The 52,169-nt window shown below is 29.4% G+C and carries 49 protein-coding genes, 4 tRNA genes, 1 pseudogene, 1 riboswitch and 1 other annotated feature; of the genes and pseudogenes, 42 read left to right on the top strand and 12 right to left on the bottom strand.

The window, feature by feature from the left end:
- Positions 1-195: pseudogene (locus KM800_RS10620) on the bottom strand (glutamine synthetase); the annotation flags it as partial.
- 349 nt (positions 196-544) lie between these two features.
- On the opposite strand from KM800_RS10620, the gene murI reads away from it, so the two are divergent.
- Genes murI through KM800_RS10600 form a run of 4 tightly spaced genes read left to right on the top strand, consistent with a single transcriptional unit; the run spans position 545 to position 4,301 of the window.
- A complete protein-coding gene (gene murI, locus KM800_RS10615; RefSeq protein ID WP_217813044.1) occupies positions 545-1,336 on the top strand; it encodes a glutamate racemase in 792 nt (263 codons plus the stop codon).
- 43 nt (positions 1,337-1,379) lie between these two features.
- On the top strand, positions 1,380-1,772 hold the full coding sequence (locus KM800_RS10610; RefSeq protein ID WP_217813043.1) for a DUF3783 domain-containing protein: 393 nt from the start codon (positions 1,380-1,382) through the stop codon (positions 1,770-1,772).
- A 26-nt stretch (positions 1,773-1,798) separates the two neighbouring features.
- On the top strand, positions 1,799-2,467 hold the full coding sequence (locus tag KM800_RS10605) for a S24 family peptidase (RefSeq protein ID WP_217813042.1): 669 nt from the start codon (positions 1,799-1,801) through the stop codon (positions 2,465-2,467).
- A gap of 34 nt (positions 2,468-2,501) precedes the next feature.
- On the top strand, positions 2,502-4,301 hold the full coding sequence (locus tag KM800_RS10600) for a heme NO-binding domain-containing protein (protein WP_217813041.1): 1,800 nt from the start codon (positions 2,502-2,504) through the stop codon (positions 4,299-4,301).
- Positions 4,302-4,353: 52 nt separating this feature from the next.
- On the opposite strand, the gene KM800_RS10595 is transcribed toward KM800_RS10600, so the two are convergent.
- Both KM800_RS10595 and KM800_RS10590 read right to left on the bottom strand, forming a co-directional pair.
- On the bottom strand, positions 4,354-5,253 hold the full coding sequence (locus KM800_RS10595) for a radical SAM protein (RefSeq protein WP_217813040.1): 900 nt from the start codon (positions 5,251-5,253) through the stop codon (positions 4,354-4,356).
- A gap of 54 nt (positions 5,254-5,307) precedes the next feature.
- The gene (locus tag KM800_RS10590; protein ID WP_419195468.1) at positions 5,308-6,357 is read right to left on the bottom strand and encodes a transporter; all 1,050 of its coding nucleotides are present in this window, start codon (positions 6,355-6,357) and stop codon (positions 5,308-5,310) included.
- A gap of 129 nt (positions 6,358-6,486) precedes the next feature.
- Here KM800_RS10590 and KM800_RS10585 point away from each other — a divergent pair, with 129 nt between their 5' ends.
- Genes KM800_RS10585 through KM800_RS10575 form a run of 3 tightly spaced genes read left to right on the top strand, consistent with a single transcriptional unit; the run spans position 6,487 to position 9,287 of the window.
- Positions 6,487-7,578: a hypothetical protein gene (locus KM800_RS10585; protein ID WP_217813038.1), complete on the top strand. Its 1,092-nt coding sequence runs from the start codon at positions 6,487-6,489 to the stop codon at positions 7,576-7,578.
- 45 nt (positions 7,579-7,623) lie between these two features.
- On the top strand, positions 7,624-8,544 hold the full coding sequence (locus KM800_RS10580; RefSeq protein ID WP_217813037.1) for a TIGR01212 family radical SAM protein: 921 nt from the start codon (positions 7,624-7,626) through the stop codon (positions 8,542-8,544).
- Positions 8,545-8,570: 26 nt separating this feature from the next.
- Complete coding sequence (locus KM800_RS10575; protein WP_217813036.1) at positions 8,571-9,287, top strand: 2-phosphosulfolactate phosphatase family protein; 717 nt, start codon at positions 8,571-8,573, stop codon at positions 9,285-9,287.
- 36 nt (positions 9,288-9,323) lie between these two features.
- On the opposite strand, the gene KM800_RS10570 is transcribed toward KM800_RS10575, so the two are convergent.
- The 9 genes from KM800_RS10570 to murC all read right to left on the bottom strand — a co-directional run bounded on the left by KM800_RS10570 (position 9,324) and on the right by murC (position 16,513).
- Entirely contained in the window at positions 9,324-9,479 is a 156-nt protein-coding gene (locus KM800_RS10570; protein WP_017753177.1) for a septum formation initiator family protein, read from the bottom strand.
- Positions 9,480-9,506: 27 nt separating this feature from the next.
- Positions 9,507-10,214 (bottom strand): HAD family hydrolase, encoded by a 708-nt coding sequence (locus tag KM800_RS10565; RefSeq protein WP_217813035.1) that lies wholly within the window; start codon positions 10,212-10,214, stop codon positions 9,507-9,509.
- Positions 10,215-10,267: 53 nt separating this feature from the next.
- On the bottom strand, positions 10,268-11,101 hold the full coding sequence (locus KM800_RS10560; RefSeq protein WP_217813034.1) for an energy-coupling factor ABC transporter ATP-binding protein: 834 nt from the start codon (positions 11,099-11,101) through the stop codon (positions 10,268-10,270).
- Positions 11,102-11,116: 15 nt separating this feature from the next.
- A complete protein-coding gene (cbiQ, locus tag KM800_RS10555) occupies positions 11,117-11,896 on the bottom strand; it encodes a cobalt ECF transporter T component CbiQ (RefSeq protein ID WP_217813033.1) in 780 nt (259 codons plus the stop codon).
- A 3-nt stretch (positions 11,897-11,899) separates the two neighbouring features.
- A complete protein-coding gene (locus tag KM800_RS10550; protein ID WP_217813032.1) occupies positions 11,900-12,241 on the bottom strand; it encodes a hypothetical protein in 342 nt (113 codons plus the stop codon).
- A 1-nt stretch (position 12,242) separates the two neighbouring features.
- Entirely contained in the window at positions 12,243-12,920 is a 678-nt protein-coding gene (locus KM800_RS10545) for an energy-coupling factor ABC transporter permease (RefSeq protein WP_217813031.1), read from the bottom strand.
- Between the two features lie 132 nt (positions 12,921-13,052).
- A riboswitch (cobalamin riboswitch) is annotated at positions 13,053-13,246 on the bottom strand.
- A gap of 77 nt (positions 13,247-13,323) precedes the next feature.
- The gene (locus KM800_RS10540; protein ID WP_217813030.1) at positions 13,324-14,670 is read right to left on the bottom strand and encodes a [Fe-Fe] hydrogenase large subunit C-terminal domain-containing protein; all 1,347 of its coding nucleotides are present in this window, start codon (positions 14,668-14,670) and stop codon (positions 13,324-13,326) included.
- A gap of 80 nt (positions 14,671-14,750) precedes the next feature.
- The gene (locus tag KM800_RS10535; protein WP_217813029.1) at positions 14,751-15,059 is read right to left on the bottom strand and encodes a hypothetical protein; all 309 of its coding nucleotides are present in this window, start codon (positions 15,057-15,059) and stop codon (positions 14,751-14,753) included.
- A gap of 74 nt (positions 15,060-15,133) precedes the next feature.
- A complete protein-coding gene (gene murC, locus KM800_RS10530) occupies positions 15,134-16,513 on the bottom strand; it encodes a UDP-N-acetylmuramate--L-alanine ligase (protein WP_217813028.1) in 1,380 nt (459 codons plus the stop codon).
- Between the two features lie 218 nt (positions 16,514-16,731).
- Between murC and purR the strand changes: the two genes are divergently transcribed.
- From purR to murD, 35 genes are all read left to right on the top strand, one after another.
- Positions 16,732-17,547 (top strand): pur operon repressor, encoded by an 816-nt coding sequence (gene purR, locus KM800_RS10525; protein WP_217813027.1) that lies wholly within the window; start codon positions 16,732-16,734, stop codon positions 17,545-17,547.
- Between the two features lie 99 nt (positions 17,548-17,646).
- Positions 17,647-17,934: a septation regulator SpoVG gene (gene spoVG / locus KM800_RS10520; RefSeq protein ID WP_217813026.1), complete on the top strand. Its 288-nt coding sequence runs from the start codon at positions 17,647-17,649 to the stop codon at positions 17,932-17,934.
- Positions 17,935-18,069: 135 nt separating this feature from the next.
- A complete protein-coding gene (gene glmU / locus KM800_RS10515) occupies positions 18,070-19,440 on the top strand; it encodes a bifunctional UDP-N-acetylglucosamine diphosphorylase/glucosamine-1-phosphate N-acetyltransferase GlmU (RefSeq protein WP_217813025.1) in 1,371 nt (456 codons plus the stop codon).
- Positions 19,441-19,465: 25 nt separating this feature from the next.
- Positions 19,466-20,452: a ribose-phosphate pyrophosphokinase gene (locus KM800_RS10510; protein ID WP_217813024.1), complete on the top strand. Its 987-nt coding sequence runs from the start codon at positions 19,466-19,468 to the stop codon at positions 20,450-20,452.
- 154 nt (positions 20,453-20,606) lie between these two features.
- Positions 20,607-21,293, top strand: coding sequence for a response regulator transcription factor (locus KM800_RS10505; protein ID WP_217813023.1), 687 nt, complete (start codon positions 20,607-20,609; stop codon positions 21,291-21,293).
- Positions 21,294-21,295: 2 nt separating this feature from the next.
- The gene (locus tag KM800_RS10500; RefSeq protein WP_217813022.1) at positions 21,296-22,711 is read left to right on the top strand and encodes a sensor histidine kinase; all 1,416 of its coding nucleotides are present in this window, start codon (positions 21,296-21,298) and stop codon (positions 22,709-22,711) included.
- 83 nt (positions 22,712-22,794) lie between these two features.
- Positions 22,795-23,982, top strand: coding sequence for a S1C family serine protease (locus tag KM800_RS10495; RefSeq protein WP_217813021.1), 1,188 nt, complete (start codon positions 22,795-22,797; stop codon positions 23,980-23,982).
- A 231-nt stretch (positions 23,983-24,213) separates the two neighbouring features.
- Positions 24,214-24,777, top strand: coding sequence for an aminoacyl-tRNA hydrolase (pth, locus tag KM800_RS10490; RefSeq protein ID WP_217813020.1), 564 nt, complete (start codon positions 24,214-24,216; stop codon positions 24,775-24,777).
- Positions 24,778-24,874: 97 nt separating this feature from the next.
- The gene (mfd, locus tag KM800_RS10485) at positions 24,875-28,405 is read left to right on the top strand and encodes a transcription-repair coupling factor (protein WP_217813019.1); all 3,531 of its coding nucleotides are present in this window, start codon (positions 24,875-24,877) and stop codon (positions 28,403-28,405) included.
- A gap of 110 nt (positions 28,406-28,515) precedes the next feature.
- Positions 28,516-29,541 carry a peptidylprolyl isomerase gene (locus KM800_RS10480; RefSeq protein ID WP_217813018.1) on the top strand — a complete coding sequence of 342 codons (1,026 nt, stop codon included), beginning with the start codon at positions 28,516-28,518 and terminating at the stop codon, positions 29,539-29,541.
- Positions 29,542-29,682: 141 nt separating this feature from the next.
- Positions 29,683-30,228, top strand: a complete 546-nt coding sequence (spoVT, locus tag KM800_RS10475; protein WP_217813017.1) for a stage V sporulation protein T — start codon at positions 29,683-29,685, stop codon at positions 30,226-30,228.
- A gap of 175 nt (positions 30,229-30,403) precedes the next feature.
- Entirely contained in the window at positions 30,404-31,939 is a 1,536-nt protein-coding gene (locus tag KM800_RS10470) for a putative polysaccharide biosynthesis protein (RefSeq protein WP_217813016.1), read from the top strand.
- A 13-nt stretch (positions 31,940-31,952) separates the two neighbouring features.
- On the top strand, positions 31,953-33,398 hold the full coding sequence (mazG, locus tag KM800_RS10465; RefSeq protein WP_217813015.1) for a nucleoside triphosphate pyrophosphohydrolase: 1,446 nt from the start codon (positions 31,953-31,955) through the stop codon (positions 33,396-33,398).
- Positions 33,399-33,481: 83 nt separating this feature from the next.
- Positions 33,482-33,775 carry an HU family DNA-binding protein gene (locus KM800_RS10460; RefSeq protein WP_330655597.1) on the top strand — a complete coding sequence of 98 codons (294 nt, stop codon included), beginning with the start codon at positions 33,482-33,484 and terminating at the stop codon, positions 33,773-33,775.
- A 63-nt stretch (positions 33,776-33,838) separates the two neighbouring features.
- A complete protein-coding gene (locus KM800_RS10455; protein WP_217813013.1) occupies positions 33,839-34,087 on the top strand; it encodes an RNA-binding S4 domain-containing protein in 249 nt (82 codons plus the stop codon).
- A gap of 71 nt (positions 34,088-34,158) precedes the next feature.
- A complete protein-coding gene (yabP, locus tag KM800_RS10450; RefSeq protein ID WP_217813012.1) occupies positions 34,159-34,449 on the top strand; it encodes a sporulation protein YabP in 291 nt (96 codons plus the stop codon).
- A 55-nt stretch (positions 34,450-34,504) separates the two neighbouring features.
- Positions 34,505-34,915 carry a spore cortex biosynthesis protein YabQ gene (gene yabQ / locus KM800_RS10445; RefSeq protein WP_217813011.1) on the top strand — a complete coding sequence of 137 codons (411 nt, stop codon included), beginning with the start codon at positions 34,505-34,507 and terminating at the stop codon, positions 34,913-34,915.
- 122 nt (positions 34,916-35,037) lie between these two features.
- On the top strand, positions 35,038-35,310 hold the full coding sequence (locus tag KM800_RS10440) for an FtsB family cell division protein (RefSeq protein ID WP_023625339.1): 273 nt from the start codon (positions 35,038-35,040) through the stop codon (positions 35,308-35,310).
- Positions 35,311-35,367: 57 nt separating this feature from the next.
- Complete coding sequence (locus KM800_RS10435) at positions 35,368-35,778, top strand: S1 domain-containing RNA-binding protein (protein WP_017753204.1); 411 nt, start codon at positions 35,368-35,370, stop codon at positions 35,776-35,778.
- Positions 35,779-35,904: 126 nt separating this feature from the next.
- Positions 35,905-35,993: transfer RNA gene (locus tag KM800_RS10430), tRNA-Leu, on the top strand.
- Positions 35,994-36,001: 8 nt separating this feature from the next.
- Positions 36,002-36,077, top strand: a tRNA-Met gene (locus tag KM800_RS10425).
- 12 nt (positions 36,078-36,089) lie between these two features.
- Positions 36,090-36,166: transfer RNA gene (locus KM800_RS10420), tRNA-Met, on the top strand.
- 114 nt (positions 36,167-36,280) lie between these two features.
- Positions 36,281-36,356 (top strand) — tRNA-Met (locus KM800_RS10415).
- A gap of 364 nt (positions 36,357-36,720) precedes the next feature.
- Entirely contained in the window at positions 36,721-39,108 is a 2,388-nt protein-coding gene (gene spoIIE / locus KM800_RS10410; RefSeq protein WP_217813010.1) for a stage II sporulation protein E, read from the top strand.
- Between the two features lie 97 nt (positions 39,109-39,205).
- Positions 39,206-40,588, top strand: a complete 1,383-nt coding sequence (gene tilS / locus KM800_RS10405) for a tRNA lysidine(34) synthetase TilS (protein WP_217813009.1) — start codon at positions 39,206-39,208, stop codon at positions 40,586-40,588.
- A 2-nt stretch (positions 40,589-40,590) separates the two neighbouring features.
- Positions 40,591-41,136: a hypoxanthine phosphoribosyltransferase gene (gene hpt, locus KM800_RS10400; protein WP_217813008.1), complete on the top strand. Its 546-nt coding sequence runs from the start codon at positions 40,591-40,593 to the stop codon at positions 41,134-41,136.
- A 78-nt stretch (positions 41,137-41,214) separates the two neighbouring features.
- Positions 41,215-43,017 carry an ATP-dependent zinc metalloprotease FtsH gene (gene ftsH, locus KM800_RS10395; protein WP_217813007.1) on the top strand — a complete coding sequence of 601 codons (1,803 nt, stop codon included), beginning with the start codon at positions 41,215-41,217 and terminating at the stop codon, positions 43,015-43,017.
- A gap of 148 nt (positions 43,018-43,165) precedes the next feature.
- Positions 43,166-43,552, top strand: coding sequence for a thioesterase family protein (locus tag KM800_RS10390; RefSeq protein WP_217813006.1), 387 nt, complete (start codon positions 43,166-43,168; stop codon positions 43,550-43,552).
- 218 nt (positions 43,553-43,770) lie between these two features.
- A complete protein-coding gene (locus KM800_RS10385) occupies positions 43,771-44,568 on the top strand; it encodes a type III pantothenate kinase (protein ID WP_217813005.1) in 798 nt (265 codons plus the stop codon).
- On the top strand, positions 44,559-45,524 hold the full coding sequence (gene dusB / locus KM800_RS10380; protein ID WP_217813004.1) for a tRNA dihydrouridine synthase DusB: 966 nt from the start codon (positions 44,559-44,561) through the stop codon (positions 45,522-45,524). Before KM800_RS10385 ends, dusB begins: the two co-directional genes overlap by 10 nt.
- Positions 45,525-45,586: 62 nt before the next feature.
- On the top strand, positions 45,587-46,414 hold the full coding sequence (locus KM800_RS10375; RefSeq protein WP_217813003.1) for a hypothetical protein: 828 nt from the start codon (positions 45,587-45,589) through the stop codon (positions 46,412-46,414).
- An 84-nt stretch (positions 46,415-46,498) separates the two neighbouring features.
- Entirely contained in the window at positions 46,499-46,978 is a 480-nt protein-coding gene (gene greA, locus KM800_RS10370; protein WP_217813002.1) for a transcription elongation factor GreA, read from the top strand.
- A 16-nt stretch (positions 46,979-46,994) separates the two neighbouring features.
- Positions 46,995-48,497 (top strand): lysine--tRNA ligase, encoded by a 1,503-nt coding sequence (gene lysS / locus KM800_RS10365; protein WP_217813001.1) that lies wholly within the window; start codon positions 46,995-46,997, stop codon positions 48,495-48,497.
- A gap of 102 nt (positions 48,498-48,599) precedes the next feature.
- Positions 48,600-48,764, top strand: a binding site (T-box leader).
- A 58-nt stretch (positions 48,765-48,822) separates the two neighbouring features.
- Positions 48,823-50,208, top strand: a complete 1,386-nt coding sequence (locus KM800_RS10360; protein ID WP_217813000.1) for a glycine--tRNA ligase — start codon at positions 48,823-48,825, stop codon at positions 50,206-50,208.
- 482 nt (positions 50,209-50,690) lie between these two features.
- A complete protein-coding gene (gene murD, locus KM800_RS10355) occupies positions 50,691-52,067 on the top strand; it encodes a UDP-N-acetylmuramoyl-L-alanine--D-glutamate ligase (protein WP_217812999.1) in 1,377 nt (458 codons plus the stop codon).
- The last annotated feature ends 102 nt before the right edge of the window (positions 52,068-52,169 follow it).

The following is a 52,169-nucleotide window of genomic DNA, read 5'->3' as shown; positions in this document are numbered from 1 at the left end:
TACAGCACCTTTTAGGAAAGCATATATATCATCAAGAAATACTTTTATAGGAATTTTTTCATCTGTGTTGTTTCCAGATAAATCTACTCCTACAGCAGATACGAACTTTATTTCTGGATGGGAAGTTACAATTTGTTTTAGATCACTTTCCGAATGATTTTCTTTTGATATTGAATAAATTAAATCTTTTGACATAAGTTTGCCCCCTCATAAATAATAAAAGAGTATAATTACGTTTAATATATATTAAATAATTAATTATATTCCTGTTATATTGTTGATTTTATAATTAATATTTGCATATGTCAATAGGAAAAAATTCAAAATACAGTATAATGACATAAAAATTAATGAAATTTTTATTTGATACAATTGTAGTAGTATTAAGGGATATTTGTAAGAATGTATAGTATAATAATGATAAAATAAAATATAGGATTTAATGTGATTACATAGGTTAAATTTCAATTTGTATAGTTTATATCTATATTATATAATAGGAATAAAGTGTAAATAGTATCTATTAGCATGATGGAGTGATTATATGGACATGAGAAATAAGCCAATAGGATTTTTTGATTCTGGAGTTGGAGGAATAAGTGTTTTAAAACAGGCAGTTGAAATACTTCCTAATGAAGATTATGTATATTTTGGTGATTCAGTTAAAGCTCCATATGGAGTAAAAAACCATGATGAGATTAAGAAGCTTACTTTTGATGCTGTCAAATTTTTATTAAATAAGGATGTAAAGGCATTGGTAGTTGCATGTAATACTGCTACTAGTGTTGCTATAGAAGATTTAAGAAAAAAATATGCAGAGGTAATGCCTATAGTTGGTATTGAACCGGCTTTGAAACCTGCAGTTGAGTTCAAGTCTCAAGGTGAGATAATTATAATGGCAACTCCTGTAACTCTACTGGAAGACAAATTTAACAACTTAATGAAAAAATATAACAATAAACATAAAATACAAAAAATGCCTTGCCCTGGATTAGTTGAACTTATAGAAGAAGGAATAACTTGTGGAGAAAGAGTAGAGGAATATTTAAAAGAGAAATTTTTACCTTTTAAGGAAAATGAAATAGCAGCAGTTGTATTAGGATGTACACATTATCCATTTATAAAAAACACATTATTAAAAGTATTAGATGAAATGGATAAAAAAGTTTCTATAATAGATGGAAGTATTGGAACAGTAAATCAACTTAAAAGGCAACTTTTAAAATATGATATTAAGTGTTTGGATAATAATAGAGTTGGAAATGTAAATATTTTTAACTCTTTAAATACAGATAATATAATAAAATTAAGTTATAAGCTTTTGAAATCACAATAAATACATATAATTTTTAAAATAAATATTTAGGAAGGTGATTTTAATGACACTAAAAAATAATAAATTTATAATAACTTACGGATTAGACAATAAAGAAAATGAAGTTATAGATAAAATATCTAACAATAAAAATTTTTCTAATCATAAAATAATTGAGAAATCAATGACTGGAATGAAGTTGAAAGATATAATAATTGGAAGTACAAATATCATCAAGACAGTTAAAATACCTGATGAAAAGATAATTTTGTTCAACAATTTAACTGAGGATGAGTTAAGTAGTTCAATGAAGAAAATTAAAGGTGGGTTTTCAACAAGCCCCATTTTTGCAGTAGTTACGCAAACATCTGTTGATTGGACTTTTGATTATTTAATCAATCATTTGATGCAGGAAAGAGAATGGTTTAAAAAACAGCAGCAACAAAAGAAAAAATAAGTATATTCTAGAAAGAGATGGTCTAAATGAGTAGAATAGGAGACAAGATAAGAAATGCAAGGCAGGTAAAGAAGATGAACCAGAAACAACTTGCTAAAAAATTAGGTGTTTCTGAAAAATTCATAAATGAAGTAGAAATAGGGAAGAGAATAGCGAATCAGGATATAATTGATAGGTTATCTAAAATTTTAGGCAAAGAAATAAATGATATAACTATGTCATTTGAAGAAAATGTATATAAAGAGGAAAAAAAGAGTCAAATTAAACCTGTAAACTCTAAAAAAATAGTAAACGATGTGTGGAGTGATGCATTATCAGATGTACTTAAAAACATTCCAATATATAATTATGATTTAAATAAATCAATAGGCTTTAAACAACTCCCTGTTATACATAATAAAGTTGAAGGTTATTCCAAAGATAAGGTTCTATACTTAAAGATATCAGATGACGATATGTCAGGATTTAGAATAAAGAATGGGGATATGGCTTTTGGACATTTAACTCAGGAAATAGAGAACAATGCCATATTACTTTTAGAATATGATGGCGACAGGGTTGTAAGACAAATTAAAAGATTAGGTGGAAGTAAAGTACTTTTAATAAGTAATTCCGGTAGTTTGAGAACAGAAACTAAAGAAGAAAAAGAGTTAAAACCTATTTTAAAGTTGGATAGACTTGAGATAAATTTATAATAAATTAATAATGAATATGTAAAGGGGGAAAAGAATGAAAGGTACTGTTGTTGCTACGTGGATAAAAACTTGTAGAAAGTTGTATGGCGATAAAGTTGCAGATAATGCTATGAGTTCAGTTGGGTGGAGTCCATCTAAAATATTTTTTCCTGTGGAAGATGTAGATGATGAAAAAGTAAAGCAAACAATTAAGACTGTATCAAGGTTAAGCAATGATCCAATTGAAGTAGTATGGAAAAAGATTGGATTAGATAATATAAAGCAGTTTTACAAAGTTTACCCAGCATTTTTTAAGCATGAAAATCTTTACTCATTTTTTAAATCTATGTTTGATGTTCATGTTGTCATGACTAAAAAATTTCCCGGTGCCAAACCTCCTTTAGTAACTATAGAGCCTATATCTAATAGAGAGGCTATATTTGAATATAAATCTAAAAGGGGAATGTTTGATTATCTATTAGGAATGATAGAGGGAAGTGCGAAATTTTTTAATGAAAAATTACAGATAGAACAAATTGAAAAAAATGATTCTTATATGAAGTTTAAATTTACTTTCGAAAATGATATATATTATAAAAAAATCTATAGATTTAGTAAATTGCTTTCATTAGGATTTATAAAAAATTTAGGCGCAAAAGTCGGTATATTTAATTTTATCTTATGTTTTATTGTATCTGGTTTTTTATTTGGAGTGCATGACATAGTTAAGATATTAGTTGTTTCTGCAGTAGCTTTTATTGGCTCGTATATATCAGGTTCTTTATTAGTAAGGCCTAAAAAGTTAATATTAGATAGTATATCCGAAATAAAGAATAACAGTTATATTGAAGATAGTGATATAGAGACAAGTGACTTCTTTGAAGATATATATAAATCTTTAAAAGATTACAAAGGTGTTGTTAGATCTGACTTTGTTGGTTTTAAGGGTGTTACTGATGAAATGGGAACTTTTGTTACCAATATAAATAAAATAAGCAGTTCTATGAGCAGCACATCAAATGATATATCAGGAGTAGTAGAACAGGTAGCAGATGGTGCGGTAAATCAGGCAGAAAATACGGAAAGCGTGGCATCGATATTAAATGAAAATATAGGCAATCTTAAAAATATAGTAGATAATGAAAACAATAATAAGTCTGAATTAGAGAAGGCCATAGATAAAATAAACAACAGTTATGAAAATGTAAATAGTACAAGCAATAATATATTGAATACTTTGGAGAGTTTTCAACAAGTTAAGGACAAGGGGTCAGAACTTCAATCTAAAGCAATAAATATTACAAATATAGTTTCTATAGTTTCTGAAATTTCAGAACAAACTAATTTATTAGCTTTAAATGCATCTATAGAGGCTGCAAGAGCAGGAGAACAAGGAAAAGGATTTGCTGTAGTAGCAGAGGAAATAAGAAAACTGGCAGAGCAGTCACAAGATGCAGTGGAAGAGATTAATTCCAATCTTAATAAATTTGTAGAAGAGATAAAAGAACTTGTACATAAAATAGAATCCCAGTTTAATGTGCTTCAAAGTGAAACTACCAATCTCGAAGGGGTAAGGCGTATAAATTATGAAGCAACAACATCAATTAGCAGTGTAGCATCATCTATGATAGAAACCATTAATGAGCTTACTAAAGAGGCAGACTCTATTTCAGGTGTTTATGATAATGTGGAATCTTTGGCCGCTATTGCAGAAGAAAATTCTGCTTCTTCTGAGGAAGTAAGTGCTAATATATCCAATTACACAAATGAAATTAAAAAACTTGTAAAAGGTATAGGGGAATTTAAAGGAATAACTGAATTATTTAAAAGTGATCTTGAAAAATATAAAATTTAATGAACATATATTATAGAAGCATAGTTTTAGAGAATATTTTAAAACTATGCTTCTATATTCCACTTAAATTAAAATCTGGTACAAAGTTTTTAGATGAACTTCCAGAATCCTGTATAAATCCGTTAGTAATTCCAAGAGAAATACAATAATCAATCATTTTATCATAATGTTTAGGGTTTAAAGGTTTATTTAATTCAGGAAATATATAAGATTTATACATAGGTGTATATTGATTCATAAGACTTATATATGCTGAATTTGAAAAGTTATTTGCAATATAATCTATTATTTTTTTTGAGTCAAATAGTAATCCGGGAAGCATCAAGTGTCTTATTATCACACCTTTTTTTATAAGGCCCTGTTTATCCAGTTCAACAGTTCCAACTTGTCTTATCATTTCCTCTATATTTTCAGAGGCATATTTAAAGTAATTTGGTGCACTAGAATATTTTATAGCATATCTATCATCAAAATATTTAAGATCTGGTAAATATACATCTATATATCCTTTTAAATATTTTATTGATTCCAAATTAGCATAACTATTAGTATTAAATAAAATTGGTAATTGAAGCCCATTTGATTTGGCCATATCCAATGCTTTTACTATTTGAGGTATGTAGTGAGTAGGAGTTACCAAATTTATATTATGTGCACCTTTTTCCTGTTGCTCTAAAAATATTTCACTTAATCTCTTTATAGAGACTTCTTTTCCAAGCCCTTTAGAACTTATATTGTAATTTTGGCAAAATACACATTTTAGGTTGCAGTTTGAGAAAAATATTGTTCCCGATCCACAAGTACCGGATATGCACGGTTCTTCCCATTTATGCAGGGATACTTTTGCTATTTTAACTTTTTCTCCTGCCTTGCAAAATCCAAGTACATTTTTTAGCCTATTTACACCACAGTTTCTTAAGCATAATTTGCAGCATTGTAATTTATCTAACATTTAAAGGCACTCCAATCAATGTAATAGTATATTTTAATAATAACATAGAATTATTTAATGAGGCCTTTTTATATAAAATATTAAGCACTGTAATATAAATATTAAACTTACTATACCAAATGCAGGATATAAAAATGATATTAATTTTGTAAATCCTATTTGAGATATAGGTATAGTTATAAGGATTATTAATACACAGGCTCGCTTATAAGGCAAATTGAACACTTCCTCAAAATTTTTAGCAGTACTATATATATTTGAAACTTCTGTTGAGAACATTTCAAGCCACATTACAAACAGCAATAATATTTGTAGAGATTTTCCAAATCTATTAACTATGTATAATAGAGGAATTTCATATTTGAATATATAAGGTATATTTAGCATAAGCAGGAAGTTTATTATTAAAGCCAGCAATGTGAGTCCTAATGAACCTAATAGTACACCTCTCATAAGTAAATTTGTATTTTTAATTTCTTTACATAATGGTACAAGTACACCACTGCAGCATAATATGTTGAAGCATCCATATATGAGTGAAGAAAACACCCAATGGTTTTTAAATCCTGAGATAGTTTTTATTTGAGGTATATTGATTTCTCTATAAAATAATATATATATTACAAATATTGCAAGTATTATTGTTATAAGGCAAGGTACTATAAAAGAATTTATTTTTATTAATCCTTTAGTATCTTTAAATAATACAAATAGAGAAATTAATATCATTACTATTATTCCAATCCATTTAGATATTCCAAAATATTGATGTATTAGAGCACCACTTCCGGCTAATATTATAGATGAACTTCCTATTAAAAAAAATGTAGTTAATGAATTTATTATGATCCCTAAAATTCCAGGACTGACAAGTGAAATTAATCCATCATAAGAATTTAATTTGTACTTGGAGCTTATATTTATTATGAAAAATGACATTAATATGTATATGAAAAAGCACAATAGTATACCAAAAAAACTTTTATAGCCATATATAGTAAAGAATTGCGTTATTTCTTGACCTGATGCGAGTCCAGCACCTACTACAGTACCTATAAAAACAGCTGCTATTTGTAAAGATATTAGTAATTTTTTATTCAATATATATCCCCCATTTCTATGTAAAAAAGTATCATTATTATAATATATAAAATTAAATTTAAATAATGTATTATAAATTAAATTTTTATTTAAGGGAAAAATAAAATTAAAAATATAAGGGGATGATAATGCATGAATAAACATAGAATAAAATTGTTTTGTATTATAGTTTCATTCTTGGCATTTTTTACAGGCTGTCAAATTGATTCAAAGAATAGGTCTTATATTACTGAAAACAATTTTGACATGAAATCTGCTTCAAGTGTAGCTGAATCATATATGAACTATCTTGTAAAAGATGATACGGACAACATAAAGAAATTGTATTCAAAAGAACTTTTAAATACACCAACAAAAAATGAAAATAAAAATTTAAATATAGTAGGATATAATTTAGCCAATAGCAGTCAAGTTGGAAAATCAGGAATTTTTATAATGAATGTTTGTAGATCAAGCAAGGAAAAATCATTTGCAAGTTTGGATCAATATTCAATAAAAATAATAAAGGAGGGAAATAACTATAAGATATCAGAAACTAATAATATAATTCAAAGAGAAGTGTTTATATATAAAAATAAAATAAGGTTAAAAAATAAAAATGATGCCAATTCTAATTTAGTTATGTCCCTAAGGGGATTACCAAACTATATATTTTCAAAGGATGATAAAGCAAATATAGATAAGATACAAGTACCTAGACGTAGATTTGGAATGATGAATTTTTCATATAATGGCAATTTGCTGGCAATTACTAGTGTAGATACAAATACTTATATAGGAATAATAAGTATAGACGATTCACTGATAGTTCAAGGACAGTCAGGAGGGGATCAGGAAAGTGGTGGAGGAAATGAAGATACCAGTCAAAGTCAAGATGATATGGAGACTTCAATTGGCAAAGAAATAACTTCAATTGATATTTTGAAAAATTCTAAAGTTAATTTTATGGGATTCTCCAAAGATGAAAAATTTTTGGCCTTACAATATTCAAATGACAGTGTTAATAGTTGTATTAGAGTTTATGAAGTAGATGGAGGAGATATGGTAAAATATAAGTTTGAAGAAAATTTCCCAATGGATAAGGTTAATGTAACGTTTTCTTCTTTTGATGAAGATGTATTGAATTTTGATGTTACAGCAAAATCAAAGCAAGATGATTCCATAAATGATATTATAGGTAAATGGCAGTTAGATTTTAAGGAATTTAAAGCAATTAGAATGTGATATAATATTGTTAATTAATATGTATAAGTTGGAGGATGAATTTTAGTGCATTGGGGAGATAAGAGATATTATAGTTTAAATTATTATCTGAGAAATAAGTTCGGATGTAAAGTATTTAAAATATCCTTAGATGCAGGATTCTCCTGTCCTAATAGAGATGGTACGATAGGTACGGGAGGATGTGCATTTTGCAGTGATAGAGGATCTGGGGATTTTGCTGGAAATAGGAAATTTTCCATACATCATCAATTTCAAGATATAAAACAAGTTATGAATAATAAGTGGAAATCCGGCAAATATATTGCGTATTTTCAAGCTTACACCAATACTTATGCACCAATTGAGGTGCTTAAGAAGAAATATGAAGAAGCTGTAGAAGAGGATGGGGTTGTTGGACTTGCTATAGCAACTAGACCTGATTGTCTAAATAAAGATGTTTTGGATTTAATTCATGAATATAGCAAAAGATTATATACATGGGTTGAGCTTGGACTTCAGACATCCAATGAAACTACTGCTGTAAAGATAAATAGAGGGTATAAACTTGATACCTTTGAAAAAGCAGTGACTGAGTTAAAACTTAGAAATATCGATGTGGTTGCTCATGTTATATTTGGATTGCCATATGAAAAATATCAGGACATGATGAATACTGTAAAATATGTTTCTAATATAAAAGTAAAGGGAGTAAAATTTCATTTGTTGCATTTAATGAAGCATACACCTTTAGTTGAATTATATAATTCGGGATTGTTAAAATTTATGAGTAAGGAAGAATATATAAATTTGATATGTGAAGCAGTTGCAAATATGGATTCTAGTATAGTTATACATAGGCTTACGGGGGATGCTCCTAGAAATATGTTGATTGAACCAAAATGGAGTTTGAAAAAATGGGAGATACTAAATGCAATAGATAAAAAATTAAATGATGAAAGAATTTATCAAGGGATTAATTTAAGTTAATAATAAACAAAATGGGAGTGCATTTTATGAATATAGATATAATTATATCAGCGGATGATATAAAAGAGGATAATATAAAGAATAAATCTGTGGTAGTTATAGATATGCTTAGGGCAACTTCCGTAATAATTACGGCTATAAATAATGGTTGTAAAGAAGTTATCCCTGTATTAAATATTGATGAAGCTGTTGATATAGTTAGTTCAAATAGAAACAAGTATATATTAGGTGGAGAGAGAAATGCAGTTAAAATAAAAGGTTTTGATTTTTCTAATTCGCCACTTGAATATAAGTCCAATGTAGTAAAAGATAAAACTTTGGTTATGACAACCACAAATGGTACTAAAGCTATTAAAAATAGCAGTGCAGCTAAAAATATTTTAATAGGAGCTATGATAAATGCAAAGGCAGTGGCTAGTAAATTGGTAGATTTGAATAATGATATTGTTATTGTCAATGCAGGTACTAATGGACAGTTTTCTATAGATGACTTCATTTGTGCTGGATATATTATAGAAAATATTATGCGTATTACTGATAGTATAATAACTTCAGATATAGCAACAACAGCTAAATATATATATGATAATAATAAAACTATAATAAGTTTTATTAAATATGCAAAGCATTATAAAGTGATTAAAAATCTGAAATTAGATAAAGATTTGGAATATTGCTGTCAAAAAGATATTGTTAGTATAGTTCCAGAATATGAAAATGGATCAATAATAAATAAGAAATGATATTATAGATTAATATATAATATCATTTCTTATTTATTAGTTATTCTTAAGTGATTTGATTTTGTGTTTTAATTTTTTATTTTCATATTTTAAAAGTAAAATTTGTTTTCGCTGAGCTGAAATTTTGTTCTTTAAATAATAAAAAGCTGCTAATGAACCAGATATAAGTATAAAAAACAAGAAACCTATCATAATTATATACTCCTAAAATTGTACTAATTATATTATATTAATATATTTATAAAATATGCCGATTAATTCAGAAAAGTTCGTGATACCTAAATCTGAATATTGTAATAGAGTATTCCAATTATGAGGACAATAGGCATCTTTTACTGCTATAATCTTCATATTTGATAATTTAACTGTTTTAATAGCATTAAGTGAATCTTCAAATACAACACATTTTCGAGGAATTACTTTAATTTTCTTTGATGCCATAATATATATGTCAGGAAAATTCTTTCCATGCTTTACATCTTCAGTCGTAGTAATTACATCAAATAATTCATATATGTTATTTTTCTTTAAGGTTGCCTCTGCCAAGGTCCTGTAATTGCTTGTAGCTAAAGCTATTTTTATATCTTTTGATTTCAAAAGTTTTAAAAATTCAAGTGCATAAGGTTTAAGCATTATAGAATTTGAGTATTTATAAAAGGCCATATCATACCAATCGTTTTGTATAACATCTATACTATCAGATAAGCTAAATTTATCTTGAAAGTATTTAGCTGCTTCAGTAAAATTAAGACTTTCTATATCATATTTTAGATTTTTAGGAATGCTTAATCCTCTTTTCCATAAATATTCTCTGTCAATATCATCCCATATACCCATAGAATTAATAAGTGTACCATCTAAATCAAAAATAGCACCATTAATATTTTTAAATAGATCTATAAATTTTCTCTCTTTTGATGTATCCATATATTTATCTCCATTAATCATAGTAAATTTATAATAATTTTAACATAAGTAAGCTATTTAATCATATTCTTCTTAAAAAGTTCTCTAGCCTGTCCTATAGTTAAAGGAAGATTGTCTGATTTTATAAATCCATCTTTTATTAGAATTTCTGTTAAATGAGCTACTCTAGGAAGTCTTAAATTTATTTTTCTAAGTGTATCTACATTTGAAAATATTTCTTCAGTTGATCCATGGAGAACTATTTCACCTTTGTTTAAAACAAATATTCTATCTGCTAGAAGAGGAACTATATCAACATCGTGGGTAGAAAATATTATGGTAATTTTTAAATCTTTATTTATAGAGTTTAACAATTTTATGAGTTCGGATACACCAATAGGATCTAAAGCTGTAGTTGGCTCATCCAATACAAGAACTTTGGGTTTCATTGCCAGAACACTGGCAAGAGCAACTCTTTTTTTCTCACCACCACTTAAATTATTAGGACTTCTATTTTCATATTCAGATATTTTAGTTGAGTTTAAAGCCCATTTTATACGTTGATCCAGCTCCTTGCCTTTAATTCCCATGTTCATAGGGCCATAGGCAATTTCTTGACGTACATTGGAATTGAAAAGTTGATCATCTGAATCTTGAAATACCATCCCTACATTTTGTCTTATTTTAGATAAATTTTCTTTACAGACAGTCATTCCATCTACGGTAATATTTCCAGAAGTAGGGGTCAAGAGTCCGTTAAAAAGTTGAAATAGAGTAGATTTTCCAGCTCCGTTCGGTCCAAGTATTGCTATTCTTTCTTGTGGATTTATATTCACATTTATATTTTTAAGAGCTGTACTTCCGTTAACATAAGTATAGTTTACATTGGATAAGTTTATAAGTTCCATATTTATCACCCTTTTTTAGATTAATATATTTAAAATTAGCATAATTATTAAAATAATTTCTACAAATATACCAAGGTATAGATCAAATTTTGGTATAGGATGATTAAAGAAGTTTATTGTATTACTTGTTTCATTATATCCTCTGCTAAGCATGGCTTTATATATTCTAGTGCTTTTATCTAGAGATTTTATCAATATATAAAGTGCAATTTTCCCAGAATCTTTTATTTTATTTATCCAATTTAATGAATCACCAAGACGACTAAGTTGAGCTTTTTTCATATTCTGTGCAGTTTCTTCTATTATGAATAAATATCTATACATCATATTGGCTATATCAATTATTATAGAGGGAATCTTAAGTAGTCTTAACGTTTCTAAAATTTCTATCATGGGAGTACTAAAAGATAGAATACAAGCTAAGCTTACGGCAGTTATAATTCTTAAAAGAATTATAACTCCGAGGTGAAGACCCTCTCTATAAATAGTTAATTTTACGGAACCAAGATAAATGCAAGTTAATATATGACTTCCATTAGTAAATAAACTGCTTAAAAAAACTAACCAGGCTATTGAAAATGGCAGAATAAGTCTGATTATTAAATTCTTCCAGGGTATTTTTAATGTATTAAAACATATTAATGAAATTAAAAAAAGAGAAATTATAAAATACCAGTGTGAAGAAACAGCAGCAATTATTATGCTGCTGAGAAATAACACTGTTTTTATTCTTCCGTCCATACGATGTATAGGAGTATTTAAATTATTGAAATGATTAAAATTGGATAATTCCATTTTTTATTCTTCCTTTAAAGATTTTTTATTTAATTCTGGTTTAGCAAAAAGCTTTTCCCAATGATGCCCTATAATTATACCAGAAAAAAATCCAGCTACCGTAAAAGCACCTACCTGTGCATCTCCAGGTAATTCAACAAAAGGATGACTTTCTGCTTTTATTGTCTTAGAGGCCATTGTATTTACTAAGTCATCTGTTCCACCAGCATTCATTTTATGGTTGTACATATATTTGCTTGAAACAAATATGCATAATAGGATAATAAATGCAATGCCTAACATTACCTTGGTGAACTTATCTAAGAACTTTAAACTAGAACTATTATTTTCAATATTTGAACTCATGTTAAATAGCCTCCTTGTCTTTTGGTTTAAATAAAACATTAGGCATAAGATCTGGTCTTCTAGAAGCTAAAACTTGAATAATTACTGCAGTAAAAACACCCTCTGCTATAGCTAGAGGTATTTGAGTTGGTCCATATCCGAAGAAAAATACCATCCATTGTTTAAAAAATGGAATATTGCCATGTAAGTCTAATGCAAGTTCAAAAGCTGCAGTTAAATACGTTAATATATCTCCTACAATTCCTGCTGCGCCAGCAGCAAGCCATAGAGGACTTTTAAAATATCTAAATATTTTCCATATCAAGTATCCTGAAATTCCCCCAACTATACCCATGGAAAAGTTATTTGCTCCAAGGGTAGTTATACCACCATGTCCTAGAAATATTGCCTGAAAAAACAGAGCTATTGCCGAAATTACTGTAGTTGCAAAGGGGCCAACTATTATTGCTGCCAGGGCAGTGCCACAGGGATGAGAAGAAGAACCTGTTACAGGTACGGGAATGTGCATTACCGATATAATAAATACTGCTACTCCCATCATTGCTAGAAAAGGTTTGTAATATAAATTTTCCTTTACTCTCCTTTTTATTTCTTTAACACCAGGAATAAGAAATACTGCGCTAATAGCGTACCAAGTACCCCAGGACTGTGGTGAAAGTATACCATCTTCTATATGCATAAAAAGCCTCCAAAATAAATTTTTTACAATTGTATAATTACAGTAAAAGACCCCTCAGCAAAAAAACACTGAGGGGTTTAAATATAATCGTAATTAGGACACATTGAAAACCCTCCCTATCTGTCGTAGAGTTAATGGATTAATATTATAGGCAGGTATTCTGACTTAAGCATCATCATCTTTATAATCTTCCCGATTTTTCAGTGATATTTAATAAAGACTTTACTTTTACAGCGGCGGGACCGTGTGAGATTTGCACTCAACTTCCCTTTTAATCAATCTAGTATTAATTAATATTAAATTGAACCTTATAACATATTATTAATTTTTATAAGTAATTATACAATTATTAGTTTGACATAAAATAAAATTTATGTCAAACTAATAATATTTTTTATGTAGTTTAGAAATTCCTCTCAAATATGGATATTTTTTCGGGATCTTTAAAGTCATCTATAGAATTGATTCCTATTTTATTCAATATGGTATTCATGCATACACTGTCTACTGCTACATTGATATCTGAATTATTTGCGAATTCATCTACATGTTTTTTGCCTTGTTCTTTAGAAATTATAGCTTTAGGTCCACCTACACAACCACCGATACATCCCATGCCCTCTATGAAATTAGCATGCATTTCATTATTTTGGGCTTTTGAAAGAATTTCCTTGCATTCTTTTATTCCATTTGCTTGAATTGCTTTTAATAAATTCTTTTTTTTAGGAAATATTCTTCCTACTGCATCGTTTACTGCAATGGATACACCACCTATACGAGCATAGAGTCTTCCACCTTTTGAAGCATACTCGGAGGATTCATCATTTTCAAGTTCAGAAGGATTTATTTTAAAAGCTTCAAATATATACTTTAATTCTTGAAATGTAAGTACAAAGTCGATGCTTCCTGCTATATCTTTATTTTTTGCCTCAGCTTTTTTGGCTATACAGGGTCCAACAAATACAACCTTGCAATTTGAGTTTAATTTTTTTATAACTCGACCTGCAGCTATCATAGGTGAAACCGAAGGAGATACATATTTTACCAAATCCTTATATACTCTTTTTAACATACCAACCCACATAGGACAACAGCATGAGGTTATCATAAGATCATCTTCACTATTTACATAATGATCGAATTCTATGGATTCTTTTAATGTGAGCATATCTGCAAAAAATGCTACTTCCACCATGTCAGTAAAACCCATTTTTTTAAAAGCACTTCTAAGTTGACCTATTTTTATGTCGCTGCCAAATTGCCCTATTATTGCTGGTGCTACTGCAGCAATTACAGGAGAGTTATCTTTTAATATATTTGCTAATGGTAAAAATTGAACTTGATCCATTATACCACCCGACGGACAAGCTTCCACGCATATTCCACAATCTGTACATTTATCCGTGTCAATATAAGTTGTATTTTTATTGCTATCTACAAGTATAGCATCAAAAGGACAAGACTTTACACAGGCAATAGCACCATTTGCATTCTTACAATCTAGAGAACAGAGTTTAGTCTTATTTACTATTTTATTGTTTTTATTATAGTTTTCTATAGTATTTTTTAAATCGGATGTAAAATTGTTACTATATGGTATATTGGTTCCACAAAGTGAAGAAATTACAGAACATAGTTCTTCTTTATCAATAGTGCTTTCTGATAAAATTTCTTTTATTTTTTGTTCGAAATTTCCATTATAATATGATTTTAGTATAACCTTAAATAGCTGGCTATATTTTTCTTTCATTTCAAACAACTCCTCGGCAAATAATGTATTTTATTACACTTATTATATCATATTATATATCAGTAAATAAACAATATTGTTTAAACTGATGAGTCACCTGTACCTCTAGTTGGAACTGTGGACATTAGGAAACCTACCAATATTGATACAACAGCTGGAGCAATTATATTTATATATGCTATATAAGAAGTCCTATATAATGAAAAGGCTATAATAGCATTTATACTTATAGTGATTAAAAACACGTATATTATAAATTTGGCCATAGAACTAAATATTTTTTCATATATCTTATGTCTTATAGGTCCATTCAGTATATTTTTGAATAGATAATAAGCAATAAAAATCAATACAATATCTACTCCAGCTGATATTAAAAAGTTTTTCAAATTAACACACCTCCAATATAGTAATTACTTGTAGTATTTACTATATTCAGAGGTTTTACACATTTTATATAAATTTATTTTTTCAAATATAATTCTCCTACTTTAAATACGTCACCTGCACCTATGGTAAAAAGTACATCACCATCTTTTAGAGTATCATTTAAATAGGATACTATATTATTAAAGTCATGGATATTTCTACATTTTACTCCTTTCTTGGATATATCCTCTGACAGCATAGCTGAACTAACTTTATGTGTATCTTTTTCTCTAGCTGCATATATATCAGCTAATATCAATTCATCTACATTGTCAAATGCTTTTGTAAATTCATCATATAGACTCAATGTTCTGGAAAAAGTATGTGGCTGAAACACACAAAATATTCTTTTGTGAGGATAGTTTTTTGCTGCACTTAATGTGGCTTTGATTTCAGTTGGGTGATGAGCATAATCATCTATTACTATAACTCCATTCTTTTTACCTTTGATTTCAAATCTTCTATGGGCACCTTTAAAATTATTCAATCCTTCTGAAATTTTTACCTCAGGAATACTTAATATTAATGATGAACAAATACTTGCCAAAGCATTTAATATGTTGTGTTTTCCTGGAACATTTAATTTTACTGATAGTATGAATTTATTGTCTTTATAGGCATCAAAACTTGCACAACCTTTTTCATCATAGCATATATTTTTGGCTGTTACATTTCCACTGTTCAAGCCATAAGTAATTATTTTACAGCTTACACTTGAAATAACCTTAGCAATTTTTTCATTGTCGCTACAGCATACAAGATATCCATCTTCAGGTATTAATTTGGCAAATTTTATAAATGCATTTTGTATATCATATATATCTTTATAATAATCAAGATGATCTGCATCTATATTTAAAATCACACCTATATATGGGAAAAATCTAAGAAATGAACCTTTGTATTCACAAGCTTCTGTAATAAAGTATTCACTATTTCCAACTCTTACATTTCCATTTATTATATCCAATTGGCCTCCCACCAATATAGTAGGATCTAAATTAGCAGTTAAAGATATATTGGACATCATGGAGGTAGTTGTAGTTTTTCCATGAGTTCCGGCAATAGCTACATTATATTTATGTCCTTTCATTATATGTCCTAAAAATTCAGCTCTTGTCATAAGAGAAATACCTAATTCCTTTGCTCTTACCAGTTCCGGATTATTTTCTGATATGGCAGCTGTATATACTATTAAATCCAGATCAGAAGTTATATTTTCCTTAACTTGATTTATAAATATATTAGCACCAAGAGATTTTAATTTATCAGTTATAGGTGAAGTCTTAATATCTGAGCCATATACCGAGAATCCCTTTTCTATAAGAATTTCTGCAAGCCCACTCATACTTATGCCACCTATACCGATAAAATATATTTTCTTATTTCTATCTTTTATAAAGTCAAATAACAAACAGATCACTCCTCTTAATATTGCATTCCTAAATAATTATATACAAAAATAAATCAAAAAAACATAATTTTAGAAGTTATTATTAAAAAATTTTTATAATCTGTATTTTATTCGCAGATAATAGTTGAATAACTTATTTTTTTAGAATACAATATGAATAATAGAATAAAATTTTAACAAATTATTCGTAAATTTTTATGAATAGAATAGGTGATAAAATGCAGAAGTTCAGTAGGAACCATAGAATAGCAGCTATAACTAAGGTCTTGTTTGAAAACCCCAACAAGATAATAAGTTTAAATAATTTTACTGAAATGTTTAATATAGCAAAGTCTACGGTTAGTGAAGATATAGTTATGGTAAGAGATACTCTTACTAAACTTAACATGGGAAAAATTGAAACTGTATCAGGAGCAGCTGGGGGAATTAAATATGTATGTGGAATATCATATGAAAAAAGTAAGGGATTTGCTGAAAAGTTGTGTATTATTTTAAAAGATAGAGAAAGAATAATACCAGGAGAATTTCTTTATATGACTGATATCATGTTTAATCCTCAAATTATATATAGTGCAGGTGTGATATTGGCATCTGCATTTATATCCAAAAAGATTGATTATGTAGTCACTGTTGAAACAAAAGGAATACCGCTTGCCTATGAAGTAGCAAAAATGATTGGAATTCAACTTGTAGTTGTAAGAAGAGAAACAAAATTTACTGAAGGGTCTACTATTACTATAAATTATGTTTCGGGTTCCACAGGGAGAATTCAAAATATGTCATTATCTAAAAAAGCAATGAAAACGAAAAGTAAATGCATATTTATTGACGACTTTATGAGAGCAGGAGGTACAGCAAACGGCATAATTAATCTTTTAAAAGAATTTGAAAGTGAACTTGTGGGTATTGGAGTACTTATAGATAATGTAGAAACTCCAAAGAAGTTAGTACGTGAATATACTTCTATAGTTGACTTTAAAGGGATTGATGAACATGGAGAAGCTCAGTTATTTCCTTCCGAAAATTTCAAATAATAAAACTTTCAAAAAATTTTTAAATTTTTAAAAAAATAAGGAGGAAAAATATAAATTTTAGAGAATAATATATACATAAGCATCTTGGAGGTGGATTATATGCAAATTACAGACGTTAGAGTTAGAAAAATTGCTGCTGAGGGTAAAATGAAAGCTATTGTTTCCGTAACTTTTGATAACGAATTCGTTGTCCACGATATAAAAGTTATAGAAGGTCAAAATGGTCTTTTTATTGCAATGCCTAGTAGGAAAACTCCTGATGGGGAATTTAAAGATATTGCTCACCCAATAAATACTCAAACTCGAGAGAAGATACAAAAAGCTATTCTTGATGAGTATGAGAAAGTAAAAAATGAAGATACTATTACAAATAAGGTGCAGGAATAATAAAAAGGAGTAGAAATACTCCTTTTTATTATTCCTGATGTTGCAAATAGTCAATATATAAAATATAATAATAATGGATGTTTTGTGTAATATAAGTTATAAAGTTGTAGTTTAAAGCTATAAAGAGGTGTTTAAATGTATAATTGTGCTATAATATTAGCAGCTGGCGAAGGAAAAAGGATGAAATCTTCTACACCAAAAGTACTTCATAAAGTTTGTGGAAAAGAAATGGTAAATGTAGTTATAGATGAAATTAGAAAAGCACAAGTGGATAATATAGATGTAATTATAGGTACTGGATCAGAAAAGGTAAGAAAAGCTACAGAGTTAAAAAATGTTGAATATTCAATTCAAGCAAAACAGTTAGGCACAGGAAATGCGGTTATCTGTGCTGAAAATTTTTTAAAGGACAAAAAAGGTACTGTAATGGTATTTACAGGGGATGCACCTTTGATAAAGGAAGAAAGTATTAAAAAACTCATGGACTTCCATAACAAAGGTGGCTATAGTGCAGTTATATTGACTTCCATAGTTGAGAATCCCAGTGGATATGGCAGAATTATAAGAGAAGAAAATGGAGAGGTTTTAAAGATAGTAGAGCATAAGGATTGTTCTTCAGAAGACATAAAGGTCAATGAAATAAATTCGTCCATGTATTGTTTTGACATAGAGAGTTTAATGAATAGTTTAGATAAAATAGATAATAATAATGCTCAAGGGGAGTATTATTTAACTGATGTTATAGAGATATTAAAAAAATCAGGAAAAAAAGTTGGTGCACTTCCAGTTCCATTTGAAGAAACCCAAGGTGTAAATTCAAGATTACAATTATCCCAAGCTGAAAAAATTATGAGGCATAGGATAAATGAGAAACATATGGAAAATGGAGTAACTTTAATTGATCCTGATACTACTTATATAGATTTTGATGTGAAGATAGGTAATGATACTGTGATTTATCCTCAAAATGTACTTCAGGGTAAAACTAAGATAGATAAAGGTTGTGTTTTATATCCTGGATCCAGGATAGATAATAGTATTGTGGAGTCAGATGTTACAATTCAAAGTTCAGTAATACTTGATAGTAAAATAGGGAGTAATACTACTGTAGGACCTTTTGCATATATAAGACCTGAAAGTGTGATTGGCAATTCTGTAAGAATAGGAGATTTTGTTGAAGTTAAAAAGTCTTCAATAGGAGACAAAACAAAAGTATCGCATCTTACATATATAGGAGATGCTGAAGTGGGTTCTGGATGTAATTTTGGATGTGGTACAGTAGTAGTTAATTATGATGGCAAGAAGAAGTATAAAACTATAATTGGAGACAATTCATTTATAGGATGTAATACAAATTTGGTATCTCCAGTTAAGGTTAATGATAATACATACATAGCTGCAGGCTCTACTATAACAAATGAAGTCCCTGATGGGGCTCTAGCAATAGCAAGGGCTAAGCAAGTAAACAAGAAAGACTGGGTATATAAAAAAGGACTTAATAAATAAAATTTTTTAGGAGGGCTTTACAAAAATGATAACCCATGGTAAAAACATTAAAATCTTTACGGGTAATTCTCATCCAGGTTTAGCAAAAGAAATAGCAGATATTTTAGGAATGGAAGTTGGAAAGTCAAAAGTTTCTACTTTTAGCGATGGCGAAATATCGGTTGATATTAATGAGACCGTAAGAGGAAGGGATGTTTTTGTAATTCAATCAACAAATAATCCTGTGAATGATAATTTAATGGAGATTTTGATTATGATTGATGCATTCAAGAGAGCATCAGCAGGAAGAATAACTGCAGTAATGCCTTATTATGGATATGCTAGGCAAGATAGAAAGGCTAAGGCTAGAGATCCAATTACAGCAAAACTTGTTGCAGATATATTAACTGCAGCAGGTGCAGACAGGGTACTTACTATGGATTTACATGCATCACAGATTCAAGGTTATTTTAATATTCCATTGGATAATTTACTTGGAGTACCTATACTTGCTAGGTATTTTGTCGAAAATGGTTTTGATAATAGAGAAGATGTAGTTGTAGTATCACCAGATTTGGGAAGTGTAACTAGAGCTAGAAAGTTTGCGGATAAGCTTCATACTCAAATAGCTATTATAGATAAAAGAAGACCAAAGGCTAATGTTTGTGAAGTTATGAATATAATTGGAGATATTAAGGATAAAACAGTTATATTGGTAGATGATATGATAGATACTGCAGGTACTATAACAAATGGAGCAAATTCCCTAATTGAAAGGGGAGCAAAGGAAGTCTATGCTTGCTGTAGTCATGCAGTTTTATCTGGACCGGCTATTGAAAGAATTGAAAATTCATGTATAAAAGAATTGGTTATGCTGAATACTATAAATTTACCACAAGAAAAGATGCTTGATAAATTCAAGATATTGTCTGTAGCTCCTGTATTTGCAGAAGCTATAAGAAGAATATATGAGGATATATCAGTAAGTAAATTATTTGATGATATTCAAGTAGATAAACTACTTCAAGAATAGTATTGATTAGCATGTAGAAATATTTCTACATGCTTTTATTTATAATAAATATATGTAACTTATTTGTAACATTTTAAATATATACTATTATATTATAGTGTATTTGTGTTAAATTAATATTATATAACTAATACGCCTATAGGGGGGTAACATGATGGATGGATCCATTGGTAAAATTTTAATTGTAGACGATGATGAAAATATATGTGAAGTAATAAAGATGTATGTTGAAAGTGCAGGTTACGAAGTTAATGTAACTCATGATGGAAAGTCGGCACAAGACATCTTTTTAACTTATAAGCCTGATTTGGTATTATTGGATATAATGTTGCCGAATGTAGATGGAATAGATGTATTGAAGTGGATAAGAAAAGATTTTGATACTCCTGTGATTATGCTTACAGCTAAAGGGGAAACTTTTGACAAGGTGCTTGGACTTGAACTGGGGGCTGATGATTATATAGTTAAACCTTTTGAAGCAAAAGAAATGCTTGCTAGAATAAAAGCAGTACTTAGAAGATATAGTTCAGATAATGAAAATAAGGAAGTATTAAAATTCGAGTATTTAACTATAGATATAAATTCTTATACAGTTGTATACAAAGGCAATGAAATAAAAATGCCACCTAAAGAGTTTGAATTATTGTATTATTTAGCAAATAATAAAAATAGAGTATTTACAAGAGAACAGCTTTTATGTGAAGTTTGGGGTTATGATTATCCAGGAGATTCGAGAACTGTTGATGTACATGTAAAAAGATTAAGAGAAAAGCTTCAAGGAGGATATAATTGGCAGATAGAGACTGTATGGGGTGTAGGGTATAAGTTTGAGGTGAAATAAGCATGAAGAAAGGTTTATTTTCAAAACTTGTAGCGACCTTTACTGCAATAATTGTAGTAAGTTTTGTTATGACATCTGCATTTTTATCATATTGGTTTGAAAGCTATTATTTTAATCAAAGAAAATATGAATTACTTAGAGAGTCTGAACTTATAAAAGTAAGAGCACTTCAATATTTAAATGGAAATATAACCTCCGATGATATAAATAATACTATAACTTACATAGGAAATTATCTATCGGCAGATATATGGCTTGTAGATAACTATGGTTATGTATACTCGGTATCAAAAAACCAACATAAAAAATTAATAGCCACTTCTAAACAAATAGTTACTAGTGACTTGGCAGAACTTAGGCAAAATAAAACTATAGATAAAAGGGGAACTTATTCAGATGTATTTATTGCACCAGTTCATACATTTGAAATACCTATCTTTGAAAATGATACATTTAGGGGAGCTATAATGATGCATACATCCCTAAGTGAATTAAAAGAACCATTGAGGAGAGTATATGAAATAATATGGTCATCAGCAGCTATGGCCATTATAATATCTTGTATTGTAATATATTATTTTTCTCAGAGGATAATTATAAGACCTCTTGGAAAAATAAATAATGTTGCAGAAAAAATATCAAAAGGAGATGTAGAAAAAAGAGTTTACATAGACTCCAAGGATGAAATAGGTGTGCTTGCAAAATCTTTTAATAGTATGGCAAATTCTCTTGAAGCCGTGGATAAAAACAGAAGGCAATTTATATCCAATGTATCTCATGAAATAAGATCCCCAATAACATCAATAAAAGGATTTATAGGTGGTATTTTAGATGGAGTAATTCCCAAGGATAAACAAAGATACTATCTTTCACTAACTTATTCTGAAATACAAAGGCTCACGAGATTGGTAAATGGTTTATTGGATTTGTCTTCTATAGAAGCAGGACAGTTCAAACTTAAAACTGAAAAATTAGATATAAATGAAACTATACGATTGTGTATAATAAAATTTGAATCCAAAATAAAGAATAAAAAATTAAAAGTTGATGTGTATATGGAAGATGATAAATTATTTGTATTATCAGATAAGGACAGAACCATACAAATAATTACAAATATCGTAGATAATGCTATAAAATATGTAAATGAAGGTGGCAATATAAAAGTTTATACTAAATCCAAGTCAAACAAAGCTATTATATCAATTTTTAATGATGGACCTTCTATAAGTGAACAAGATTTGAAGCATATATGGGATAGATTTTATAAAGGAGATAAATCCAGAACAGTCAAGGTAAGTACTGGCTTGGGATTGTCAATAGTAAGAAGCATATTAACCCAGTTAGGTGAAGATATTTGGGTAAAAAATAAGGAAAGTGGAGGAGTAGAATTTACTTTTACACTAAAAAGGATTTAAGAAATCATTACAGTATGTTCATATTTATGTAAAAAAGATTTATTATAATGTTTCTAAATTCGAGGATTATAAGGAGTAAATTAATGGATGATAATAAATATGATGGCGTAAAAGATGCAAAATGGAAACAAGTAAATAATGGTGAATCTAAAATAAAATTTATTAGTAGTAGAAAGAAATCAAATATAAAAAAGATTATTAAACTTATTTCATTTATACTATTAGCTGTAATTTCTGGTGGAATATCAGGAGCATATACAGCAAATAAAAAACAATCTAATACTACTTATACGCCCAATAATCAGACATTAATGGAAACTAAAAAAGATAATAAAAAAGTTATTTCAAATAGTAATTCTCAAGTGGAAAACCCTGTGACTAAAGTAGCAGAATCAGTTGGACCTACAGTGGTTGGCATAAGCAACAAGTCAGAGGGGTATTTTGGAATGCAGGATACAGGGACTGGTTCTGGTATAATAATAGATTCAGGAGGCTATATAGTTACAAATTATCATGTTGTTGAAAATGCGGATAAGGTAACTGTAAAACTCTCAAGTGGGAAAATATTAGATGCATCTATATCTGGTACAGATGAAAAGTCAGATCTAGCAGTAATAAAAGTAAATGCACAAAATCTGCCAAAAGCCAAATTAGGTGATTCATCTAAAGTTAAAATAGGTGATACTGCAGTTGCAATAGGAAATCCTTTGGGAGAAAACTTTTCGGGTTCAGTTACAGCTGGAATAATAAGTGCTCTTAATAGAAAAATAGAATATAATGGATTAGTATATAAGGTTATACAAACTGATGCAGCTATAAATCCAGGAAATAGTGGGGGACCGCTTTGTAATATAGATGGTCAAGTAATAGGTATAAATAGTTTTAAATTTGGATCAGGACAGAATACCGAAGGAATAGGATTTGCAATATCTATAAATGAGGTGAAAAGTATAATAAAACAACTTATGAATGGCGGAAAAGTTGCGAAACCTTATTTTGGAATATATGGTGAAGGAGTAACTTCAGCAGATAATAAATTGTCTGGAATCTATATACAGGAAGTTTTAAAAGATAGCGGAGCTTTTAAGGCAGGCATAAAACCCACAGATATACTTCTGGAATTAGATGGCGAGAGAGTTCTTCGTTTAAGCGATGTATCTGAAATTGTTAATTCTCATAAAATTGGAGATAAAATTAAGTGTAAAATATTAAGAAACGGAAATACTATAGAATTAGAGGTAATATTATATAAAATGCCACAAGATAAATGATTTTTAAATAAAACACTATAAAATACCTTTATTATTTAAAGTTAATAGTATAGTATTATATTGTACTATACTATTAACTTTAGTATTAATTAAATAGTATTAATTAAGGTTTAACTTTAAATATCTGTTAAGCTAGAACTTCCATACATAAAATTAGCAGGGTTATTCTATAATATATGGAAAATAGTTACTTGTTTTCCATCGCAATTTATAAGGGATTGAGGTAGAAGAATGTATTTGATAGTTGGATTAGGGAATATTGGAGATAAGTATGATCACACCAGGCATAATGTAGGATTTGATGTACTTGACTTTATAAGTGAGGATCAAAATATAAGTATAAGCAAGAATAAGTTTAAGGGTACTTATGGAGAAGGTGTGATAGATTCTAATAAAGTCATGTTGTTAAAGCCAAGCACCTATATGAATCTAAGTGGTGAAAGTGTAAGTGAATTAGCAAGCTTTTATAAAGTAGACAGTAAAAATATAATAGTGATTCAGGACGATATAAGTCTTCCCATAGGAAAAATCAGAATAAGACAGAAAGGTAGTCATGGAGGACACAATGGAATAAAAAATATAATACAAAATCTAAATACTGATCAATTTGTGAGGATAAAAATAGGCGTTGGTCAGCCAAATATGAATATAGTATCTTATGTTTTGGGAAAATTTGAAAAGGACGATAAAAAACATATAGAAAAGGTTTTTAAAATTGTAATAGATGTAGTTAAATGCATTATAATTGAAGGTGTACCAGAAGCTATGAATAAATTTAATGGTATGGATATTTAAAAAATAGTAGTATTTGCCGTCAATCTCTAATCTAAGTAGGGGATTAACGGTTGTTGTGCGTTAATTTATAACTCAGAATTTTTAGGTGGTTGTTAAAATGAGACTAAATGGACTTATAAAGCCAATTACGGGTAGTAAAGAATTTAAAAACATTATGAATTCAGTGGCAGATAATAATTATCCTATTGGGATAGTTGGAATTTCAGAATCTGGAAGAAGTTATTTAATTGATTCTGTATATAATGAGTTAAATAAATCGTTTCTGATTCTTACACATAGTGATATGGAAGCTAGGAAATTATATGAGGATCTATCTTTTTATGAAACAAAAGTATATTACTTCCCCACCAAGGAAGTAGTTTTTTATAATTACAATATAGAAGCTATATCTGGTGACTTGAGATGGGAAAGACTTAAAGTAATCAGGCATATGTTAAATAAAGGTAAAAAAATAATAATTACATGTATAGAAGCAGTATCTTATACATATATACCTGTAAAATTGTATAAAGAATATACTTTTAAATTATCAGTAGGTAAAAATCTTGAATTAAATGAGTTGAGCAAAAGCTTAATTCAAAGTGGATATGAAAGAGTTGATGTTGTAAATTCTAAAGGACAATTTTCTATAAGAGGTGGAATATTAGATATATACGTACCTATTTTGGCACAAGCTTATAGGATAGAGTTGTTTGGAGATGAAATTGAATCTATAAGAAGTTTTAATACAGAATCACAGAGAAGTATTGAAAAAGTTAAAAGTATAGAAATATTTCCTGCCAAGGAGATAATACTTGATAATGAAAAAATTCAAAACGGATATAAAGCCATAGAAAAAGATAAAAATTTGATTGTAGAAAAACTAGAAAATGCTAAAGAGTATGACACCAAAAAAAATATAGGTGAAATAATAAACAGAGATTTAGAATCTCTTAAAGAAAATTGGAGCTTTGAAACTATAGATAGTTTTTTACCTTATTTTTATGATAATCCATCTTTGTTTCTAGATTATGCGAAAGATTATTTTGTGATTTTAGATGACGTAAATAGATGTAATGGCAAATTGGACAGTGTGTATTTTGAATTTGAGCAGAATTATAGAAATACCCTTGACAAGGGAAGTGTTTTACCAAAACAATTTGAATTAATAGTAGATAAGTCTAAAATATTGGAAAATTTAAAAGATAGAGATATTATAACCATGGATGCTATTCCTAAATCCAATAAGGAATTAGTTCCTAAAACTAAAGTTGAATTTTCCGAGATAACCCTTAATAATTATAAAGATCAAATGGATTTATTTATTGAGGATGTAAAACAAAAAAAATCAAATGGATTTAGAATTTTGATTTTAGCAGGTACAAGACCTAGAGGAGAAAGATTAGCTCAAACGTTAAGGGATAGAGATATAGAAAGTACTTACAAGGATAATGTAGATGAAATTAAATCTGGTGAGATAGTAATAACTTTTGGAAGTCAATTAAATGGTTTTGAGTATCCTGATTTAAACCTTTCCGTTATATCAAACAGGGATGCTTTTGGTGTATCAAAACGAAAAAAACGAAAAAAATCTCCAAGAAAAGGTGTAGGAAAGATAACAAGCTTTACTGAACTTAGACCTGGAGATTATGTTGTTCATGTAAATCATGGTATAGGTGTATACAAGGGTATAAAACAACTTGAAGTTCAAGGACATAAAAAAGATTATCTAGAGCTTATGTACTATTCAGATGATAAATTATATGTACCAGTAGAACAGTTGGATATGGTACAAAGGTATATAGGAAATGAAGGTAAAAATCCAAAGATAAATAAACTCGGAAGTGCAGATTGGGCGAAGGCTAAAAGAAAAGCTAAAAAATCTATAGAACAAATAGCAGAAGATTTGGTAAAATTATATGCAGTAAGATCTACAGTTAAAGGATATAAATATTCCAAAGATACAGTATGGCAGAAACAATTTGAAGATGAATTTCCTTATGAAGAAACGCCAGATCAACTGTCAGCAATAGAAGATATAAAGACAGATATGCAATCAGATAAAGTTATGGATAGACTCCTATGTGGAGATGTAGGATATGGCAAAACCGAAGTAGCGGTAAGGGCTGCTTTTAAAGCTGTTATGGATGGAAAACAGGTAGCCTTTTTAGTCCCTACAACCATACTTGCACAACAGCATTATAATAATTTTGTAAAGAGATTTTCGGATTTTCCTATAAAAATAGATATGATAAGTAGATTTAGGACAACATCAGACCAGAAAAAAACCATAAAGGCTTTAAAAAGTGGAGAACTGGATATACTTATAGGTACGCATAGAATACTTCAAAAAGATATTCAATTTAAAGACCTAGGATTTCTTATAATTGATGAAGAGCAGAGATTTGGAGTTACTCATAAAGAGAAAATAAAAAAAATAAAAAAGAATATAGATGTATTGACATTAAGTGCTACACCTATACCTAGGACACTTCATATGTCTCTGGTAGGGGTAAGGGATATAAGCGTCATAGAAACGCCACCAGAGCAGAGAAGACCAATACAAACTTATGTAGTTGAATATAACGATCAATTAATAAGAGATGCTTTGTTAAGGGAAATAGGTAGAGGAGGCCAGGTATACTTTGTATACAATAGAGTAGAGAGTATAAGCAAGATGGCAGACTATATTACTAAACTGGTACCTGAGGCTAGATTAACTGTAGCTCATGGACAAATGCAGGAGAGAGAGCTTGAAACTGCTATGATTTCATTTATGGATAATGAATCCGATGTTTTGTTGTGCACTACTATAATAGAAACAGGAATGGACATTCAAAATGTAAATACAATGATTATTTATAATGCAGATAAAATGGGTTTATCTCAGTTATATCAATTAAGAGGAAGAGTAGGAAGAACAGATAAAATAGCTTATTGCTATCTAACATATAGAAAAGATAAAATATTAACGGAAGTTGCAGAAAAGAGACTTAAAGCTATTAAAGATTTTACAGAATTGGGATCTGGTTTTAAAATTGCTTTAAAAGATTTAGAAATAAGAGGAGCAGGTAACATGATGGGATCATCTCAACATGGACATATGGCAGCTATAGGATATGATCTATACTGCAGTATGCTTGAGGATACCATTAAATTGATAAAAGGTGAGATAAAGGAGGAACCTGTAGAGACTGCAGTAGAATTCAAAGTGGATGCATATATACCTAATGAGTATATAAACAATGAAGTACAGAAGATAGAAATATATAAGAAGATAGCCGCCATAGATTCATATGATGATATGATTGATATACAAGAAGAAATAGAAGATAGATTTTCTACTATACCAGAATCAGTTTATAATCTTATGAACATATCGTACATAAGGAGTGTTGGTAAAAAGCTTGGAATAGAGGAAATAAAGGATAATAAAGATGAAGTGGTATTTCTATTCCAGAATGAAGGAAGAATTAACCAAGATGTCTTAAAATCTGTTTTAAAGCACTTTGGGAGAAATATAATTTTAAAATTAAGTGGTAAACCAGGTTTTGGATACAGAATTAAGGATATTAAAAGAAAAGATTTGATATTAAAAGTAAAAGAGATGACAGAATTTATGTTGAAAGCTCAAGACAAAAACGATTAAAAAATTTAATATTCATAGATGGATATTTATGATAAGATTAGTTTATATTATATAAATAAAAATCAATGATTACACAAACTTTTAATACATAGAAGAGTGGAGGAGTAAAAGTGATTAATAAGAAAAAAATATTTAGTGTTCTTTCTGCAGCTGTGGTAGCAGTTTCAATTTCAGGATGTAGTATGATACAAAAAACACCTGAAGCCATAGCCAATAGTGCAGTAGCAGTAGTTAATGGTGAAAAGATAACAAATGATCAATTGAATAAAGATCCAAATACAATTCAATTAATTGCCCAGGCAAAACAGCAGTATGGAGATAATTATTCAAGCAATGAAGAAGCTACAAGTATAATTAAATCTCAAAAAGAACAGATATTAGATAATATGATTACTCAATTAGTGTTAAGCCAAAAGGCAAAGGAATTAAATATTATGCCTAGTGATTCTAAAATAAATTCTGATGCACAGACGCAAATAGATAAAATGAAAAAGCAATATTTTTCAGGAGACGAGAGCAAGTTTAAGGCAGCATTAAGTCAACAGGGGCTTACGGAAAAAGCTTTTAAGGATATGTATATATCTCAAGTTAAAAGTCAAGAAGTACAGGAGAGCATAAGTCAGTATCTTACAAAAAATATAAAGATTACAGATAAGCAGATTGAAGATTATTATAATAAAAACAAGGATAAATACACTGAATTGCCTAATAAGATGACTTTGAAACATATATTAGTAAAAACTAAAGCTGATGCTCAAAAAGTAAAGTCAAGGCTTGATAAGGGAGAAAGTTTTGATACTGTTGCCAAGGAAGTTTCTCAGGATACAGCTACTAAGACTAAAGGTGGAGATTTAGGAACCATAAAAGCTAATGACACCAATTATGATTCTCAATTTATGGCTGGAGCTAATGCATTGAAAGCAGGACAGACATCAGATCCAGTACAAAGTAGTTTTGGTTGGCATATAATAAAATGTACAAATAAAATAACATATCCAGTCAAAAAGCTTTCAGAGGTAAAAAGCACTATAAAGACTCAACTGGAAAGTGATTCAAAGACTAAGTTAATAAATGAAAAAACTACCCAATGGAAAAAAGATGCGAAAATAACCAAAAAAGAAAAAAATATACTATAATAACTAATAAAAATAACCTTAATTATCAAATTTAATTGGGGTTATTTTTATTTTTCATAATTTTAGTAACAATTGTGTATAAAATTTCATATTTAGAAAAATAATATTAATACACTCACACAATTTAAGGAGGAATATCGTATGAAGGCAACTGGAATAGTTAGACGTATAGATGACTTGGGTAGAGTAGTTATACCAAAAGAGATAAGAAGGACTCTTAGAATAAGAGAAGGAGATCCTCTTGAGATATTTACAGATAGGGAGGGAGGAGTTATTTTAAAAAAATATTCACCTATTGATGAATTGAGCGAGATTTCTAAAGGATATGTAGAATCGCTTGAACAAACTATAGGAAATATAGTTTTAATATGTGATACTGACAGTGTAGTATCTGTAAGTGGTGCTCCTAGAAAAGAATATGTGGACAAAAAAATAAGTCAGGAGTTGGAGGATGCTATTGAAAATAGAAAATTGATTTCTCTGTCGGAAAAGGAAATAATTGATATATATGATGACGAGGATGCAATAGAAAAATATTCGGCTCAAGTTATATCACCTATTATAGCAGGAGGAGATGCAATTGGAGCTGTTATAATAGCTTCAAAAGAAGATGTGAATTTTGGCGATGTAGAAATTAAGTTAGCTGAAACTGCATCATCCTTCTTAGGAAAACAAATGGAGGAATAATGTAATGGCAGTAAAACTGCCATTACATTTTTTTATTATTCACTCATTAATAAATTATTGACAATAATATAAAAAATACTCACCGTAAGTAATAATAGTGATACATTTAAAATAATTATAAACATATATACTATTATTTAAAATGATTTGAATCATGTCATTCGGAGGTATTTTTATGATAAAACAATCACTTATGAGGGGAACTATTATTTTAGGGGCAGCAGGTATGCTTTGTAAATTTTTAGGCTTGTTTTTTAGATGGCCCTTACAAATGCTTATTGGAGATGAAGGAGTAGGATATTATCAAATGTCATTTCCACTATATATGTTTTTTATAGCTGCAGCTTCAGGAATACCTGTAGCAGTTTCTAAAATGGTATCAGAAAGCTATGCAACAGAAGATTATGTAAGGGTAATACAGATATTGAGAAAATCAATACTATTGATGTTTATACTTGGAACAGGTTTCTCTGCAATATTATTAATTTTTTCAAGACCTATAATACATTTTCTTAGATGGGATAATAAATCATATTATTCACTGGTAGCTATAGCATTTGCGCCCATGTTCATATCTATAATGAGTGCATTTAGGGGATTTTTTCAAGGCATGCAAAATATGAATTATACTGCTGTATCTCAAGTAATTGAACAGATAGGAAGAGTTGTTGTAGGAGTAGGACTGGCATATATACTGTTGCCAAGGGGTATAGAATATTCAGCTGGAGGAGCAGCACTTGGAGCGGCAGCAGGAGGATTATTTGGAGGGCTATATTTAATTAAGAAATATTTTGATGTAAGAAAGGATATACATATAAAACATACTCCAGATAATAAAGATGTGTTGAGTGTACTTTTATATATAGCAATTCCGGTATCTATAGGAGCTGCAGTGAGTAGTATAATGAGTCTTATAGATTCAGCTTTGGTACCGCAAAAACTTTTGGAGGCTGGATATACATTCAAGCAATCGACAATATTATATGGACAACTTACAGGTAAAGCATTTATTCTTATAAATATTCCATTGACATTATCAACGGCTCTTTGCGCTTCACTTGTACCTATAATAGCAGAATATCATATTTTAAATAGAAAATTTGAATTGATAAGTAAAGTTGATCTAGCATTTAAGCTCTCTACGGTAATAGCTTTACCATGTATGTTTGGACTTTATACTCTTGCTCATCCTATTCTAGAATTAATATTTCCAGGACAATCAAATGGATTTAATATATTACAATATTCATCTATATCAATTATATTTATAATAATTGCACAGACTTCAACTGCAATACTACAAGGTTCAGGATATTATATACTTCCTGTTGTTAATCTGGCGATAGGATGTTTTATAAAAATAATTATTACTTTATCTTTAGTTCCTATTCCTCATATAAATATATATGGAGCCATATTTGGAAGTACAATTGGCTATGCTATAGCAGCTATTTTGAATATAGTTATGTTAAAGAGAAAATTGCATATAAGTATAAATTATTTTCAAGTGTTGGTTAAACCATTATTTGCATCTATTTTAATGATAATTGCAGTTGTATTTATTTATATGAATGTCTATAATTATACAATGAGTAGTAGATTTGCCTGCTTTGCTGCTATATTTTTGGGAATGATTATATATATGATCCTATTAATTATATTTAAAATATTTAAATATAGTGAAATTAAAAATAGGATCATAAAAAAATAAAGGAGAGGTGGCTTTGATTAAAGTAATAGGATTAGGTCCAGGATCTTTGGAGTCAATTACTATTGGAACAATAAATATATTAAGAAATTCATCTAAAATTTATTTAAGAACAGAAAAACATCCTACGGTAGAATATTTGAAAAGTGAGCATATAGAATTTGAAACTTATGATACTGTATATGATAATGCGGAAAATTTTGAGGATGTATACAAATTTATAGCTAAAGATTTGATTGACAAGGAAAAAGAATTTGGAAACATAGTATATGGAGTGCCTGGACATCCTCTCGTAGCAGAAAAGTCTGTTATATTGCTTTTGCAAATATGTAAGGAAAATTCTGTAGATATAGATATAGTTCCATCTGTAAGCTTTATAGATGCCATTTTTGAAAGCTTAAAAATAGACATTATTGAAGGATTAAAGATAATAGATTCATTTGATATAAAGTCTCATAATATGGATAATAAAACGGGGCTTATAATAACTCAAGTTTATGATAAATTTATTTCTTCAGATGTTAAGTTAGCTTTGATGGAGTACTATGAACCAAACATAGATATATATTTTATAAGAGCTGCTGGAGTCAAAGAATTTGAATCAATAAGGAAAATAAAACTATATGATCTCGACAGGCAGGGAGATATAGATTATCTTACTTCGATTTACATACCAAAAGGTTCAAAGGCATTATATGATTTTAGGGATTTACTTAATATAATGGATAGACTAAGAGGCAATGATGGATGCCCATGGGATAAGAAGCAGAGCCATGAAAGTTTGAAGAGATCTCTAATTGAAGAGACTTATGAAGTCATAGAGACTATAGAAGCAAAAGACGATAGATCATTGGCAGAAGAATTGGGAGATGTATTATTTCAGGTGGTTTTTCATTCTCAAATAGCCAAAGAAGAAGACTCATTTAATATTAATGATGTGATAAATGGAATATGTAAGAAAATGATTGAAAGACACCCTCATGTATTTGGAAGTGTAAAAGTAAAAGATTCAAATAATGTAATTCAAAATTGGGATAAAATAAAGAAATCGGAACAAGGATTAAAGACTTATACAGATGAATTAAAACATATAGCAAAAATTTTACCGGGATTAATTAGAGCAGATAAAGTTCAGAAAAAGGCATCTTCAATTGGATTTGATTTTGATAAAGTAGAAGATGCCTTGGATAAAGTATTGGAAGAATACAATGAGGTAAAATATGTATATAAAAGTAATGAAAGGGTAAAAATAGTAGAAGAAATAGGGGATTTGATATTTGCGGGAGTAAATGTTGCTAGAATCCTTGACATAGACCCTGAATTTGCATTAAATTATACTATAGAGAAATTCATAAAAAGATTTGCATACATAGAGGACAAAGCTAAATCTGTAGGATTGGATATGAAAGATATGACCGTTGAGCAGATGAATAAATTTTGGGAAGAATCTAAAAATAAATAAAGTTAGTCTTTAATGTGCAAAAAAAGAAGGATTTTTTGAGTTAATGAAGAATATGCTAATATACCAAGGTATAGCATTCAACTATTAAGGAGGTAAAAAAGGTGAATAAATCAGAATTAATTGCAAGTATATCAGAGAAGTCAAATTTAACTAAAAAAGATGCGGAAGCAGCTTTGAAGGGTTTTATACAGAGTGTTGAAGATACACTCGAACAAGGTGATAAAGTACAATTGGTAGGATTTGGAACGTTCGAGACAAGAAAGAGAGCTGCAAGAATTGGAAGAAATCCAAGGACCAAGGAAGAAATAACTATACCAGAATCAACAGTCCCTGTATTTAAGGCTGGCAAAGAGTTTAAAGATAGGGTAAATAAGTAAATTATTTTTTCAAAGAACCTGGGTGAAAATCTAGGTTTTTTGTTTTAACAAGGAGAGTGTATTGTGAGGTTAGACAAATATCTCAAAGTATCGAGAATAATAAAAAGAAGAACAGTAGCAAAAGAATCTTGTGAGGGTAATAGGATAAGTATAAATGGAAAAATTGCTAAACCTAGTAATGAGATAAAAGAAGGGGACATAGTTGAAATTAGGTATGCAAATAGCACATTAAAGGTGAGGGTTTTGGATGTTAAACAACATGTCACTAAAGAAGATGCCCAAAATATGTATGAAATAGTTTTAGAAAAATAGGATATACAAATATAATAGGGAATATATACAACTTCACCTACATATAATTATTATAGGTGGAGGGATGTTTTATGGAGAGAAAAGAAACAAATTTAGATAGTAAGAAGAATTCACTGAGTCTTGAAAATAGAAAGAGATTGATTATTACAGGAATAATTGAAGTGATTAGTTTCAATGAAGAACAAATATTATTGAATACTAATTTAGGATCATTAAATGTAAAAGGATCATCTCTTAAGATGAATAAACTAGATGTCCAAAATGGGCAGGTAGTTATAATGGGAACTATAAATTCTTGCATATATACAAATAACCAGCCTAGGAAAAAGAAGAAAAGTATAATTTCAAAGATGTTTAAATAAAATTGGAATAATACCTAAATTTATTTTTATGTTGTCCTAAAGGTGGTTTTATTTAATGATTATGTCAATAAGTGTTCAACTTAGACTTATAATATTTAGTTTTATTGCAGGGATTATAACAGGAATTCTATTTGACATTTATAGAATTATCAGGGGAGTTTCTGTTTTAAGTAAAATAGTTATTTTTATTGAGGATATTTTATTTTGGATATTTGCAGGAGCAACTGTTTTTGTATTTTTGCTGTACACCAACTATGCATATACAGATGCTTATGTTTATTTGTGGATAGGTTCAGGTATATATATTTATTTTAAAATACTTAGTAAAACTCTTTTTAATATTGAAAAAAAAATATTTGAATTATGTGGAAGGCTGATTAGGGTAACGGTAAATTTTATTTTATATCCTGTTCAGTTTATTATTTATCGAAATAAATTCAAAAAAAATAGAAATTATAAAAAATAACTTGAATAAAATTGAAAATCAAATTACAATATAATTATAGATTAATAAAAGATGGTTTTAGTTGATTACACAAGTTAAAGTATTCTATGTATATTTAGAAGATGGGGAAAACGGTGATACAAATGAAAGTGAAATTTAAAGCTAAGAATATAATTGTTATGTTATTGGTTTTATATGCAGGCTACATATTTGTAAATCAGCAAATAACTATTAGAAATATAAAAAAGCAAATAAGTAATAAAAATCTTGAAGAGCAAAGAGTGAAACAAAAAAGTATAAAATTACAGGAAGAAGTTAATATGTCTACATCTAGTATGTACATTGAAAAATTGGCAAGAGAAAAATTGGGTTTTATCAAACAAGGTGAAACTCCTGTAATAAACACGAAAAATTAATACTTAGTTTGTAAATTTTATTATTATATATTATTTTTAAGGAGGAGTCTTTTTAATATGACCTTAAAGGCAGGAAGCATACTGGAAGGCACAGTAGTTAATATAACTAATTTTGGAGCCTTTGTTGAAGTAGATGGTAAAACTGGATTAGTGCATATATCTGAGATATCTGATACCTATGTGAAAAATATAAGAGATTATCTAAAGGAAAAGGATAAAGTTACAGTAAAGGTTATTTCCATTGATGACAATGGTAAAATAAGTTTGTCCATTAAACAAGCTAAATCTAATAAGAAAAGTTCAAGACCTATGGAGATAGATTGGAATAAAGAGCAGGGTAAACAGACACAGGGAAATTTTGAAGATAGATTATCTAAGTTTTTGAAAGATAGTGAGGAAAGATTTCAGGATATTAAAAAACATCAAGATTCAAAGGGTAGAGGATATAAGAAATCCTCTAATTATTAGACCTGTTATTATAAGGGGCTTAAGTAGCCTCTTTCTTTTAATCAATAAAAGTTTTATAAAACAGTTGACATTATGAAGTTTATGATATATAATAATTTATGTTGCTGAGTTGAGCAATCAAGAGATGCTGGAGTGGCGGAACTGGCAGACGCACAGGACTTAAAATCCTGCGGGCTTTAAAACCCGTACCGGTTCGATTCCGGTCTTCAGCACCATTTTATGACGCGGGGTGGAGCAGTTGGTAGCTCGTCGGGCTCATAACCCGAAGGTCGCAGGTTCAAATCCTGCCTCCGCAACCATTAATTTTATATGGCGGAATAGCTCAGATGGCTAGAGCATTCGGTTCATACCCGAAGTGTCGTAGGTTCGATTCCTATTTCCGCTACCAATTTGTATATTAAGAGATGTTGGAGTGGCGGAACGGGCAGACACACAGGATGTAAAATCCTGCGGGCTTTAAAGTTCGTATCGGTTCATTTCAGTATTCAGCACCATTTTATGACGCGGGGTGGAGCAGTTGGTAGCTCGTCGGGCTCATAACCCGAAGGTCGCAGGTTCAAATCCTGCCTCCGCAACCATTAATTTTATAGTGTATTTAAAAGCTGTTGTTTAACAGCTTTTTTTATATTTTTAGGACTTTACTCGATTATAGTAAAGTCCTTTTGGTTATTAACAATTTTAAAATAAAATAAGTCACATTGTGGATAATATTATAAGGCATGTGTGGATATTTTAGAACTCTCTGTAAGTAAACTCTATAAACGACATATAAAAATAATTAAACTCACTTTTATAAAAATAATTGTCTAAAATAAAAATCAACAAAAAACGTAGTAATAAATGTCCTAAAAAAAATATGAACTTCTATCAGCTTGTGACATTTATTTCCAGCAAGTATTGTTATAATAAAAACAGTTATTTTTATGAGGTGGGTGATTTATAATGCAATATGGAGTAGAAGTATCTCCTTTTAAGAGAACGGAGAAGCTTAAAAGTACAGAAAAGAAAAATAGGTCTGAAAAATTATCAGATATAGTGAAACTTGCATCTTATTTCTTAGCAGCGTTTTTAGTTGGCAGAGTCATGATGATAAATTTAATGGCTCCTTTTGGAATAGCTTTTCTTACCGCTATTATAGTATCTGAGAAAAGGAAAATCATTGTTTTGTCAGCATTGGGAACATTATTTGGTTATATTTCCACGTATGGAAATATAAGATATTTGGCTATGTATTGTACAGTGAGCGCTACAATAGCTGTTATAGGATATATTGTCAGTGAAATAAGTAAAATGAAAAAATCTATTTTGATATTTTCTTCAATTTTTGCTGAAATACTATTTTATAAATTTCTGATCGTGAAGTTTTCATTTACAGTATCCCTTTTTAACTCCTTTTTTGAAGTTTTATGTATCTTTCCATTATATTTTATTATTAATTATTCAATAATATGCTTTAGAGAATTAAAAACCAGACATCTTTATAGTAATGAAGAAATAATAAGCATGGCCGTTACTGCATCTTTTATAATATCTGGAACATGGGGTATAGCTATATATGGGGTATCTTTTAGAAATATAGCAGCTTTAACTCTTATACTTATACTTGGATATGTAAAAGGAAGTGCTCAAGGAGCAGCATCTGGGGTAGCTATGGGAGCAATAATAGGAATAACTTCAAACCAAATGCTTGTTTATGTTGCCGTATATGGCTTGTGTGGTCTTATTTCAGGAATTTTTAGAGAAACAGGAAAATATATGAGTGCATCTTCGTATATTGTAGCCTTTATAATATTGAAGCTATATTCCAATATAGGGCCTCAATTTAAAATACCTGAGATATTAATAGGTTGTGCTATATTTATAGCGGTACCTAAAAAGGTATACCAGCAAATGGAAGTAGAATTGGATTGGCAAAAAAAGAGGGAATATCAAAGAGAAAATTATGCGGAAAAAATTAAAGGCATTTTAGTTGAAAAGCTTAATAATTTTGTAGATGTACTATCTAATATGTCCCTTACTCTGGGAAAGCTAGCCGATAATGATAAACTGGCTATGAAAAATAAAAGTAGTGCTCTAGTTGAAAATTTAGCAGATAGAGTTTGCTCTAATTGCTCTATGAAAACATTGTGTTGGAGAAGGGAAAGTTATAACACTTATAATATGTTTTCAGAGATTATACAGAATTATCAAGCAAATAAAAAGGTTATTCCTAAAAGTTTAGATAAAAAATGTATAAAGAGAACAATACTTATGGATAATACCCAAGATATTGTAAATAACTATATAATAAGTGAAATGTGGAGAAATAGATTAAGTGAGTGCAGGGAACTGCTTGCAGGGCAAATAGGAAATATGAGTACATCAGTATCAGAAATAGTTGATGAATTTAATATGAATATAAAATTTAATCCTGAAATAGAGAATGGAATACGAAGAATACTTACTAAGAATAAAATACATTATAAAGACATATTTTGCTTTAATGACAAAAACAATCATTTGATTGTAAAAATGTCTATGGAGGCATGTGGAGGCCAACAAAAATGTATAAAAGAAGTACTACCTCTTATAAATAATATTGCGGGAAAGCTTATGTGTGTAAGTGATGATGGATGCAATATAGATTCAGAAATGAAAAATTGCAGTATAGTTTTTGAGGAGACACCAAAGTATCATATTTCAGCCTATGTAAGTAGGACATGTAAAAATGGTGAAAAGCTGAGTGGAGATAGTTATACTTATGGAAAACTTCCTGATGGAAGCTATATGACTATTATAAGTGATGGAATGGGTTCAGGACCTCAAGCCAATAAAGAAAGTGATGCATCAGTAAAGCTTATAGAGAAATTTACCAAATCAGGGTTTAATAAACTCACAGCTATAAATACAGTAAATTCCATCATGAGTATTAAATTTACACAAGATGAAAAATTTTCGACACTGGATTTAAGTAGTATAGATTTATATAAGGGTGAAGTAGACTTCATAAAGGTTGGGGCAGTAGCAAGTTTTATAAAAAGAGGAGATTCTATAGATGTAATAAGATCAAAGACACTGCCAATAGGTGTACTTGATAAACCAGATATAGAAATAATAAATAAAAGAGTTGTAAATGGAGATTTTATAATAATGGTCAGCGATGGAATATTGGATTATAATAGTGAGGTTGCCGGTACTTCGGAATGGCTGGAAAATTTCATTAAAGATTTAAATTGTAATGATCCTAAGGAGATGAGTAAAAAGATCATTAAGAAGGCAAAAGAGCTTTCTGGTGGAAAGATAAAAGACGATATGACAGTAATAGTTGAAAAAGTGTATAGTCTTTATTAAGTAAGAGTATAGGGCATTTCACCACAAATGCTAACATAATTATGCTATAATATAAGATATTATTTCTAAAATAAACTATTTTCAGGAAGTGTTTGTCTTGATAAAAACTGTACTTAATACTATAAAAGAAAATAATATGTTGTGTAAAAAAGATAAAGTGGTAGTAGCTGTATCTGGAGGACCTGATTCACTCTGCCTTTTGGATATTTTGTATAAACTCAGTGAAGAACTTGATATAACCTTGTATGTGGCACATCTAAACCATTGTCTTAGAGGAAAAGAATCAGATGAGGATGAAGAGTTTGTTAGGAACTTTTGTCAAAATATAGGTATTGAGTTTAGAAGTAAAAGAGTTGACATAAATAAAATTTCACATCAACAAAATATTTCTTGTGAAACTGCAGGAAGAAAAGTAAGATATGAATTTTTTAATGAAGTCAAAGAGGAAGTTGAAGCACAAAAGATAGCTATAGCACATAATGCAAATGATCAGGCTGAGACCGTCCTAATGAGAATTATGAGAGGTACTGGATTAGAGGGCCTAACGGGCATAAAGGCTGTACGTGATCATGAATTTATAAGGCCCCTTATAAATACCACCAGGTGTGAAATTGAAAATTATTGTAACCAAGAGAATTTAAATCCACAAATAGATAAGACAAATTTTGAAACTATATATTCAAGAAATAAGATAAGATTGGAACTTATTCCCTATATAGAAAAAAACTTCAATAAAGATATTATAAATACTATAAATAGATTATCTGATACTATAAAAGTTGACAATAATTATTTAGATAGTATAGGTAAAGAAAAATTTAAAAAATATTGTGATACTTGCCCAGAAAAGGTTATAATATCTAAAGAGGCATTTTTAGAAAATGAATCAATAGTTTCCAGAATTTTAAGATTATCACTAAGAGAAGTATGTGGCAATCTATACGACTTTGAAAAGATACACATTTATGACATAATGCGTATTCAAAAGCATTCTACTGGAAAACAGATTATGCTTCCAAACCGGATAATAGTTTCAAATGATTATGGCAATATGATTATAAGCAAGAATATTAAAAAAGCTAAGATGTCAAATGACATATATGTACTTCATGATGGCATAAATAATATTTCTAATAATTGTACAATTTATATAGAATCTTATTGTAATGAAGGTATTAAAAATACAAATACAAATAAATTTATACAATACTTTGATTATGATAAGATAAAGGGAAATATAATATTGCGCAATAGGAAAGAAGGAGATAAATTTATACCAATAGGAATGAAAGGAAGTAAAAAACTTAAAAATATGTTTATAGATCTAAAAATATCAAAGGGAAAAAGAAATGATATTCCACTTATATGTTTTGGAGAAAATATAGCATGGGTAGTTGGATACAGAATTGGAGAACTTTTTAAAATAGATAAACATACTAAAAAAATTCTAGCTATAGAGTTTGAAGGAGAGGAAATATAGTTATGTATGATATGAGTGATGATATCAAGGAAATTCTTATCAGTAATGATGAGATTAACAAGAAAGTTAAGGAATTAGGGAAGAAGATTAGTGAAGATTATAGAGGAAAAGAGCTAATGCTTGTTGGTATTTTAAAAGGATCGGTTCCATTTATGGCAGATTTATTGAGGCAGATAACTATTCCATGCACTATGGATTTTATGGCAGTTTCCAGTTATGGAAATTCTACTAAAAGTTCTGGTATTGTACGAATATTAAAGGATTTAGACTTTGAGATACATAATAAGCATATACTTATTGTAGAAGATATAATAGATTCAGGTGTTACTCTTTCATATCTTGTAGATTATTTGAAAGGTAGAAAACCAAGCAGTATAGAAATAGCTTGCCTTCTAAATAAAGAAGAAAGAAGAAAAGTTAATGTTAATTCAAAATACATAGGTTTTCAGGTTCCAGACTACTTTCTAGTAGGTTTTGGTTTGGACTATGCAGAAAAATATAGAAATCTTCCTTATGTGGGAGTATTAAAAGATGATGTTTATAAATAATAGTTAAATCCGTTGTAAACAAATTTAGCATATGATACAATTTTACAGAGTAAAACCATAAAGAGAGGGGGGCCTTTAATGAAGAAAATTTCAAGTGCAACGGCCTGGATGGTAATTTTTGTATTAGTAATTCTAGTAGCACTATTGCTTGTAAGAACTAATCAGAGTTCAACTGCTATTAGCTTTAATCAATTCCAAAAAAGTTGGTTAAGCAACAACATAAAGAGTTTCCAACTTGGAGAAGACAAAATGACATTACGAGGAAGTTTAAAAAATGGTACCCAATATGAAACAGTAGTTCCATCTGAGAGATTATTTCAGTTTATAGGACAGCATCCTAAAGATGGTCAGGTACAGGAGATGTATGCAAAACCAGCTACAATTCCTATGTGGGTTCAGTATTTACCTACAATTTTATTAGTACTTGTGTTAGTTGCGGTGTGGTTTATGTTTATGCAGCAATCTCAAGGCGGTGGAGGAAATCGTGGTGTTATGAATTTTGGTAAAAGCAGAGCTAAAATGGCAACACCTGATAAGCAAAAAGTTACCTTTGATGATGTAGCGGGAGCAGAAGAAGAAAAACAAGAACTTGCAGAGATAGTCGATTTTTTAAAGCAGCCTAAAAGATATATTGAAATGGGTGCAAGGATACCTAAAGGAGTTCTTCTTGTAGGACCTCCAGGTACAGGTAAGACATTGCTGGCAAAGGCTATATCTGGTGAAGCTGGTGTACCTTTTTTTAGTATTTCAGGATCTGACTTTGTGGAGATGTTTGTTGGTGTTGGTGCTTCGAGAGTTAGGGATTTATTTGAACAGGCAAAGAAAAATTCTCCTTGTATAGTATTTATTGATGAAATAGATGCTGTTGGAAGACAGAGGGGAGCAGGCCTTGGCGGAGGTCATGATGAAAGAGAACAAACTTTGAATCAACTTTTAGTTGAAATGGATGGTTTTGGTGAAAATGAAGGTATAATTATGATAGCTGCTACAAATAGACCAGATATATTGGATCCAGCACTTCTCAGACCAGGAAGATTCGATAGGCAAATATTGGTAGGAGCACCAGACGTAAAGGGAAGAGAAGAGATACTTAAAGTTCATTCCAAGAATAAACATCTTTCAGATGAAGTGAAATTAGCGGTTCTCGCCAAAAGAACACCTGGATTTACAGGAGCAGATTTGGAAAATCTTATGAATGAGGCAGCACTGCTTGCAGTTAGAAAGAACAAAACTGTAATTGAAATGGAAGAGTTAGAAGAAGCAGTAACTAGAGTTGTTGCAGGACCAGAGAAAAAGAGTCGAGTAATAGATGAGGAAGATAGAAAGCTTACAGCTTATCATGAAGCTGGTCATGCGGTAGTTATGCAGCTTTTACCTACATCAGATCCAGTACATGAGATAAGTATAATACCACGAGGAATGGCTGGAGGATATACTATGCACCTGCCTGAAAAAGATACCTCTTATATGTCAAAAACTAAATTAGAAGAAGAAATAATAGGTCTTCTTGGAGGAAGAGTAGCTGAGAAGATTATAATAGGTGATATAAGTACTGGAGCCAAAAATGATATTGAAAGAGCTACAACTATTGCTAGAAAAATGGTTATGGATTATGGTATGAGTGGTCTTGGACCTATAGCATTTGGTTCAGGGCATGACGAAGTATTTTTAGGAAGAGATTTAGGCAAAGGACGAAATTTCAGTGAAGAAGTAGCTTTTGAAATAGACAAAGAAATAAGAAAATTAATTGATGATGGATATAAAAAAGCTGAGAAATTATTAACAGACAATATAAATAAACTTCATGCTGTAGCTAAGAGATTGCTTGAAAAAGAAAAAGTAGAAGCTGATGAATTTTTAGAAATATTTAATCAAGCTTAAAAATACACTCTATAGATTAATCTATAGAGTGTATTTTTAAATTTATATAGTACTTGAAATATAAAATAATTTCTAGTACTATAAAAGTATGTTAAAAAATAAATAATCTTTAAGTTTTTAAAATAATTATGGGAAATGAGATGATTAAATGGAATTTAATTTAAAAGAGGGAACTGTATTTACTAAGAAGGTAAAGGTTACTGAAAATGATACTGCTCTAAAAATGGGATCTGGAGATTTAGAAGTTTATGCAACACCATCCATGATAGCTCTTATGGAAAATACAGCTAAAAGTTCTGTTGCAAAGGAAATACCTGAAGATTGCACAACAGTAGGAATTGAAATGAATGTACAACATGTTAAGTCATCGCCTGTAGGTGCAAACATAGAGTGCAAAGCTGTACTTACTAAAATTGATAGAAAAAAATTATTTTTTGAAGTAGAAGCTAGTGATGATAAAGGAGTAATAGGAAAGGGATCTCATATAAGATTCATAGTAAATAGTCATGACTTTATGGAAAAAACTAAAAAATAGTTAAATAAAAATTGATTTGTATTATACATGATAATATTTTAGTAAAGTTTAGATTTTTATAGTATATAAAGCTCTTGACAAATCATATTTTATTGATAAAATAAAGGTATTAATTGACAATGTAATGTAAATTAGGGCAGCCTTATATAGCTGCTCTTTAATTATGTAATATTAATTTAAGAGTGTTTTGATTAGTTTTCTAAGGGCGGTGTTACATAGTGATTTTAGTTGTAGATGTTGGAAATACTAATATTGTAATTGGAATTTATGATGATAATGACCTTGTCTCCGTATGGAGATTATCTACTGATTCTAAGAGAACAGCAGATGAATATGGTATACAGGTAATTCAGCTTTTTGCAAAAAATGATTTAGAAATTGGGGATATAAAAGGGGCTATAATATCTTCTGTAGTTCCCAATATAATGTATTCACTTGAGCATATGATAGTAAAATATTTTAAAGTTAAACCAGTTGTAGTTGGTCCTGGAGTAAAGACAGGTATAAATGTAAAATATGATAATCCAAGAGAAGTAGGAGCTGACAGAATAGTAAATGCAGTAGCAGCTCATGAAATTTATAATAAAGCAGCAATTATAATAGATTTTGGTACAGCCACTACTTTTTGTGCACTTACTGCTAATGGAGATTATTTGGGTGGAACTATTTGCCCGGGAGTACAAATATCTTCAGATGCATTATTTGAAAGAGCTGCTAAGCTTCCACGTGTAGAATTAGTAAAACCACGGAGTGTAATATGTAAGAATACTGTTACAAGTATGCAGGCAGGAATAATATATGGATATGTTGGGCAGATTGAGTATATAATAAGAAAAATGAAGCAGGAAATGATTGCTATGGGAGAAGAGCAACCTTTTGTAGTAGCTACAGGGGGACTCGCAAAGCTTATAAATGAAGAATCTGGTTCTATAGATATGATAGATCCAATATTAACTCTTACAGGACTTAGGATTATCTACTATAAAAACAAGGAGTATATACTTAAATGCAAATAGGAAATCTCAGGTTAAAAAATAATGTGTTTCTCGCACCTATGGCAGGTGTTACAGATATTGCTTTTAGAGAATTGTGCATAGAACAGGGATGTGGATTAGTTTATACAGAGATGATAAGTTCAAAGGCTCTTTTTTATGGAAATAGTAAAACTGAGCATATGTTTGATATATCAGAAAAAGAAAAACCATGTGCTGTGCAAATTTTTGGAAGTGAGCCTAATATAATGGCAAAGACCTGCGAAATTTTTAATTCTAGAGATGATATATGCTTAGTAGATATAAATATGGGTTGTCCGGCTCCTAAAATAGTAAAAAATGGTGACGGCTCTGCTCTTATGAAGAATCCACATATAGCAGAAAAAATAGTAAAGGCAGTAAAGAAAGAGTCCTTAAAGCCTGTTACAGTAAAAATGAGAATAGGATTTGACTCTGAACATATAAATGTGTTGGATTTTGCTAAAAGAATTGAACAAGCAGGAGCAGATGCAATAACAGTTCATGGAAGAACTAGCAAACAGATGTATACAGGAATGGCAGATTGGGACATTATAAGTAAAGTTAAAAACATGGTACATATACCAGTTATAGGAAATGGAGATGTAAAAACAGCTGATGAAGCTCAATATAGACTTGATGTGTCTAAATGTGATGGTATTATGATTGGTAGAGGAGCTATGGGAAATCCATGGATATTTAAACAGATAAAACAAAAAAGATTAGGCAAAACAGTTGATTATCCAACTGATATAGAAAAAATAAATTTATGTATTGATCATTATAGAAGATCTATAAATTATAAAGGTCAAAGAAGAGCTTTGTTAGAGATGCGCAAACATATGAGCTGGTATTTAAAAGGACTTAAGGCAAGTAAGGAAATAAAAGATAAAATAAATTGTGAAGACAGCATTGAAAAAGTTATAGAAATTTTAGAAACATATAAAAATTTTTTATATTAGAAGTAATCTTAATTTAACTTTCGTAATAGTATATTATGTAAGCAATTTATAGGAAGAGTACAATGCAACCAGTTGTATATGCAAATTCTCACTCAAATAAAGTATATAAAGATAATGGCTTTTTTGTAAGAATGAAAGACCGATTTAAAATAAGAATTAAAGAGAAGTATTTTATAAAGGACCTTAATGTTAAAATTACTGATATAGAATTACCACCTAATATAAACAAAGAGGCCTATTATAATAATTTATTAAGAGCTAAAAAATTGTGTAGAAATAATGATATAAAATTGGCACCGAAAATATATAGAGATTTAGACTATAGTATATATAATAATTTTCAAAAGGATCTTATGGCTTTTAGTATTTATAAAAGTACTCAGATGATACTTAAAAATATACAAAAAAACGTAAAAAATAGTTGTATAGTAGTTTATGATGCATCAGATTCTATATTATTTAGAACAATATGTTTTTTTGCAAAAGAAGCAAAATTTATAGTTCTACTTTCAGAAAATATTAGAAAAGCTAACCAGATTAGAGAATATATTATAGCAAACTATGGTGTAACACCTGTAGTAACTTTGGATAAACAGTTTTCTTTTGATAATGCTGATTTTATAATAACATCCAGAAATTTAGTTATTAATAGAGATATATGCATATGGCATGTTTGTAATAACTTTGTTGAAGGCATAAAAAACAATTTAAATATTAATGATGTAACTTATAAGGCGCCCTGGAATTTTAAAGATGGAAATATGTATTTTGAAGTTCTAGGTTCCATATTAAATCAGATGGATGAAAAGGATATAGATAAATCATTAGAATACAATGGGGTATTTTTAAATAATATAAAATTTAATGACAATGTAATAAATTTTAATTGACATTAAAATAATGCTATTTTATAATTACTTAAAATATTATTTATAAAAATTATTGGGATATTATTTATAAAAGGGGAGATTAAGATGAGCGAATTAAAAGAACAATTAATAACTTACGAAGGATTAAAAAAACTTGAGGATGAACTTGAAAATTTAAGGACAGTTAAAAGAAGAGAGATAACTGAAAAAATTAAATCCGCCCTTTCTTTCGGAGATTTAAGTGAAAATTCTGAATATGATGATGCGAAAAATGAACAGGCATTTGTTGAAGGAAGAATAGTACAACTTGAAAATATGTTGAAAAATGTTACTATAGTAGATGAAAGTGAAATTCCGTCAGATATAGTAAGTGTAGGTTCAATTGTTAAAATTAAAGATTATGATTTTGATGAAGAGGTAGAATATCATATTGTAGGTTCTGCAGAAGCGGATCCTATTAATAATAAAATATCTAATGAATCACCAGTTGGAAAGAGTTTATTAAATAAAAAAATTGATGATATAATTGAAGTACGAATTCCAGATGGAGTAAGTAGATATAAAATACTCAGTATAAGAAAATAATTGGAGGATAAACTTAATGACAAAGCAAGAAAACTTTAATAAGTTAGAGAAAAAGTTTAATGCCCTTATAGAAGAAAGAAGACAAAAGTTTTTTCAACTACAAAATGAAGGTAAAGATCCATTTGAGGTATATAAGGTTGATAGAACACATACTTCAGAACAGATAAGGGATAATTATGAGTCTCTTGAAGGAAAAACTGTTACTGTGGCAGGAAGACTTATGTCCAAAAGGGTACATGGAAAAGCTGGGTTCTCTGATATATATGACAGATATGGCAAAATTCAAATGTATATTAAAATAGATGATGTTGGAGAAGAAAAACTAAAAGAATATAAAACTTATGATATAGGTGATATATTAACTGTTACAGGTAGAGTTTTTAAAACAAAAACTGGTGAAATAACAATTCACATTGAATGTTTTAAACTTGTATGTAAATCTTTAAAACCGTTACCTGAAAAGTGGCATGGATTAAAAGATCCAGATTTAAAATATAGACAGAGATATGTAGATTTAATAATAAATCAGGATGTAAGAGATACATTTTTAAAGAGAACAGCTATTGTTAAAACTATGAGAGAATATCTAGATAAAAGGGATTTCCTAGAAGTCGAGACACCTATATTATCTACAATAGCTGGAGGAGCAGCAGCAAAACCATTTATAACTCATCACAATACTCTTGATATGGATATGTATCTTAGAATTGCTACTGAATTATATTTAAAAAGACTTATTGTAGGTGGTTTTGAAAAAGTTTATGAAATAGGCAAAAACTTTAGAAATGAAGGTATGGATGTAAGACATAATCCAGAATATACCTGTATAGAACTATACGAAGCATTTGCAGATTACAACGACATGATGGAATTGACAGAAAATATGATAGCTTATATATGCGAAAAAGTTCTTGGCACTACAAAAGTAGTTTATGAAGATACTGAAATAGATTTCAAGCCACCATGGAATAGAATTACTATGGTTGATGCTGTAAATAAATTTACTGGTGTTGATTTTAATGAAATAAAAGATGATAGTGAAGCACAAGCAATAGCTAAAGAAAAAAATATTGAACTGAAAAAAGAATTAAAAGATTGTACAAAAGGTGATATATTAGATGCTATGTTTGAGGAATTTTGTGAGGAAAAATTTATTCAGCCAACTTTTGTATTAGACTATCCTGTAGAAATATCACCTCTTACTAAGAAGAAAAGAGGAAATGACAAGTTTACTGAAAGATTTGAGGGATTTATATATGGCAGAGAAATATGTAATGCCTATTCAGAATTAAATGATCCTATAGTCCAGAAAGAAAGATTTGTTCAGCAGTTAAAGGAAAGAGAACTTGGTGATGATGAAGCATATATGATGGATGAAGATTTTATCAATGCTCTTGAAATTGGAATGCCACCAACTGGAGGATTGGGAATAGGAGTAGATAGGCTTATAATGTTCTTGACAAATGCATCTTCAATAAGAGATGTTATATTATTTCCTACTATGAAACCATTAAAATAATATTATTTTTATAGTATTTAAGTTGCTCTATGGTAAGTAACTTAGAACAAATTTTGAGCTTGGTTATTTTCATGGAGCTATTTATTTTATAACAATTCAATATAATAGGTTATGACAAAGTATAGTAGTAATATTTATTTCAACAGAGAGGCTGTGAATGGTGTAAGCGGCTGAGATTTTATTACGAATGGAGCTTTTGAACTATTATTATTTAAAGATGAGCATCTGCTAAAAAGGGTGGAACCGCGGATATAATCCGTCCCTTTAAACGTGCTCTTTTTTTATGTAAAAAATAAATTCAATTATATAAGGAGAATAGTTTAATATGGATAAGAATATGGATAAGATAGTTGCTTTAGCTAAGAATAGAGGATTTGTATATCCAGGCTCAGATATATATGGAGGGCTTGCAAACACTTGGGACTATGGACCAATTGGGGTAGAATTAAAAAATAATGTAAAAAAATGTTGGTGGCAAAAATTTATTCATGATAATAAGCATAATGTTGGAATAGACTGTGCAATACTTATGAATAATGAAGTTTGGGCAGCTTCAGGACATATAGGAAATTTTTCTGATCCACTTATGGATTGTAAAGATTGTAAATCAAGATTTAGAGCAGATAAGTTAGTTGAAGAACATATGACATCTCAAGGTATTCAAAAGGCTAGTGCAGATGGTTGGAGCAATGAAAAACTAAAAAAATATATAGATGATAATAACATAGCTTGTCCTAGCTGCGGAAAAAGTAATTTTACCGACATAAGACAATTTAATCTTATGTTTAAGACTTATCAAGGAGTAACTGAAGATTCGAAATCTGAAATATACTTAAGACCAGAGACAGCTCAAGGAATATTTGTAAACTTTAAGAATGTTCAGAGAACTAGTAGAAAAAAAATACCTTTTGGGATAGGACAGATAGGAAAATCTTTTAGAAATGAAATAACTCCAGGCAATTTTACGTTTAGAACTAGAGAGTTTGAACAAATGGAACTAGAATTTTTTTGTAAGCCAGGTACAGATTTAGAATGGCATAGCTATTGGAAAGACTATTGTTGGAACTTTTTAATTTCATTAGGATTAAAAAAGGAAAATATAAGATTTAGAGATCATGACAAAGAAGAACTTTCTCATTACAGTAATGCAACTTCAGATATTGAATATTTATTTCCTTTTGGTTGGGGAGAACTTTGGGGCATTGCAGATAGAACTGATTATGATTTAAAACAGCATCAAGGTCATTCAGGTAAAGATATGAGTTATCTTGATCCTACAACTCATGAAAAATATATTCCTTATTGTATAGAGCCATCTGTAGGAGCAGATAGAGCTGTACTTGCTTTTTTAGTTGATGCTTATGATGAAGAAAAGCTTGATGGAGGAGATACAAGGTTAGTTATGCACTTACATCCGGCTATAGCTCCATTTAAAGCAGCAGTGCTTCCACTGAGTAAGAAATTATCAGAAAAGTCTTCTCAGGTATATGATGTTTTAAGAAAAGAATTTAACATAGATTATGATGAAGCGGGTAGTATTGGAAAAAGATACAGAAGAGAAGATGAAATAGGCACACCATATTGTATAACGGTTGATTTTGATACACTTGAAGATAATACTGTTACTATAAGAGATAGAGATACTATGGAACAATTTAGAATAAGTATAGATAAGCTTAATGACTTCCTTAAAGAAAAAGTTGAATTTTAAATACAATATAAATAAAGCATATGGTTATTGGTAAAATAGCTATATGCTATTTTAGTTGATATAAATACTGTTTTTGTAAATTGATATAATAATATCATTTATATGATTATAAAAAAACTAGAAAAAAATACATAATATAGTTTTACTGTAATAATTATGGATAAAAAATTTACCGGATGCTATCATCCGGTAAATTAGGGTTTAATCATGGGGATATGTTATATGTTTAATTAAAACTTGGGGAATTATATTAATGTTTCCTTACGGCACAAATCTAGTATAGCATACAATAATAATAAGTTTCAATATACAAGTGTAAAGTTGTTAAATTAAATATTTTCTCACAATTTCGACTTTATTCGCTGACAAATACAATAAAACTTCAAATAATGCACACAAAAAAATATAACAATATGGAATTATAAGTGATATAATTAACTGATAAAGATCATAATAGATAGTTTATTTTGGAGGGTTTTTAGATGGAGAATAACTTTAATGATTTTAAAGTCTTTATAAAAGGTAAAAAAACAGCCATAGTAGGTATAGGAATTAGTAATAGACCGTTAATAGATTTTTTATTAAAATTAGGTGCTAGAGTAAGTGCATTTGATAAAAAGAGTGAAAGTCAATTAGGGAAAACATCAAAAGAATTAAGGAGTAAAGGAGTAGAGCTTATACTTGGAGAAAATTATTTAGACAATTTAAATAATTTTGATGTTATATTTAAGACTCCATCTATGAGAATAGATAGTCCAGCCCTTTTAAAAGCAAAATCTCAAGGGTCATATATAACTTCTGAGGTTGAGGAGTTTGTAAAATACTGCCCTTCAAAAATATATGGAGTTACAGGAAGTGATGGTAAGACTACGACTACAACGCTTATATATAGTATCCTTGTTGAGGAAGGATATAAGTGTTGGGTTGGAGGAAATATAGGAGTGCCTTTATTTTCAAAGATAGAGGAAATAAATAAAGATGACAGAGTTGTACTTGAGCTGTCTAGTTTCCAACTCATGACTATGAATGTTTCACCTGATGTAGCAGTGGTAACTAATATAAGTCCCAATCATCTTGATATACACAAGAATATGGAAGAGTATGTTGATGCTAAAAAGAATATATTTAGATATCAAAAAAATGATAATTTATTGGTATTAAATAAAGACAATAGTTACACTGATTCCATGGTAGATGAAGCTCTGGGAAAAGTAAAACAGTTTAGCATAAAGAAAGAATTAAATTATGGTGGATATCTAAAAAATGATAACTTATATATAGATGAAGATAAGATATGCAAAATAAAAGATATTAAATTGAAAGGTATGCATAATGTTGCTAACTTATTAGCTGGTTTTTGTGCTGTACAAGGAGATGCAAGTACTAATAGTATGAGGAAAGTCGCTAGCACTTTTCAAGGTGTGGAGCATAGATGTGAGTTTGTTAGAGAATTAAATGGAGTTAAATATTATAATGATTCAATAGCCTCAAGTCCAACTAGAACCTTAGCTGGCCTTAAGGCTTTTGAAAAGCCCGTCATACTTATAGCAGGTGGATATGATAAAAAAATTCCTTTTGGCGTATTAGCGGAAGAAGGATATTCTAAAATAAAGACTCTTATTTTAATGGGTAATACAAAGGATAAAATAAAGGCGGCATTTGAAAAATTGAAAATTACCAAGAATATTGATGTGCCAATAGTTTCAGTTAACTCACTTGAAGAAGCAGTTTCAAAGGCTAAAGAGATTGCTGTCAAAGGTGATATTGTAACTCTTTCACCTGCTTGTGCAAGCTTTGATATGTTTCCTAATTTTGAAGTGAGGGGTAATAAGTTTAAGGATATAATAAATTCTCTATAAAATTTGAATGATTATTAAAGATAGAGTTTTCAATTATAAATCCTATCTTTAATAATTAACATATACTAATGGTTCATGACTTCAATTCGTAATTTGAATATA

Source organism: Clostridium tyrobutyricum (genome assembly GCF_019144085.1).
Lineage (GTDB): Bacteria > Bacillota > Clostridia > Clostridiales > Clostridiaceae > Clostridium_B > Clostridium_B tyrobutyricum_A.
Note: the sequence above shows the minus strand (reverse complement) of the source record. Positions and strands in the feature narration are given on the sequence as shown.

Excerpts from the sequence above, each read along its gene's own strand:
- hpt (WP_217813008.1), top strand. The coding sequence starts at position 40,591 with ATGTATGATATGAGTGATGATATCAAGGAAATTCTTATCAGTAATGAT.
- KM800_RS10440 (WP_023625339.1), top strand. The coding sequence starts at position 35,038 with ATGAAAGTGAAATTTAAAGCTAAGAATATAATTGTTATGTTATTGGTT.
- KM800_RS10500 (WP_217813022.1), top strand. The coding sequence starts at position 21,296 with ATGAAGAAAGGTTTATTTTCAAAACTTGTAGCGACCTTTACTGCAATA.
- KM800_RS10605 (WP_217813042.1), top strand. The coding sequence starts at position 1,799 with ATGAGTAGAATAGGAGACAAGATAAGAAATGCAAGGCAGGTAAAGAAG.
- yabQ (WP_217813011.1), top strand. The coding sequence starts at position 34,505 with ATGATTATGTCAATAAGTGTTCAACTTAGACTTATAATATTTAGTTTT.
- greA (WP_217813002.1), top strand. The coding sequence starts at position 46,499 with ATGAGCGAATTAAAAGAACAATTAATAACTTACGAAGGATTAAAAAAA.
- KM800_RS10360 (WP_217813000.1), top strand. The coding sequence starts at position 48,823 with ATGGATAAGAATATGGATAAGATAGTTGCTTTAGCTAAGAATAGAGGA.
- KM800_RS10470 (WP_217813016.1), top strand. The coding sequence starts at position 30,404 with ATGATAAAACAATCACTTATGAGGGGAACTATTATTTTAGGGGCAGCA.
- KM800_RS10600 (WP_217813041.1), top strand. The coding sequence starts at position 2,502 with ATGAAAGGTACTGTTGTTGCTACGTGGATAAAAACTTGTAGAAAGTTG.
- pth (WP_217813020.1), top strand. The coding sequence starts at position 24,214 with ATGTATTTGATAGTTGGATTAGGGAATATTGGAGATAAGTATGATCAC.
- KM800_RS10375 (WP_217813003.1), top strand. The coding sequence starts at position 45,587 with ATGCAACCAGTTGTATATGCAAATTCTCACTCAAATAAAGTATATAAA.
- KM800_RS10435 (WP_017753204.1), top strand. The coding sequence starts at position 35,368 with ATGACCTTAAAGGCAGGAAGCATACTGGAAGGCACAGTAGTTAATATA.
- KM800_RS10585 (WP_217813038.1), top strand. The coding sequence starts at position 6,487 with ATGAATAAACATAGAATAAAATTGTTTTGTATTATAGTTTCATTCTTG.
- KM800_RS10610 (WP_217813043.1), top strand. The coding sequence starts at position 1,380 with ATGACACTAAAAAATAATAAATTTATAATAACTTACGGATTAGACAAT.
- KM800_RS10560 (WP_217813034.1), bottom strand. The coding sequence starts at position 11,101 with ATGGAACTTATAAACTTATCCAATGTAAACTATACTTATGTTAACGGA.
- murI (WP_217813044.1), top strand. The coding sequence starts at position 545 with ATGGACATGAGAAATAAGCCAATAGGATTTTTTGATTCTGGAGTTGGA.
- KM800_RS10510 (WP_217813024.1), top strand. The coding sequence starts at position 19,466 with ATGATAACCCATGGTAAAAACATTAAAATCTTTACGGGTAATTCTCAT.
- KM800_RS10550 (WP_217813032.1), bottom strand. The coding sequence starts at position 12,241 with ATGAGTTCAAATATTGAAAATAATAGTTCTAGTTTAAAGTTCTTAGAT.
- KM800_RS10505 (WP_217813023.1), top strand. The coding sequence starts at position 20,607 with ATGGATGGATCCATTGGTAAAATTTTAATTGTAGACGATGATGAAAAT.
- KM800_RS10565 (WP_217813035.1), bottom strand. The coding sequence starts at position 10,214 with ATGGATACATCAAAAGAGAGAAAATTTATAGATCTATTTAAAAATATT.
- mfd (WP_217813019.1), top strand. The coding sequence starts at position 24,875 with ATGAGACTAAATGGACTTATAAAGCCAATTACGGGTAGTAAAGAATTT.
- KM800_RS10540 (WP_217813030.1), bottom strand. The coding sequence starts at position 14,670 with ATGAAAGAAAAATATAGCCAGCTATTTAAGGTTATACTAAAATCATAT.
- spoVT (WP_217813017.1), top strand. The coding sequence starts at position 29,683 with ATGAAGGCAACTGGAATAGTTAGACGTATAGATGACTTGGGTAGAGTA.
- purR (WP_217813027.1), top strand. The coding sequence starts at position 16,732 with ATGCAGAAGTTCAGTAGGAACCATAGAATAGCAGCTATAACTAAGGTC.
- spoIIE (WP_217813010.1), top strand. The coding sequence starts at position 36,721 with ATGCAATATGGAGTAGAAGTATCTCCTTTTAAGAGAACGGAGAAGCTT.
- spoVG (WP_217813026.1), top strand. The coding sequence starts at position 17,647 with ATGCAAATTACAGACGTTAGAGTTAGAAAAATTGCTGCTGAGGGTAAA.
- dusB (WP_217813004.1), top strand. The coding sequence starts at position 44,559 with ATGCAAATAGGAAATCTCAGGTTAAAAAATAATGTGTTTCTCGCACCT.
- KM800_RS10495 (WP_217813021.1), top strand. The coding sequence starts at position 22,795 with ATGGATGATAATAAATATGATGGCGTAAAAGATGCAAAATGGAAACAA.
- KM800_RS10390 (WP_217813006.1), top strand. The coding sequence starts at position 43,166 with ATGGAATTTAATTTAAAAGAGGGAACTGTATTTACTAAGAAGGTAAAG.
- KM800_RS10575 (WP_217813036.1), top strand. The coding sequence starts at position 8,571 with ATGAATATAGATATAATTATATCAGCGGATGATATAAAAGAGGATAAT.
- KM800_RS10545 (WP_217813031.1), bottom strand. The coding sequence starts at position 12,920 with ATGCATATAGAAGATGGTATACTTTCACCACAGTCCTGGGGTACTTGG.
- murD (WP_217812999.1), top strand. The coding sequence starts at position 50,691 with ATGGAGAATAACTTTAATGATTTTAAAGTCTTTATAAAAGGTAAAAAA.
- KM800_RS10595 (WP_217813040.1), bottom strand. The coding sequence starts at position 5,253 with ATGTTAGATAAATTACAATGCTGCAAATTATGCTTAAGAAACTGTGGT.
- KM800_RS10570 (WP_017753177.1), bottom strand. The coding sequence starts at position 9,479 with ATGATAGGTTTCTTGTTTTTTATACTTATATCTGGTTCATTAGCAGCT.
- lysS (WP_217813001.1), top strand. The coding sequence starts at position 46,995 with ATGACAAAGCAAGAAAACTTTAATAAGTTAGAGAAAAAGTTTAATGCC.
- yabP (WP_217813012.1), top strand. The coding sequence starts at position 34,159 with ATGGAGAGAAAAGAAACAAATTTAGATAGTAAGAAGAATTCACTGAGT.
- cbiQ (WP_217813033.1), bottom strand. The coding sequence starts at position 11,896 with ATGGAATTATCCAATTTTAATCATTTCAATAATTTAAATACTCCTATA.
- ftsH (WP_217813007.1), top strand. The coding sequence starts at position 41,215 with ATGAAGAAAATTTCAAGTGCAACGGCCTGGATGGTAATTTTTGTATTA.
- glmU (WP_217813025.1), top strand. The coding sequence starts at position 18,070 with ATGTATAATTGTGCTATAATATTAGCAGCTGGCGAAGGAAAAAGGATG.